A 55,349-nucleotide genomic window follows, 5' to 3' on the forward strand; every position below is an offset into this window, starting at 1 on the left:
GACAAATTCGAGATGACCGCGTTGCGCCTTGTTCGACAGGGCCTTTTTCACATTGGCGGTGAAGTGGTCGTTACCCATTGATCCGCTCCCAGATGAAGTCGGCAATGTGGACCCCTTTCACGGGTGAATTCTTTTTCTTCAAATGCCCGGCAATATTCATCAGACATCCACAGTCGCCCACAATAAAGAGATCGACGCCGGTTTTCTCGATGTACATGGCCTTGTCCCGAACCATGGCCTCGGACAACTCCGGCTCCTTGACCGAAAAAGTCCCACCAAAGCCGCAACATTCATGCTCATTTTCCAAAGGAACGAGAGTCACATTTTCAAGTTGCTCCAGCAGCGCCTTGGAGTCTTCCACACAGTGCATTTCCCGTTCAGCGTGACAGGACGAATGCCATGTCACGCGTTTGGGTGCGCCCTTGTCTTCATACTGAACCTTCAGCGTCGCATTGAGGTATTGCGTTAATTCGTGGATCCGCTTGGAGAACCGGCAGACCATGCCATACTCCGGCCGTCCCTCGAACAACCGGGGGTAATGGTACCGCATCATGGCCGCACACGATCCCGAAGGAACGATAATCGGATGCTCGTTGTCCTTGAAGACTTCAACCTGATGCAGGGCGACCTTGCGGGTCTGGTCCATGTAGCCGGAGTTGTAGGCTGGCTGACCGCAACAGCTCTGATCCTCGGGATACACCACATCCAGCCCTTCGCGACGAAGGAGTTTGATACCGGCCATACCGTATTCGGGATAACACATGTCAACAAGGCAGGTGCCGAAATAATTGACGATTCCCGATGTATTGCTTGAACTCATGATTGCCTACCTTTCCGCCTTGGCTGCGGCCATGCTGTACGCATCGCTTGCCTCGGCCTTCCAAAGGCCCACGCCCCTGAGAATGACGGGCAGGCAGATAACAATCAATGCCATCCAGCCGACAGCACCGAATCCGGTGGCCACCAGCGGAATCAGTCCGAACTGAGCCACGCCCCAACAGACGATGAGCAACAGCAAGGAAGCGAGAATGGAATGTTTCCGATTGTTCTCGGCCTTTTGCGCTTCGTTCATGTTCCGGCCAAACAGAATGACCAAACGGTTTGCGACACCAAAGATAAGGGACACGCCCGTGGACACGGATGCCACGATCAAGGTGATGGACAAGACGATCGGCATGATCTGTCCGCCGATGCCTTTCTGAACAACGAACAGTGACGGCACAACCTGCGTCAATGAGCCTTCGTCATAGAAAGAGATAATACCGAAATAGGCCAGATACAGAATACCCGCATTGAGAAGGAACCCGACAAACGCGGCTTTCTTCAAATCTTTGGTATCCGGACAGGCCTTGGCGTGCACGATATATGCGCCGATGGCACAGCCCTGCAATCCACCGTATTTCAATCCCCACCACAGGGCTTCCCATACGGAGGTATCCGAACTGGCAGCAGATGTCGCGTCATGAATCGTTTTGAGGTTCGCCATAATCTTCGGAAAAAAGGCGATGATATTCGGGACATACACACCCAACAGACAGATCATCATGAAAATGGAAATAACAGTGGCAACCTTGCGCACCAGGTCCGCACCAAAAATGGTCAACAGGAAAATGACCAGACCGATAACAACCGTATTAAGGAGAAAGTTTGTTCCGAGCATCGCCTCCAAGGTGGACCCACTGGTCGCAAAAGCCACAGCCGTCGCCAAAATCATCGTCACATTCAACACCACCGAATGAATGGGACTCATGATTTTTTCAAACGGGTAGTAAATCCGTTTGGCCCATGAAGCATAGTCATACGTGTTATATTTAACCGCCAGAACCCAGCCGAAATACAATGTAAGCCCCGTTGTGGCCATCGCGACTGCGGGCATGAAAACTGCCGTCCAATGATGCCGGATGAAGAAATCGACCGGCTGACGACCAGAGGCAAACCCACCGCCGAAATGAACGCTAAACCATACAAACGCAAGACTGAAATACGTCAAGTTTCGTTTGCTCATAACTGAAAACTCCATTTTTTAAACACGGTTAAATACCACTCAGTTACTTTTTCATGGACTTGGACGCCGACAATTTAGGCCTAAATTGCATCTCCTGTAGCGGTATAGCTGTACAAAAGACGGACTTTTAATACGACCATTACAAAATTGTGTCAATACGATTATGACATTTTTGCGACATAACCACGCTGACCCATTTTTTTGTTATAGCGTAACTAACAAACATGATTAGTTTAAATTAAAAATAGAACGCGCTCGATATTCAGTTCTATAAGGTCATACAATAAGATTTTATCAGCATCAAAACTGCGAAATCTCATGAAAATTTAGGGAAATGAAAAGAAAGCATAGTGTTAAATTCCGAATTAAACCGGTATTATACATGTCATTCGATATTTCTTACACGCTAAAAATGAAAACATCATACATATTAGAATACGCTAACACTTTGAAATATTGTGACTAGATTAAAAAGAAAAGAGGAAAGACTGCACGCCTTTCCTCTCGCATCAAGAAAGACACCCCGTCTTCTTGAATCAAAAGAGCATAATACGATTTAAACACACGCATTGTACCTGCTTTCGTCTTTTCTCTTGAGAAGAAGGACAACGCTTCGCACGACAAAATCCGCCGAAGGGGAAAACCGTATTTCTCAATAACTCCAGATATTCAACATGAATACATTATCAATGTTATTTGAAATGCCCACATCTTCTCCCCTCGGCACTGTGACACAAGCACGCTGTCCCATAAAAAAATATATAATAGGACTAAAAGGTCAAATATCGTATCCATCTAAAAAATATGAACTTCAAGGGAGCATCTTATGGCATTTAAGGATTTTTCACTTCGGATTAAAATCGGAGGAAGCGTCTGTCTCGCTGTTTCGCTCATCCTCCTTGTTTACGCAGGTATCGTTGTTTCAAAAACAGAATCGATTTCCATTAATTCTGCCAAACAAATAGCCAATGAAATGGCAAACCGGTACGGCAATCAAGTCAAAAACAACATTGAAAGAGCCCTCGATGCCGCCGTGACCACTGCTGCGACCTATGAAGGGCTGGTCACCAACAAACGTCTTGTTGACCGAAAGGTCATCGATGAGATGCAAAAGAGCGTGCTTCGATCCGAGCCCTCTTTCTATGGTATTCAATCCTGTTTCGAACCCAACGCGCTTGATGGCCGAGACGCTGAATTTCACGCCACAGGCGACCCGCAATGGGAACACATGGGCGGCGCATACGGGAACTATTGGTGGGAAGAGTCCGGCACTCTCAAGGTGACGAACCTGACCAAATACGACTACCCCAACACGCGTATCTGGTATCAAGGCCCACGGGACAAAAACGGTCCATACCTCACCGAACCATATTATTCGGATGTTTCCAAAACCGAAATTGCGACCATCAGCGTTCCGGTCAAGGACAACGGAAAATTCATCGGGATCGTCGGTATTGACGTGGGTTTGGGAGCCTTTCAACAGATGGTGGATGGCATTCACCCCATGGGAAGCGGCTATGCATTCATCCTCTCCAACCAAGGGCACTGCGTGGCCCACCCTGACAGCTCGGTCGTGGGCAAGAACTTTACCGAAGCATTTCCCCGGGAATTGAAAAGCACTATCCTCAACACCCTGGAACAGGGAAAGACATTTGAAGAATTCGTGGTTTCTCCCCTAGACAACACCGAATATCTGTTCGTGTTTCAACCGGTTCTGCTCAAGGGGACAGGAACCCCGTGGTCCATCGGCATCGCCATTCCCAGAGACACCATCTATGCGGACGCCAACGCATTCGTCTACCTGAGCATCTTTTTGGCCATCGGAGCGATTGTCCTGGTCATTATCCTGGTGCTTCTGATCGTCAAAAATATTACCGGCACACTGAATAAAGTCATTACCTTCGCCAAAAGAATCGCGGACGGCAATCTCATGGCCCATCTCGATATCAACCAGAAAGACGAGATCGGCATCATGGCTTCGACGCTCACGGATATGGGCGCGAACCTCAGAGCCGTTGTCGGAGACGTGCGCACAGTGACAGGCAACGTGGCCTCCGGTTCGGAAGAGCTTTCCTCCACCTCAGTCTCCTTGTCTCAGGGCGCGACTGAACAGGCTGCGTCCATTGAAGAAATCTCGTCCAGCATGGAAGAAATGGCCTCGAACATCAGCCAGAACGCAGAAAATTCCGCAAAAACGCAAAACCTTGCCCACGGTGCTGCCGTCCAGGCCGAAGAGGGTGGAGAAGCCGTGGCCGGTGCGGTCACCGCCATGCGCAAAATCGCTGACAAGATCAATATCATTGAAGAAATAGCCCGACAAACCAACTTGTTGGCCCTGAACGCCGCCATTGAAGCCGCGCGTGCTGGTGAACACGGCAAGGGATTTGCCGTTGTCGCCGCAGAAGTCAGGAAACTGGCGGAACGGTCCGGTGTGGCTGCGGGAGAAATCAGTCAACTCGCCGTCGAAAGCGTGGATGTCGCGGATCGGGCAGGGGAGCTGCTCAGCAAATTGGTCCCGGACATTCAGCACACGGCGGAATTGGTCGAAGACATCACCACCGCCAGCCACGAACAAAACACTGGTGCAGCGCAAATCAACGCCGCCATCCAGCAGCTCGACAGTGTGGTTCAACAAAATGCCGCGGCTTCGGAAGAAATGTCTTCGACATCGACACAACTGTCCGACCAAGCGGCACATTTGCAAGCCACGGTTGATTTCTTCAAACTCGATGAAGAGAACAGTCGCTTGACTGTCCAGGCAACCCGACCAACGGCACAGGCATTGAATCCCGCACCGTCCACTCCGAGACAGTCGGCCCATCAGGCATCAAACGGCATTGCCCTTAATATGGAAAATGACGAAGGATTTGAGCGATTCTAACGCAGCAGTGCTTGCATTGCATTCTTGAAATGGACAAAAAAAACAGGTCCCGGCACATGTCGGGACCTGTTCTTGATATCTCAATTTATGAGGATTTTTTTTCCCACTCTTCCACTTCAAAGTCTTCAGGCACTTCTTCCCAGCCGGAAAACATGGCCGCCACATGTGCGGTCACTGAATGCCCCGTGGTCGTCATATAGACATGAATGATCAGGAAGATGAGAAGGGCAAAGCCCCCGATCAGGTGCAACACAGCCACCACCCGAAGAGAAAGGAAACTCAAGCCCCAGTCAGCCCAATTATTATATCCCCAATACAGAAAGCCAGTCACCATCTGGAACGGCAACAAAATGGCGGTCAGGCCAAGATAGGTCAACCGTTGCATGGGGTTGTGTTTGGCACTCAGGGACTTGTGAACGGGATGATCTTCTCCTTTGAATATGCCGGAACTGTAATATCGTACCACTTCGAAAAGCTTTTTGGTGGTCGGGATATACTGTTTGTATTCGTGCGTGACAAACATCCAGAAAACAAAGAAAAAGAACATGCCAAGCCACAACAGCCCCACGGTATTGTGCAGGTCGACCGCCCCCATGAACCCCAACAACTCAAAGGAGCCGTGGATTTCAAATCCTGTTAACAAAAGCAGAATGATCGTGACAGCCTGAAACCAATGCCAAAACCGTTCGAACTTGGAATACAGATATATTTTTTTCATGGATTTTTGATGCATGGCTTACCTCTCTTTCCTTTTGAGCCCTGAAGTAAAGCGCATGACGCCATGAACCACGACCGCAAACAATGCGATACCAACGCCAAACCATCCCATGGAATCCACAATTCGTGTCGTGTCCCGACCCGGCAGATACACCCCTGAAAGGGTTGCAAGCCGACCATCAGGGGCATGACACTGCATACATTTGAGCGCGTGTTCCCGAGGCGCGACCATATGCGTGGTGGGGAAGGCATACGCTGTTTCAACAAACCCGAATTCGCCGCTGTACTGCTGCCCCGCGTATTTCATGCCGACCTCAATGGCTTTCTCCCAGTCAAACCCTTTCCAATAGGCAGTCTTGTCCGTCTTATCAAAAGGATAGAGATGCGGAATCACCATGGTCTTGTTGATCTTGTCATAGGGTGAGATGGCCCGATGGACCTTGAACGGCATGATTCGAGAATCCGGGTCGTTCAAATCGCCTTTGGGCCGATTCAACCACACCGCTCCCGAAGGATCAATGGCGTCTTCGGTCGTGACATGATCCATTGTTCCATCAAACCAATAATATTCTGGAACCACGTCCTTTTCCCAAACAAATTCCCCTTTTTTCTTGAGAAAAATGGGTTTTCCCGCAGGTCCGATGACCTTGGACTTGCCACCGACCAGCCGACCGGCTCTGGACCAATCCCACCACATCTTGGTGGACTGCGCACGGGCGAATTCAGGAATGTGACACGCCTGACAGGCCACCCTGTCGGTGTGGTCATTGAGTTTGGAATACATACCCCCGCTCATGTGTGGCTGATCGCCATGGCAAGATTCACACATGATCTTGTCTCCAAGGTCATCCTGAAGCAGACTCTTGCGCTCAACGGCAGCCGGTTTTTCATAAATTCGCCCGGCAATATGGTGATTACGCGTGGTGTGACATCGGGTACACGCAAAATCCTGCCCCCCGGATCCCCTTGTGCCCATATGAACGTCGAGTGTCTTGTCTGGATTCACCAATGATGAATCCAGATCTCCATGTTTAACGGCATCTGCCCCACCGCCGAAGAAATGGCAGGTGCCACAATTTTTCCGTGTCGGTCGCCCAACAGACTGAGCCACCAACGACCAATCTGGGGCAAAATAGGTTTTCCCATTTGATTTGAACACCACCCCTTTCTGTTCACCTGGATGCAGCGGGTCCGCGACATATTTCGCAGGGTAGCCAGCGCCAGCCGGAAACTTCTTGTACGTTCCCGTGCGTTCATGACACACGAGACAGTCAACTTTTTCCTGTGACGAGAAATCAAAATGGATGTCCTTCCAACCATACCCGGCATGACATGATGTGCAACGAGCCTCGTTGCTTGCCGTGTTAATTCAGAAATTGTTGACGGAAATGCCCCCTTTTCCGAATTTGGCAGGATTGCCGGCCTCATCCTTGTCGCGCCATGTCCAGTGGATTGTTTCATGAAACTGCAACGCGGCCAGGTTGTGACATCCGAGACACGCCTTGGTCACCGCTTCAGGTTGCATGGTCTTCTGGGCTTCCGAGTCAAATCGCAATTGCGCAAACTGACTGTGATCCGCCGTGATCGTCTGTGTCAGCGGTTTTGCCTTGGTCGCCTGAATAGCCAACTTTCTGCCAGGAGCATTCTCATGATCCACTGCGGCCCACCCAACTCCAACATGCACCACCACAAGCAACACTGCCAGGGCCATCAACAGCAGTCGCCGATTCCGAGTAATCATGGATAACCTCCTGTTACTCTCTCCCGCCATTTCCCAACGGTCTCACGAGCCCCAAAAGATACTCGTTTACCTATATGTGCATGTTTTCACGAAGAATGTCCATGAATCGAATTATTTTTACGGTCATTTGGTACTATTTGTATGAAAACGGGGTATTATATCCACATTCTATCCCTTAAGAGGGGGAGAAACCATGTTTTCGACCACGGCCTGGGGAAACCCGAAAATCCGTGAGGTAAACCGCACGTACCAGGCGGCGGACTGCACCTGTATGACATAGGCCAAAGCCAGGACCAGAGCGGCATCCGAGCCTTTTTGGCCAAATGCATTCAGGGCGATGGCAAGGGCAATGGACAGGTTGCGCATGACCGACCCATAGACCAGGGCGATAGCGTCATCTCGTGACAAAAAGAACTTACCTATAACAGTACTCAATACAAAATTCACCGAATAGATCAAAATAAGCGGTACGAGTATATCGAACAAGACTTCCGGGGCCGAGACAATGGTGCGTGCTTTGAGAGCCAGAGCCACAAACACGATCCCAAGAACACCAAGGGTGGAAATCGGAGGGAACTTTGGTCCCACCTTTTTTTGAAAAACAGTCTGCCCATATCGTTTGACCAAGGCCCGTTGGGTCACAAATCCCAAAAACATGGGCAAAAATACGATCAGCACAATCTGTTTGAAAACGGCCAGAATCTCTATGGACAGTGTTTCTCCCATGAGTGCCTGCACATACACAGGGGTTGCCAACGAGCCACACACCAGCCCGATAACGGTCATCTTGATGGCGGCAGACATGTTTCCCTTGGCAAACCCGGTCCAGGAAATGGTCATTCCACTGGTCGGGACCAATCCGACCAAAAGCAGTCCGAGGGCCAGGGAGGGAGCGTCTTTGAAAAAAAGGAGACCAATGCCATACGCCAAAAAAGGGACCACCCCGAAATTCAAGAGCTGTGTCAGTATTTGAGCTTTGCCATCGCCCCCCTCAAAGACCTTTTTGATCTTGAGCGTGACCATCATGGGGTACACCATGAGAAAAGTGAACGGGACGATCAGGGCTGTAAGCCAGCGCGCGTCGGCAAACAATCCATACAGAAACCCGGCCGTCATCATCACAGGGATGGCGACGACCAGATTTTTCGTTATTTTTTGAAGGATTCCAAACATGCACTATCCTCGTTTAAACGATCAATCCTGTCCGGAATCGCCCATTTCCGTTTCTCGGCATTCCGGATCGGAACAACACGGAGCCTCGCCATCGCGATACACCACCACACCACTGCGGACCGGTTCCACGATAAAGCGGCTGGCACATTCGGCACAATTGACATAAAAGGGACGATAATCTCCATGATCGGTGGTTTCCTGGCCTGCGTTGCAATACGGGCAATGAACTTGGGTACTCATGAGAACCTCCTTACAGTGTTTTGTTCTGATGTGCCTTCACCCTATCCATTCAACAGCGGTCAGCCATTGATCTCGATCAACACAACACACTTTTTTCAGGATTTCTTCATGCAGATACCCACTCTCAAGAACGCCATTCGGAATTTCCCCATATTTTCCCAACTTCAGGAGCACCAGCTCGATCGGCTGGCCTCCCACGCGGAAATCATGGAATTCCCCAAACGCTCTCTGTTTTTCAGCGAAGACAATGCAGCCCACGGACTTCATGTTCTGCTATCCGGACTGGTCAAGCTTTTCAAAATATCCGAAGACGGCAAGGAACAGACCATTTTCCTCTTTGGCCCTGGAGAACCATTCTGTCTCTGTTCGGCTTTTTCCGATGGACGACTCCCTGCCAATCTCGCGGCATTGGAAAAAAGTACCGTCCTCTTCATTCCCCCGAAGGAATTCGACGCCATGGTCCGCGAAGATCCGTCCATCCTCCTTGCCATGATGCGCGTCATGTCCAGACGGCTCAAGGAAGCCATGGACATGATCGATTCCCTCTCGCTCAAGCAGATACCCTCACGGCTCATGGCCTACTTTGAAACTCACCACACCAACGGTCTGGTTTCTCTGGATATCTCACACCGGGAACTGGCCAAGATCATCGGCATCACGCCAGAAGCCTTGTCCCGCACGCTCAAGAAGATGGTTGACCACGGTTCCATTTCCATGGACGGCACCGACTTCGTGCTCGCCGACATCCCATCCTGAAAAAACCCACTCGCCTCGTAGCCGACAAAAACACCTCACCCGTTGAGACAACGCTGAACATCATATAGAGTCATGGAAAAATGTCTGGGAGGGATCATGACACAATACCGAATCGAAACGGACAGTCTCGGCGACATCAATGTTCCGGCAGCGGCCTTGTGGGGCGCACAGACGCAACGAGCCCTTACCTTATTTCAATTCGACAAGGAACGGATGCCATCAGAGCTGATCGTTCCCTATGCCATTCTCAAAAAAGCTTGTGCCCTCGCCAATCAGGCACAAGGCCATCTCGACGCCCAAAAGACTGCACTCATCGTTCGCGTCTGTGACGAAATCATCGCCGGACAGCATCACGATATGTTCCCGCTTCCGGTCTGGATTTCAGGGTCAGGAACCCAGTACAACATGAACGTCAACGAGGTCATCGCCAACCGATGTTCACAGCTGACACACCATCCGCTCGGGTCCGCTACCCCTGTGCATCCAAACGATCACGTCAACAAAAGCCAATCGACAAACGATAACTTTCCGTCAGCCATGCATATGTCTGTCGTCATTGAAAGTTATTCAAAGCTCATTCCATCGATTCGGCTCTTGAAAGACGCATTTTCCGCCAAGGTCACCCTCTGGAAAGACATCATCAAGATTGGCCGAACCCACATGCAGGATGCGACCCCGTTGACCTTGGGACACGAATTCTCAGGATTTGAAACCATGTTGAAGGAGTCGCTCTACAGGGTCGATTCGGCACTGAATGAAGTCTATGCGCTTCCCCTTGGCGGCACGGCTGTCGGAACCGGTCTGAACACCCACGCCGGATTCGCCGAAGACGCGATCGGTCAAATTGCCGAGCTGACGGGCCAACCGTTCATTCCGGCCAGCAACACGTTTGCCCTTCAAGGAAGTCACGACGCCCTGGTCCAATTCTCCGCCACGCTCAAAACTCTGGCCGTTGCCCTCAACAAAATCGCCAACGACATCCGAATATTGGCCTGTGGACCCCGAGCGGGTATTGCAGAACTGATCCTCCCCGCCAACGAACCAGGGTCTTCCATCATGCCCGGCAAGGTGAATCCCACCCAATGCGAGGCCCTGACCATGATCGCCCTGCAAGTCATGGCCAACGACACCGCCGTCACGCTCGGCGGGACCAGTGGCGCACTTCAAATGAATGCCTACAAGCCTCTCATCATTCGCAATCTGCTCCAATCCATTCGACTCCTGACGCACGGGATGCACAGTTTTAGAAACCATCTCCTCACCGGCTTGAAGCCCGACGAGAACCGCATCAAGGCCCATTTGAATCAATCACTCATGCTCGTCACCGCCCTCACCCCAACGCTCGGCTACGACAAGGCCGCCGCCATCGCGCACCACGCCCACACAACCGGCCAAACACTCAAAGAAACCGCGCTCCAAATGGGTATCACCGAACACGACTTCGAAAAAATCGTCGTTCCACAAAATATGCTCGGACCACATGAATAACTTTTTTCGAAGAGTTGCCTCCGGCGGCTGGGGGAAAAGGAGAGACAAACCCTTTGAAAAGGGCTTTTTCTCTCCTCTTCCCCCAGACCCCCATCTCCTCTTTTTTCCTAAACTTTTTGTGTGCCTTCGGCAGGTGTGTACGTCAGCGTGATGACACGGCTGTCATGTGGAATGTGGGATGCCTCCGGCGGCCAGAGGGGAACCTCTTGGAAGAGGTTCCCCTCTGGACTCCCTTCCAGAACTTTTTATCGCGCCTTCGGCGAGGTTCCACGACATCCATTAAGTGGGATTGAAGAATGAAAAGGAAAAAGAGGGAAGAAAGTTTTGTAAAAAAAATGCAATTTTAAACAATGTTTTTTTCAAGAACCGACAGCTTCGAGCGAAGCGAGCGACAAAAAGTTTAGGAGAGTCCAGAGAACCCTTTTCAAAGGGTTCTCTGGCAGGTCCAGGACAGCGTCCTGGTCCCGCTGAAAGCGACCGCCGGTAGGGCTGGTGTCGTTGAAAGTGTGATAGAGAGGGATGAAAAGGGGGGAGAGAATCCATCGTCCTGCCATCCGGCACTGGGGAGAAGTGCTCGATTCAGGTGGCGGAGAGACTGCTTTTGGCAGTCAAGCATCATGGCTTTGCTGATTTTTCTGGAGAGAAAGAACCAGCGTGGCATTGTTGCACACACCGTGTGGAGGCAGGCGATGAACTCAGTTCGCAGTCGGATCGGTTTTGGAGAAAATCGATCCTTTGGCTGCGAGAAATAGTGATTTGGGTGATCAGACCAGTTGACTGATTCCGATGCTCATGAGAAAGGCAATACCGACCCAGAGAAACGTTTTCGTCACTTTGAGACGTCTGGGCATACAATATGTTGTATCGCAATCTTCGGGTGTAAACATGTACACGAGGCCATTGGTTTTTTCTTCACGGAACATGGCGTACTCCTTGATCTACCCTTGAAATTCATGGAATTATCTCACGTATACGTAGCCAAAAAGGGATCGAGTGGTCCAATAACAATGCGTGAGACTATATATAAGCAAACCTGATAGCTCTCTGTACTTTTGAAGGAATCGAAAAAGATGGAATTATATCAGCTTAAAACGTTTGTTGCCGTGGCAGAGGAAGGGAATTTTACTCGTGCGGGAAAGCGGGTTCATGCCTCCCAGCCAGCGGTGAGTGCGCATATCAAGGCCTTGGAAGACGAGCTTGGCGTCCGGTTATTTGACCGGGTGGCACGTGGAGTTGAGTTGACCCATGCCGGTGAGGAATTGGTGCATGATGCCATTGAGGTGCTTGCTGCGGCGAACACGTTGGAGGCCCGGGCCGTGACATTGGGTGGTGCGGTGACGGGACAGATGACGTTGGGTTTGTGTGCCGATCCGAAGTATCTCAAGGTCAGCGGCCTGCTCAATCAGATTGGTGAACGGTTTCCTCGGTTGAATTTGAAATTGGCCATGTCGCCTTCAGGGACCGTGCTTAATGAGATTCGGGCACGTAATATGGACGCCGGTTTTGTTTTTTCTGGGAACCCGTATGGAGATCTCACGAGTATCAAATTGGCTGATCCGTTGTATTGTGTCATGGGTGCGGCACATATGGAACAGGATTTGGCCAAGGCCGGGCCGGAGGAATTGTCTGCATATACGTGGGTGGTTGCGACGAGCAACAGTCCGCTTAGAGAATTACAGGTTCAGCTTTTCAATAAATATGGCATTATTCCGGCTCAGATCATCAGCGTGAATTCGGAAGAACTCATGCGGCCATTGGTGGTCGAAGGCAAGGCGTTGGGCGTGATGCGGGATGATGAGGCGGACACGCTTCTGGCATTGAACAAGGGGGCAGAGTGTCCCTTGTTGGGACGTCATTCGCTGGAGATGAATTTTGTGTATCGCAAAAGCCAGGCCGAGGATCCGTCCATGGTCATGCTGATCGACATCGTGCGCAAGGAATGGGGGCTGGAGGACTAGACCGTGTCCCATACCGAGGTGACATGGTGGATGACCGCTTGCATGACCGGGTCTTGATCGCGTCGTTTCAGGTAGACGAATCGGGCATCGATGAACAGTTCGTCAAACGCCATGGCATGAACCGGTTGACCGATGCGGCTGGCGGCTTCGATTTCCCTTTTTCGGAGAAAGGCGACGCCCTTTCCGGCAGCGACCAGCACACGAATGACCTCGTCACCGTCCACTTCCAATTGTGGTGGAAGCTGGGTGTGCCGGGCCTGAAAAAACGGGGCCGTGAGTTTTTGTAGCGGATTGTCGCTGGGGTCCATGATCCACGGCAGATCGGCCAACGCTTCGATACCGCCGGAAATGCGATCTTTCCATTTATCCGGGACAGCCACATAGAAGCGGGTCTTTTGCAACATGATTGATTGAATGTCCGTGTGACGCGGCTCGCCGAAAATGAAACCGCAATCAAGCCTCCCAGCCAGAATGGCATCCTGTATCTGGGCACTGGCCCGCTGTTGTATCTGAATGGTCAGTCTGGGATGTTCATCACCTAGAGAGTTGAGCAACGGCACGATACGCAAGAATTCCGCATCCGTATTCAGACCGATGGACACATCCCCCACCAACTCGTCACCCATGTTTCGAGCTTCAAGAACCAGCTCGCGGGCAGCCTTGAGCACGTGTTCCGCCTTGTTCTTGAGCCGCTCCCCTGCCTCGGTCAATCGCATTCCCTTGGGCGTTCGAATGAACAACCGGGTCTCCAGTTCTTCTTCCAATGCCTTGATATGTGCGCTCACTGTGGGCTGGCTCGTGTGTAGCCGAACAGATGCTCTGGTCAGATGTTCTTCGGTGGCGACAACAACAAATGTTTTTAGTTGATAGAGTTCCATGCCTTGCCCCCCCCCATTTCATGTCGAGTTGATTATTCATACCGATGAACAGTGGTTTTGTCATCAGAAAAGCCGAACAACTTGATCGATCAAAACAATTGGATTGCCAGCGCATGTTCTCGTAAATCTTCATACATGGAAATCAGTTGAGGGGTTCACCCATGAATCCTGTGATTTTCTTGGGAACATCGTTCCCCCATAATAAGCGGGTTTGAGCTGCCTTTGTCTGGGATATTCATCCTTTCCTCCCAGACAGAGGCCGTTCTTTTTTTTACCAACAAACACGCATCCAGTCTCATTTCCAATATATGGTCTTTGATTGGTCAAAATTCGCAGGATATTGTATCTGACCTGTAAATAGTGCTTGATTTTTTAAATGGGAATCATTACTGATTAATTCCCATTTATGCCTATTCACAGTACAAATACTGGTACTGCAACCAATCGAGACAGGAGAAGACAATGAGCAAGACTTTGGAAAATTTGAAAGAAGCGTTCGCAGGCGAGTCCCAGGCCAACCGGAAATATCTGGCGTTTGCCGAAAAGGCGGACAAGGAAGGCAAGCCCGGAGTTGCGAAATTGTTTCGGGCAGCGGCAGCGGCCGAGACCATTCATGCTCATGCGCACCTGCGCTTGATGAAGGGCATCGGGTCCACCGAAGAGAACCTGAAGGCCGCCATTGAAGGTGAGACCTTTGAATTCAAATCCATGTATCCCGAGATGATGGAAGATGCCAAGGCCGAGGGCGAAAACGCGACGCTGCGGTATTTCGGATTTGCCAACGAAGCCGAGAAAATCCACGCCGAATTGTACACGCAGGCATTGGAAGCCGATGATGACACCTTTGCGGAAGCCGATTTTCATATCTGTTCCGTGTGTGGGCATACCATGAATGGCGAACCGACTGAAAAATGTCCCATCTGTGGTGCGGCTCCCAAGGCATACACCAGAGTTGACTAGATTTTTCCCCCTGATGTTTCAGACCCCGGTCCAGATTTTTCTGGCCGGGGTTTTTTCATGGGGTTGAGCGGGGATGATTTTTTCTGCTTTTCTCCGTGGAGTCCGGTATCACTTGCTTGATAAAATCGGTGAATTTCCTTACACCGTGTACATCCCGAAAACAGAGAGAAGGGGAACTACTCATGAAAATATTGATTGTCGGTTCCGGTGGGCGTGAGCACGCCCTATGTTGGAAGCTTGCCCAGAGTCCGAAAGTGGAATCCATTCTGTGCGCTCCCGGTAATGGTGGAACAGCGCAGATTGGTGAAAATATCGATATCAAGGATGACGATATTCCGGCCCTGATCGCGCTGGCCAAGGATCGCGAAGTGGATCTGGTCGTGGCCGGTCCGGAAATGCCGCTGGTGCTCGGTCTGGAAAACGCGCTCAGGCAGGAAGGAATTCCGTGTTTCGGTCCCAATGCCTTTGCTGCAAATCTGGAAGGGTCAAAGGCTTTTTCCAAGAACGTCATGGCCGATGCTGGTGTGCCGACAGCGGCCTTCCGAGTGTTTGATATATATGAAGACGCCGTGGCCTTTATCAAGGAGCGGGGCGCACCGATCGTGGTCAAGGCTGATGGTCTGGCCGCCGGTAAGGGCGTGGTCGTGGCAACGACTGAAGAAGAAGCCATTGAAGCCATTGAAGAAATGATGGTCAAAAAGGCGTTTGGCTCTGCTGGTGATCGAGTGGTCATCGAAGAGACGCTTCAGGGCGAGGAAGCCTCTTTCCTCTGCTTTTGCGATGGCACCAATTACGCCATGCTCCCTTCCTGTCAGGATCACAAGGCCGCTTATGAAGGCGATACCGGTCCGAATACCGGCGGCATGGGAGCGTATTCCCCTGCGCCGATTCTGCCCAAGGACAAATATGAAGAGACCGCAGAACTGTGCATCAAACCCATTTTGCGCCATCTGGCCGCCAAGGGTGAGCCGTTCAAGGGCGTGTTATACGCCGGATTAATGTACACCGAAAACGGTCCCAGCGTGCTTGAATACAATGTTCGATTTGGTGATCCCGAATGCCAGCCGTTGCTCATGCGTCTGGAGACCGATCTGTTGACTGTCATGTTCGCGTGTATCGATGGCAAGTTGGACCAGATCGAAGTGACATCCACCCCGCAGACCGCGTGTGGTGTGGTCATTGCTGCAGAAGGCTATCCCGGTTCCTATCCCAAGGGGATGGAGGTGACGGGGCTTGACGATGCGGACGCCATGGATGGGGTCAAGGTCTTCCAGGCTGGAACCCGTGTTGACGGTGACAAGATCGTCACTTCTGGCGGACGCGTTTTGTGTGTCACCGCACTTGGCGACGACCTGGCTGCTGCTCGAAAAAGAGCCTATGAGGCCGTGGACAAAGTCCATTTCGACACGAGTTTTTATCGTCGAGACATTGCGGACAAGGGCTTGAAGCGGTTGAAATAGGACCGAATACGGTGTGTGGGAAAGAGGAAATGTCGTTTTGAATGGCGTGTTCCCTTTCCTGCAACCGATGGAGGCAAAAGGAGAAAGCGATGCCGAAAGTAGTTATTTTCATGGGATCTATTTCTGATGAAGACAAGATGCGTCCATGTTCCGATCTGTTGAAGGAATTGGGCATTGACCATGTATTTACCGTTTCGTCCGCGCACCGGACACCGGAGCGGACCGCCCGGCTGGTCGAGCAGTATGAGGCTGACGGTGCCCAGGTATTCATCTGTGCCGCAGGTCTTGCCGCGCACCTGGCCGGAGCCGTTGCCGCCAAGACCACCAGGCCCGTGCTTGGCGTGCCGCTGGCAGGTTCCCCGTTTGGCGGGATGGATGCCATGCTCGCCACAGTGCAGATGCCCCCGGGATTCCCGGTGGGAACCCTTGCACTGGATAAGGTTGGAGCCAAGAACGCCGCTTGGTTGGCCGCGCAGATTTTGGCTCTGCACGATGACAGTTTGACCGAGAAGATTTTGGAAGCCCGCGAAGGGTTCAAGGAAGCTGTCGAACGAGACGCCGCCCGTCTCTAGTTTTTGCAAGGCAGTATAAATAATCGAACGCCCTTTTTCATTTATGGAAAAAGGGCGTCCGTTTTTTTAATCCATTTTTTTGATGAGTATCGGTGCTTTTTTCGCCATTGTGCCGGTGTTTTTTTCAAGCCGCCACATCGCCAGAATCCCTGTTTTTCCTTTTTGGCATTCTCTTCGGTTTTCTTGAACAACGAAGCGTACTTGGTATTTGGTTTGACCGGAGTCGCCAGAGCCAATCCCGCCTGAATCAATGCCGTATTGAGCAGTGCCCCATCAGCATAGACATAGGCAAGTGTCCTTCCGTAGCGGTCTTTTCGACGTCGGTCGAATTCCAATCTGATCTGTTTGCCATAGCAGAATTTGAGGGAAAAGATCGTGGCCTTTTTACCGTATTCCTGACCTCGTTCCGGGGCGTCCACGCCAAGGAGTCGGATCGTCACCGAATCCCCTTTTGCCACGACAACTAATGAATCTCCATCAATGATATGAAGGAATTGGACATCTTGAGCCAGAGCCTGACCGGAGAATACAGCGAGTATGCCGACCAGGGAAAGTGTGAAGAGGAGGTTGCGGAAACTCATGAGGTGAGTCTAAACTGTTTGCGCAACTGATTCCAGTGAAATACTTATGGAGGCTCCTGATGGAACTGACTTTTCTCGTTGATAATAATTCGTTTATCGGTACCCAATTTCTGGCGGAACCCGCCCTGTCCATCTACATTCGTGAAGGTGGCAAGAACATTCTTTTTGATGCTGGATATTCCAATGCGTTCATGGTGAATGCCCTGCACAAGGGGATCGATCTGCTTCATTTGGACTGGTTGGCCTTGTCGCATGGGCATCTCGACCACACCTGGGGTTTGGATCATTTGATCCGTCATTACTATGAAGCCGCTGTGAACAAATTGGATCACACCCGTCCACAACTTGTCGCACACCCGCAGGCCTTTATTTCCAAACGCCAAAAAAACTTGCCGGAAATCGGTATGTTATTGGCCGAAGAAAAACTCTCTCACCAATTCGAATTGGTGCTGACCGACAAGCCGCTCTGGTTGACCGACAAGCTCGTTACCCTCGGCGAAATCGAGCGGGTTATGGATTTCGAACCACCGACCCCGTTAGGCGAACGTTTGGAACACGACGGGCCAGTGCCCGACGATATGCCCGACGACACCGCCCTCGCCTGTGTTACCGATTCCGGGTTGGTCGTTATTTCCGGTTGTTCTCATGTCGGTATCTGCAATATTGTCGAGCAGGCAAAACGAGTCACTGGTGTGGACAAAGTCCGGTCCATTTTGGGTGGTTTTCACCTGCAAAATGCCCAGCCCGAACGACTCGATCCAACCGTCGAATATCTGGCCAGCCTCGATCTCGACGATCTCTACGCTTGTCATTGTACCGATCTTGCGGCCAAAATCGCCATGGCGCAAAAATGCCCGCTCAGAGAAGTCGGCTCCGGTTTGACGCTAAAATTTTAGCAGAGAGCCTACCAGCGGGGAGCCTACCGGCGGTCGTTTTCAGCGGGACCAGGACGCTGTCCTGGACCTGCCAGAGAACCCTTTGAAAAGGGTTCTCTGGACTCTCCTAAACTTTTTGGGTCGCTTCGCGAAGGCTGTCGGCAGCGTGAGTTCGTGTCATTTTGTGGGAAATGCAGATTCTGGAATGCCTTCGGCGACCAAAGACCCCTTTGAAAAGGGGTCTCTGGACTCTCCGAAACTTTTTATCGCTCGCTTCGCTCGATGCTGTCGGCAGCATGAGTTCGTCGGTTCTTGAAAAAAACATTGTTTAAAATTGCATTTTTTTTACAAAACTTTCTTCCCTCTTTTTTCTTTTCATTCTTCAATCCCACTTAATGGATGTCGTGGAACCTCGCCGAAGGCGCGATAAAAAGTTCTGGAAGGGAGTCCAGAGGCATTCCATGCCACCCCGGCGAGGCGCAGTCGGAAGCGATCCCCAAAAGGGTGATTATTCCAGCGATTGAATAAACGAATCTGCTTCTGCGATGGATTTATCCATTTCCTTGATAAGGGCTTCAACGTCCGAGTTGATTGTCGAAAGTTCTCCTTCGAGGGCAGCAATGGCTTGGGCATTGAGATTATGCTTGAGATAAAGCACTTGATCCTTGAAGGCGGCTAAAACCGGATACATTTTCTTTTCGGCCTTGCGCATGGCCCGAATCAATTCGTTGTATCGATTTTTTGTGGCGGTCAATTTCTTTTGGCTGGCCACGCGAAGTTTGGAACTGGAATATTCGGTGATCTCTTCGGCCCATTCCTCGAAGAGCGCTTCGGCGACATCTTCGACCTTGTCTATGTGCTTCCGCACGTCTTCGGCCTTGTCTTCGCTGTCTTCATATTCGTCATCCAATTTCTCGTATATCTTTTCCAGCTCACCGCCGTCAAAAGCGACAGCCGACTTGAACTGTTCCAGGGCAGAGGCAAATTGTTCCTTGGCCTCTTCTTGCGATTCACGCGCATCTTCGACCCGATCGGTCATGATTTCGCGTTTGTCATACCCGACGGATTCCATAGTGGAATAATACGCTTTTTGACAGCCTGAGAAAGAAAAGAGCAACAAAAGAGACAGAAAAATCGCACACCGCTTCATGGGAACTCCTTGCAAAAAATAGTCATGATTTTCATGGATGGGATACAACAAACACGACAGAGCGGCAACATCAGGGCGTCTGGTCAAGAGCGGCCCGCGCTCCGGCGACAAGTGCGTCGGTGAATTCGAGAAGTCGCCTGGAGGCCAAATTCCAGCAATGCCAGTGCAGCCGTACCGTCAAAACCTGTTCAGGTAAAAGAACGATCAATTCATCGCGTTCGACGAATTCAGCGGCTTGCTGCTCTGGCAACAGCCCACAGACCTTGCCGGAAGCGATCATTGATCCGAATTTTTCCGAAGATGGCAGATAAAAGGCCTTGTACTGATCGGGCCGTTCGCCCAATGCCTGAAAGAGCAATTCGCCGTGCATGGCATCCTTGCGACTGAAAATGACAATGGGCGCTTTTCGCACGGCTTCAGGCTCGACACCCTGCGGAAACCATTTTTCCTTGTACGCCCGGGTGCAATACAATTGATAGGACATGTCCCCAAGATACTCCACCCGACATCCCTGCATGGGCGTGGATCGGTCACTGATACAGCCCAACACCTCGCCATCTCGTAATAAACGCAAGGTTTCAGCCTGATCATCCACACTGAGATCAAGCAGGACAGGCTCTGTGGCGAGATATGTTTCAAGGGCAGGAAGAAACCACGTCGCCAAAGAATCCGCGTTGATTCCTATGGGCAATGTCGTGAATCCGGCGGTCTCATGTCCCATGCCGGTCCCGAGGTCCTCTTCCAACCGTTTGACTTGCCGATAATGTTTGAGCACCTCCCGACCGACCGACGTGGGACGTGGCGGCGAAGAACGCACCAACAACACACATCCCGACTGTTCTTCCAACAATTTGACCCGTTGGGAAACAGCCCCTTGTGTGAGGTGCAACGCCTGCGCCGCTTTTTCAAATCCCCCCAGACGTACGACCAGGGCAAAAGCTTCGACCAATTTGTAATCCAGCATGTTCAATTATTAGCATTTTTAATGCTCGATGAAAACAATGAGTTTTACATGAAGGTGTTTTATCCCGTACATCTTCGTGCAGACAGGAATCACCACTCCCATCCGAAGATGGAAAACGGGAGATGAAAAGAAAGGCATCCACATATGACACCATTTGTTCAGGGACTTGGCATGGGCGGTGGACTGATTGTCGCCATTGGAGCGCAAAACGCGTTTGTCTTGACGCAGAGCGTGCGCAAAAATCATCACTTGGCCGTAGCCGCGTTGTGTACGCTGTGTGATGCCGTGCTGATTACGCTTGGCGTGACCGGTATCGGAACAATGGTGGCCTCCAACCCGACATTTGCCACTGTCGCGGCCCTTGGGGGAGCGGCTTTTCTGATCTGGTATGGATGTCTCGCCCTGCGTTCCGCCTTTCAGGGAGGCTCGTTGCACGCACGGTCACAGGAAAAAACCGGGCTGCGAAAAACGCTCATGTTGACGCTGGCCGTGACCCTGCTCAACCCACACGCCTATCTGGATACCGTGGTCCTTTTGGGATCGGTCAGCGGCCAGTTCATTCCCCCGGATCGATATGTTTTCGGCATGGGGGCGGTCACGGCTTCACTGCTCTGGTTCTTTGCACTCAGCCTCGGCGGACAGGCCCTCGCCCCGCTTTTCAAACGTGAAAGGACATGGCGTATCCTCGACTCACTGGTCTGCCTGACCATGTGGGGCATCGCTGGCACACTGCTTCGCCACATCTTCGCTTGATAGCGTGCTATGCGTATACTATTCCAACTGCATAGCGGACTATTAAATCCTTTAACCATGGGAAATAGAGTATTTTATTAGATTTTGCCTTCTCCTTTTCCCTCAAAAAAGATTCCCTATTTTTTCGACACATTTTTCTCCGGGAAAAGGCATTTATTCAACGCATATCGTCCAAAAAAAACGCCATGCCTCGATATGTGCCAGAGTCCAATCAAACGTTCAAACCACTTCTTTCGAAGGCTTCATTTTTTACGCACGCTATCGTATAGGGAGGCAGGAGCCTTTCATAATGATACACCAGACACGGCTTTTGTCCCCTGTGGTCGCCTTGCGCAACGAGCCGGAATCGCCGTCACATGCTTCGACGAATGAGCCGATGGTGAAGCGGCAGTCAGCCAGCGACCCTGTTGAAAAACGGACCCGGCTCATATGCAGACAATGCCGCACGCCTATCACGCGCCATGATCTGGGCATGACGATCAATGGCAGTCATCGCCACGTCTTTTTCAATCCCACTGGAGATATTTTCGAGTTGAGCTGTTTTGCTTCGGCAAAAAACATACTGCCGACCGGTCCCCGAACCGAGGAATTCACCTGGTTCCCCGGCTTTGCATGGCAAGTGGTGGTCTGCGCCGGGTGCATGACGCAGCTCGGATGGCGTTTCATTGGCCCGGACAAGGGCTTTTTTGGCCTGATCACCCGGCTCCTCATAGAGGATTCGTCACTCTGATTTCAAAATGCCACGGGTGTGGCTCGAATCATTTTTCAAGACAGATTTTTTCTCCAGCTTCCAGTTCCAGCTCCTTCTTGCGAAGTTCTCGCCGAAGTTCGGCTTCCTTGTACCGACGCTTGACGGTATCGTTTTCAAGCGTGAGCGGCGGGACCGGCGTGGGTTTGCCGTTTTCATCCAGCGCGACATAGGTGAGGTACGCGGAATTGGTGTGCCGCACTTCGCCGGTGGTGAGATCTTCGGCCTCGACTCGAACACCGATTTCCATACTGGACCGGCCCACATAATTGAGACTGGCCTTGAAGGTCAGCAGTTCACCCATGTAGGCAGGCTGTTTGAAGGCCATCCGGTCGATGGAGACAGTGACCGTGTTGGTCCGTGAATGTTTCTTGGCGACCACGCCGCCAGCGGTATCGATATGTTTGAGGATGACTCCACCGTGCAGATTGCCTGCGGGATTGGCGTCTTGCGGCAGGACCAGGTGTGTCATGACAACTTCGGATGCTGTGGCAGATTTGGATTCCATCATCTTTCCCTTGAATTTTTTGCAGAGAGAACGCGGGTTTTCAAAACCATTGTGCCGAACGTTCCTGCACATGGTCCCCCGCCTGTTTTCATTGGGTCAGACAAAACGATGACAGAGCCGATGCGTCTGGTCAAGTCCGTGCGATCGGTTGCGATCAAAGACTGTTTGGGGCAGGATACAGACCATGTCAAACTCGTCCGTTTTCAAAGGCATTGTCCGCAATATCTGCACCACCATCACCATCGTCGGTCTCTGTCTGTTGGGGTTGATATGCCTTGATGCCTCCGAGGGCGTTTTGGCTGCACGATATTTTCCGAACAGCATCATCGTGGCCGAGCATCAGGTATACGCACTGTTGTTGGCTGTCCCTGTCCCACTCCATCTCATTTTCATCGGGTTGATTCTTCAGAAACGCTGGCTTTCCGAACCCTTGGCACGGTGTGCCGTTATCGGGATTATCGGGTCCGGTGTCTGGCTGGGAGTGGCTTTGGGCGTGAAATTTTTTGTTTTATAGGTGGTTCTCATGAAAAGGCCCTGCCATCCATCGGATGACAGGGCCTGTGTCGTGGACCAATAGGAATTAGAGAACTCGGCATCCGTCTTCGGTAACGAGTATTTCATACTCCCACCGGATACCGCCCCAAGAGGCTTCGTACAGACCGGGTTCAACCGTGACGACCATGCCGGTGTCGAGCACACCCTGGGCACCACGAGAAAGACTCGGCGGTTCGTGTGTTTCCAGACCAACACCATGGCCAAGGCCGTGGGTAAACAGGGATTCAACGCCCGCTTTCTGGAAAACCGCGTATGACTCCTTGTAGGCTTCGACAAACGGCAAACCGGGACGAATGATGTCGATGGCCGCCTGCTGTGCTTCACGCACCAGATCCATGGTCTTCTTGAATCGATCACTGGGGGTGTCTCCCACCCAGAATGTGCGGGTCTGATCCGAATTGTAATCCAGATACCGGCACCCGGTGTCGATAAGCACCATGTCATTTTCACGAATCAGGGTCTCTCCGGGAATGCAATGCGGTTTGGCGGCATTCGGTCCCACGCCAACGATCGTTGAAAAGGCCAGTTCCTCGGCACCCTGTTCGCGGAAGAATTTTTCGACTTCCCAGGCAATCTCCTTTTCGGTCTTGCCGGGAATGAGCTGTCCTTCGATGTATTTGAAAAGTTCGTGATTCAAGCGCATGGCTTCTTCCATACGGCGAATTTCCTCGTCATCCTTGAACAACCGAAGGCTCTCAACCACATTTTCCGTGACGATCAATGTGAGCATGGAATTGAGGCTGTCGAAATCGAAAAGATGCAAGGCCTTGGGCTCGAATCCCATGGTGGTAATGCCTTTCGCCTTGAGAAACGCGCACACTTCCGAATGTTTGCGAGCCGCATAAATGCAAATGGCATCTTCGTTCCAAACCTGTCGGGCCGCGTCCAAGTATCGGGGATCAGTAAAAAGAAAATCATCGCCATCTGCGGTAATCACGAGCCAGCCAGCGGATTCGTTGCACTGTGGGTCGTGGAGTTCGAAACCGGACAGATAATACCGGTTGGCGGCGTGCGAGACGAGCAGAGCCGGGAGGTTGCGGGCCTTGAGTTCTTCTTTCAACGCGAGGCGTCGTCTTTCATAAACTGCTGTATTCATGATGTCTCATCCAATGTGTAGATCTTTTCAGGTGTACCGAGGACCATACGTTCTGCCCATTCCACACCCTGCATAACCGAGTGGTCCATGTTGGCGACTTCATATTTCCAGCCACCAAAACGGCCTCTGGAATAGATTTCCATGGATTCCAATATCGGTTGGAGTATGCCAAGAGCCTTGTCGCGCTCCAGGCAGGGCACGGGGTAGCCATAGTCTACGGCGATTTCCCATGTGGTCAGGATGTCGTCCTTCCTGGCCGCGTCCATCATGGATGTGTTTATCAGACCCTCTATCGTGAGGTCCATCAGTTCATGCAGGTTTTCCGGCTTGTATTTGGAAAAGGAGGTCTCACACATGAACCCGAGCTGCTGACCGGGCCGAGGGACATTGTAAGGCGAATAGGTATGAAAATTCGTTACCCTGTAGAAAGGCGCGTTCGAATCCGGAAAATACATCCAACACCGAGAATTCTTTTCGGCATCGGCTGCAATATCCAGCCCGACCCCGGCCACATATACCGAATTGTGGGTCAAGGACTCGGCCGCATCAACCATGGCTGACGACGATTCCGCGAGCCATTGGCTGGCCAACAGATCCAGCGGCGCGGTGTTGAGCAGGACTTCATATGAAATCTCAAGACCGGCGGAGGTCGTGACCTTCTTGTTTTTCGGATCAATCGCCACCACGGACTGGCCGTATTGGATACGGGCGTTTAGCGGCTCGGCCAGGCGGCGAAAGATCGTTCCCGTGCCGCCCTTGAGCGGGAATTTGAAGGTGTTGTTCGGTCCCCAGGCCACGTCATCCTGTTCAAGAATGATGCTTTTGAGCACCTTTTTCAAATCCACCACAGACACCCGTTCTCCGATCCATCGAAAATCCATCCGTTCCGACGGAGTGGCCCAGACCTTGAAATTATATGGGGCCATGAAATGCCGGGCTATGCCCTTCCCGAAAATCGAGTCGATCCACTGGGCAAAATTTTGTGGCGAGGCGGTTTTTCTGATGCCGGGCAGCAGTCCCTTGACACATTCCCATTGTGCCTCTTTGGAAAGATAGCGGATATTGTTCTGGAAAGGATATGGCACCCAACGATTCTGTGAGCGGACCCAGGATTCACGTTCATGCTCCAGCCGTTCGTTGCCGAGCACCGAATCCACGAGTGTGTCAAAATACTCATAATGAGAAAAAAGAACATGACCGCCGATGTCCCAGGTAAACCCTGAATCATCCGTAAAACTGGCTGACAGACCACCAGGATGGTCATTGCGTTCCAGTATCAAGAAATCATCTGTCCCCAATTCCGAAAGTCGATGTGCCGCCCCCAGTCCGGTGGGACCAGCGCCAATAATAAGGTAATGCGTTTTCACAGTGTGTCCTTGTGAGCGTTTGTGCGAAATATAGTCCCAATGCCCCCTTTCTATCAAGTGTGATGCAGAGAAGAGGTCGCCGGAAATAATGCGCCGAATGATTATATGTGTCCACCTCTTGCCATTCCCTATGGCGGGGCTTATTTTATTCGTATGACAAGAAAATTTGATCCGGAAATGATATATGTGGAGTGTCATCGATGCGGACAGCCGGTGCTCTGGCAGGCTGGCATGACGACACACTTGTTGAACCTGGCGGGAATCGATGTCTCGACCCTGGATGAACGGTGTGTGATTCTGTCCGAAGGCTGTCCAGCCTGTATGCCAGGCGAGACCTCGTTCACGACACAGGTCATTCGGCTGAATCGCGAAAAAGACGAAAAAGAAAAGCCAACTCAGGCAGCAGTGAACTAGCCGAAATTTTTACGTATCTCACCATGAGAACCGTGTTCCGACACTCGTGTTGGAGCACGGTTTTTTTTGAAATTGACGACAACGCACTCTTCAAAGACACCGTCGTTTTTCCCGACGGTGTGATCCCCTGCATTTTGATATGCCATTGCATGACATTGGTTGACATTCCCCCTTTTTCAACACCCATTTTCGGCAATTCATTCATTCCTAACTATCTGTATATATTAAATTAACTTTCTTTCTTTTTTTTGAAAGAGAAGATGTGTCGAACGTACAGCCCGTCAAGCTGTTTTTTTATACCTCTCAGCTCCTGTGAGTACCCGATCACGCTCCGGCGTGAAAACCGGGGCTATGCTCTGTCGCATGTCCGGGGAATGCCCCGATAACAAAGGAGCCAACGAGTCATGAGTCTCTCAACACCAGTAGTGACAAATTTTACGGCAGGCGAAATCAGTCCTCGTCTGAATGGCCGTGTCGATCTTTCAAAATACTTCAATGGATGCCGAATTCTCGAAAACTTTCAGGTCCATCCGCATGGCGGGACAACGCGACGGTCCGGATTCCGGTTTGTCACCGAGGTCATGAATTCTGAAAATCCGGTCCTACTCGTACCATTTGAAATAAATGGCACGCAGGCCTTTGTCCTTGAATTTGGCGAAAATGCGTCCGGCCAGGGGCGTCTGCGCATTTTCTCCACGAAATCGCGATTGAACGAATTCGAAATGGACAGCCCCTACAAGGCCGAGGAGTTTGACAGACTTCGATATGCGCAATCCGGCGGGATGCTGATTATTGTTCATTCCAAACATCCACCGCGCACCCTGAAACGCAAAGAGGACGGCGACTGGACCCTTGAAGCCATGAAATTTCTCGGTCAGCCAAAGGCCTGGACGACAGACAACTACCCGTCGGTGGTCGGATTTTATCAACAGCGGCTCGTATTGGCCGCAACGCCGGACAAACCGGACACCTTGTGGCTGTCTCGGGTGGGAGAAATTGAAGATTTTCGATTGAAAACCAGTGAAGTGCCGTTTGAAGGCTGGCGGAACCGGGAGATCGAGGATTCAAATTCCGATGGAATTCGGGATGGAAAAGCCGGTGACACGGTGATCCTGCTCGACGGAGACGGGTTTGAGGCCAAGGATGGATTGAAAGGTCAGCACAGCGACGGTTCGACTCGATATTACCGATACAAGGGTACCAAGAATTATGTGGCGTCCGGCGCCAAGCTGACCCTGACCTTCAAGGACAAACCCGCAAAAAATCAGCTTGAATCCATCTGGGACACTTCGGGAACGCTCCAAAGTGATTACTGGGAATGTTTTGAAGTCGGCGACCGGACCGAGGCCCCGGCCGGGGAAAAACCGCTTGATGATGATGCTATTGAAGTCACCCTTGCCGGACATCAGGGCTGTGGCATCGAATTCGTTGTTTCCCGAAATCTCTTGTGGATCGGTACGGCGGGGGGCGAGTGGACACTCGGCGGCGGCATGAGCCAGCCCATGACATCCGAGAACGTCAAGGCCAACCATGAAGGGACCAGCGGGGCGTCGCCCACACGGCCCGAACCGGTGGGATTCGCCACCTTGTACATCCAACGAGCCGGGAAAAAAATCCGCGAGATGGCCTATCGGTATGAGTCCGATGCGTATGTCTCCAAGGATTTGACCATCTTGTCCGAGCATATCACCTCAAGCGGACTGACCCAGATGGCCTATGTTCAGGAGCCTGACTCCATTGTGTACGGAGTTCGCAAGGACGGAGTGGTCGTGGCCCTGACCTATGTCCCGGATCAGGAAGTCGCGGCGTGGTCGCGGTTCATCACTGACGGGGTCGTGGAAGGGATCACTTCGGTCTATAGTGATACGGAAAAACGGGATCAGCTCTGGGCTGTTGTCCGTCGAGTCGTTCAGGGACAGGAACGTCGCTTCATCGAAATCCTTGAAGGCGATTTCGATGGCCGCATTGAAAACGGTTTTTTCGTCGACAGCGGCGTGACCTATGACGGCGAGCCGACATCCATCATGCACGGGCTGAATCATCTTGTCGGTCGGACGGTTTCCGTCCTCGCAGATGGTTCCGTGTTGAGTGAGAAGACAGTCGCCTCAGACGGGTCCATTGCCCTGGACCGACCTGCCTCGAAGATTCATGCCGGATTGCCTTATGTCTCCAAGGTACAGCCCATGCGCATCGAAGCAGGTAGTCAACGCGGGACAGCTCAGGCCAAAAAGAAACGAATCACCAAGGTCGCAGCCAGATTCTACAACACGTTGGGGGGCCGAATCGGTCCGGATGAGACCCATCTTGAGCCGGTGTATTTCCGCACGGCCGCTGTTCGCATGGGCCATGCGCCCGACGCCTTTACCGGCGATAAAATCGTCAATTTCCCCCAAGGATGGAATCGCGACGGGGTCCTGACCATTGTGCAGGATCAACCCCTGCCAATGACGGTCCTGCTGATCGTTCCATACTTGGTGGTCAATGAATAACCGGGATTAACCATTCAAGAAAAAGGAAAAAGTTATGGGAGCCAACTCTGCGCAAACATTGAATATGGTTCAAAACGGGCTGAATACTTTTCAGGATGTCACGAGAATGATGGACACAAGCGCGTCCAACAACCCCAATGAAGAATTCGCCAAACTCAAGGAAACAGAAGCCAAACGGCAAGCCTGGGAAACCCGGCAGCAAGGCAAAAAAGAGGCACAGGTACTCCGGCGGAACAGGGAATCCACCCGATCCAGACACACTGCGAACTGGGGAGGTGCGAACCTGGCCATGTCCGGTTCCAAGAAACTGTTGCAGGATGCGAACAGGCTTCAGGACAGGCAGGATGAAGATGATCTTCTGTTTCAGGGGGAGAACAATGCCATGTCCATTCTTCAGGATGGACGACATGGAGCAAATATGACGCGTATTCAAAATGGGGATTCGCCAAAACGGTCCATGCTGTCCATGGGATCCAAAATTTATGGGGATGGGCGGTAGTCATGACAATTTCATCAGAAAAATCCAAGGAAGCCTACAAGAGTTCAACCGATTCTCCCTATGTGGTTCCATTCATGTTTGTGAATGATGAGGACATTGAGGTTGTGTTGAAACAAAAGGATGGGACCGAAGTCCCGTTGTCTCTGGGAACAGAGTATCAACTCTTCGGTGCTGGCGATCAGGCCGGAGGCCAATGCCAACTGACAACACCACTGGATGAGGATGAAGCTCTCTTCATCCGCCGATCGCCTCGAATCACTCAGGAAACCGATTACATTGAAAACGCGGCATTTCCGGCCGCGTCTCATGAAGCAGCCCTGGATAAACTGACCATGATCTGTCAGTCCCTGTCCGAGCGATTGGACAGAACCATCACTTTGCGGATTTCATCTGCGGTCAAGGGATTGCATTTACCTGAACCGGAAAAAAATACAATTATCGGGTGGAATGCCACACAAACGGATCTGGAAAACAAGAAAATCACGGATTATGGTCAGGTCAGCATTCCCATTCCCGTGGACCAGGGAGGCACTGGCACTGACAACGTTACAGACGCTCTGATCAATTTCGGATTCGGGGCCACTGGCATGGCTCTATGCGGATGTGAAACATCGAATGAAGCCTTTGAAACAGTCGTTTCCGGTGAATCCTTTGAAACAATCATTTCCGAAAAGAAACTGGTTCAGTCGGATTGCAGAGCATTGCTCCGAACCGTCTACGGTGACGAGGCGCAGGTTCACACCGGCACGGATCTGTCCGGGTTGACGATCTCCCGTAATCACGTCCTGTGGACCTTGACGACTGACAGCCAATTCAGTGACGTGCCCCTGCCTTATGACGGGACATATGTCTTTCACCTCTATCCGAATGGCCATGAGCTGGCTTTGGCCGCGTCGTACAAGACGGATGTCCGGGTACCTTTTCCCGATCCGCAGGCCGGAGAAATTCGCATTGTCGTGGAACGTTTCAACAGCCGCAAAACCATTGTCAGCTTGCAGAACATGGGGGGCGAATCATGCTGACTCCAAAAGAAGCCGGCGGAAACATATCAATTTATCCGTATGAAATCGAGCATTCTGCCCTGATTGAGGGAGGATTGGATTGTGGAGGGACCGTTCTCGAAAACATGACAATGGCACTGGGATTCAAACCCGTTCGGCTAAATACCTCAAAGCCTTTGTGTGATCCCACCAATCACTATCTGTTGACGATCCAAAAGACTGGTAACGTCGTGACCGTGTGGAAACAGGCCACCCGGCTGCCTCCGTATACAGGCCGGATCGGGACCACTGTGGCGGTTTTTTTGACCAATGTTCTGAACTTCTATTGCGGGACAACCAAGGGGTATTACTCCCGGCTGGTCAGTGTGGCGTCGGTGACCTCATATGCTGATTTTTGGCAAGCGTCCCCACTCATACCGGAAATGTTTGTGCCTAAGAAACTCACGGAACCTCTTCATATGTTGCTGGATTTTCGAGATGCCACGCTGCTTGGAATGGACAGCACAGGAACGAACATTTTGGAATGGTCACAGGATTTCACCCACTCCATGTGGTCAAAATCAAGAGGAGATATCACGGCCACGAATGTTCTTGCTCCTGACGGAACCGCCACCGCCACCCAATATACAGCCAGAGGAATAGGATTCACCTACCTGCTCCAACGCCAACCGGTTGATGACAATGTGTTGATGACCGGGTCATCGTATATGAAAAAATCGAGTGATTGGTTCATGGGGTGCATGCGCATCCTCTCCAAAGACGGCGTTGAATCGTGTATCGATGTTGACCTGTATACCGGGACAATCACTTCACAGACAAAGAGGGTTCTTGCGTCTTCGATAAATGATGTCGGCAATGGCTGGTACAGATGTTCCCTGACCGTGGATTCCAGATCAGGTGATGCCACCACCATGGTGTTGACTGGAATGAATAGGACTCCTCCGAAAGGATCTTCAATGCAATTTTGGGGGGCACAACTTGAGCAACGAAGCACGGTGAGTGCATACACGGTCACCCGTGCAGTGCCGTATCGCGGATGGACGTTTGCAAACGCCAGCCAGACCACGGATACCCCGACCAATAATTACGCGACGATCAATCCACTCCAGACAGGACTGACAGGAGCGGATATCACGGATGGCAATACGGAGCTGCACGCTTCGCCGAGTGCGTATAAAACGTCAGTAAAATCGACACTCTCCATGCGGACTGGCAAATGGTATGCTGAATTCACGACATCCGGGGGGATGCCCTTACCCTGTGGTCTTGTCCGGTCAAAGACACAATTTGATGAAACCTCAGACTGGATACGCGATTCGAGTTTTTATGGGTTCGATTCAATGGGGAAAGCCCTGTATGGCGGACTCTCGGGCGATGTCCCGACTCTGGAGATTGCCCCTGATCCATTCTTTGAACATGATGGTGAATCTGGTGGATGGGATTTGGCTGGCGATGCACGCATTGCTGATGGTCTCTATCAAAGTTCTGGCTCGAGCTGGGGGTATTGCAGAACCCCTGTTGAAGGCGAGACAGTGTTTCAAACAAAGGTTGTTGTTGAATCGACATCAGGTAAACCGACTTTCGTTAAAAACTGGCATCCTGATGGGACGTATGAACAATACCCTTTGTATATTGGAACGAATATCCATGTGTTCACTGACAAGAAACCCGGGAACATTGGGTTGAATTCAGCGACTGATAGGTTCATCACCGTGTCCGAATTTTCCATTATGGAACTTGACCAAAATCCCGGACTTCCCGGAGAGGTCAAGGATGGAGCAGTGTTGGGACTTGCTTTCGATGCTGATGCCGGAACACTTGCTGGGTATTACAATGGTGTCCATGCCTATACAATGGCGGGAATCCCGCACGAAGAGTACCAGTTCATCTTCGGCAGTACGTCAACGACACAGGGATGTGCCAACGCGCAATTCCGAGTCCGTGAAGACCTGTGGGACTTTGCTCCGCCGCATGGCTACAAGGCCCTTTGCACCAAGAATCTGCCATGGCCAAAGAGTATGTGGAATAACCGGATCGCCGACGTTGGCATCAGAACAGGGGATGCCGCGTCCCTGGCCGGGACTGGTGACAATGTTTTTACTGGCGGGACAGCCAGTGCTTCCAGCCAATACGACAATCCCTTGTATGACGTGTCCCTGGCCTTTGACGAGAGGACCGACACCATTGGCTGGGAGTCGGAGGCACATCCGGAATTTCCCGTGAGTATTCAATATGAATGTCCGGAACGGCAGACCGTTGCCTATTACACCATGCTCGTCCGAGGGGAACAATACGGGGACCGTACGCCCAAATCGTGGAAAGTCTATGGCTCGAACGACCCGACCTCGCAATCCTGGGATGTCATCGATACGGTGGACGACAGTCAAATGACTCGTAATGGCTGGTATGTTTTTGCGGTCGATACCCCGGGAAACTATCAATACTACAAGTGGGAATTCCATGCCTCCATGGTGGAGCCGACATTGGTTCTGCTCGTACAGCTCATAGAAGGCTTTACCGACACGGGCACCAAAGTCTCGTCACTTGCTTTCAAGCCGGATTTCGTGCTCGTCAAGGATATGGACGCGACTCAGCCGTGGCTCGTCTTTGACTCGGTTCGCGGACCATGCAGGCATTTGGAGCTCGACACGCAAGCTCAGGAGGCATTTGATTTCGAATCACTGAAATCGTTTAACAATCATGGGTACACCCTTGGGAATATGCCGGAGGTGAACCGCGAAGGGGCCAGATTTCTGGACCTGTGTCTCAAGGCTGATCCCGCGTCTGGTTTCGAGATTGTGGAATATGTCGGCACCGGCAAGGCAGGGCATGCAATAGCGCATCATCTGGGGAAAAAGCCTACGTACATGATGGTAAAAAATCGGGATAATCGTGTGCCGGACTGGCTTATCTATCATACGGATTTGGGACCCACGAAATATCTGAAGTTGACCAGTGCGCCCTGTGTGACGAGTGCGGCGGGCTGGAATGACACCGAACCGACTGCCACGCATTTTACCGTGGGAGAAGGAACAAGCGTCAACGAGGTCGGAAAACGATACATTGCCTATTTGTTCACGGATTCGGAGGTTTTTCAGACTTTTTCCTATACTGGAATATATAGTGATAATGGGCCGTTCACTCCGTTGCGAGGACCGATTCTGAGCATCCCTTTTTTGAAAGATGCGACACATACGGTCAACTGGACGAGCCAGAACATTGCTGCGGACCCATTTAATCCCATCACAACGTTGCTCTATCCGGATACAGGTGCTCCCGCAGAAAGTCCGTACCAGAACACCTTCACGGCAGGTGGCATGCGTGTGGTTGGCAAAAACAATCGTTTCAACAAGAGCGGGGGAAAATTTGTGGGCTTGGCCATTCTCAAATCATCAACCAAATACAGCAACGCATTTTAAGGAGGCATCATGTTGAGATATCCTGACGGCACATTCAAGGTTGACGGACCGGCTACACTCGCATTCGAGGGGTATGTGCGTCCGTTTGGCGATCTGACACGGGAACAGCGCGACGCAGCGGGGTACAACGAGGCCCTGCCGCTCGAACGCGAGCCATTCACCACGTATGAAACACAGTGGGAAAAAGGGGAGGACTTGGTCTATCGAGAGGCAGTGATTTCAGCCGTGGTGGCAGAAACCGAGCGACTTGAAGCCGCACGGCGTGCCAAGCAACAAGAGATCACCGAGCAGGCCGACGCGTTTCTGGCACGTTTCGAAGAAGAGTACGGGCCAATGGAACAGCAAACCTGGGAACAGCAATACGCCGAGGCCAGAGCCGTGCAGGCTGATCCTGACGCGGTTTCCCCGCTTCTGGATGCCATTGCCGTGAATCGGGGCATGGACATGACCACTCTGGCAACGCACGTGCTGGCCAATCGGGAGGCCTGGATCATTCGAACCGGGACCGTGATCGGTCAACGGCTGGCGTATCAGGACCGGCTCGATGGGGCGCAAACAGTCGATGACATGGCAGGGATTGACGTCTGTTACGTTGAATCGATTTAATCAGTTTCACGTAACAAGGGGACGTTGTTCACAGCGTCCCCTTTTATGTTGTCAGTCGGATGATGGCTTCTGCAAAGGCCGGAAACGCCTCGACAAGCGATTGTCGTTCTCCATGGGTATAATCCACGTACTCAAATCCCGGGGCGACAGAGCATCCCATGAGTGCAAAGGTGCCACCCGGAACAAGGCGCATTCCTTGCCACGATGAACCGGGAACCCGCACCTGCGGTCGTTGTCCCGCCACGAGGTCATTGCCCAGAAGGATGGTTTGACCGGAACCATCCTGATGCAGTTGAATCATCTCGCATGGGGCTCCCGCATAGAAATGAAAGATTTCATCCGTCTTCAAACAATGCATGTGGGAATACGTTTCCGGGGTCAGCAAATAATATATGGCGGTGGAATAACAACGGTCTCCGTCATATCTGGACGGCAGATTCTTCTGACTGAAAAATTCTTCGGAGCGATGGGTTTCCAGAAACCAACCGCCTTCTTCCGGGTGTGGCGTCAGGCCGAGCAGGTCAATGATATCCTGGGCAGCAGCGGGGATCATGCACAACCTCTATCCGTTATAATGTGGCGGCGGGACATCCAACCCACCGGAGTGTTCCATGTCAGCGTCTATTTCGCGGACCTTGCCGGCCAGCCGCCGAACAAGTTTTTCCAAATCAGTGATTTGTTGCTGCTGTTCAAACAGTCGATCGCTGAGTTTTTCCATGCTTCTGTCCTGAAGGGCCACGAGACTCTCCAATCGTTCAATTCGATTTTCCATACGATTCTCCTTGAAGGAACGGACTGTGCGCCATGTCGTCCGAGTTGGCAATGCGTGATTATGGTTTGTTGGTAAGATAGACACCGGAAAGCACCATTATCCCACCAAGGGCCAGAGAGAGATGAATCGGTTCATCAAGTAGGAAATATCCCATGATCACGGCAAAAACCGGCACGGTGTTGATAAATATACCCGCTCGTGACGCGCCTATGATGGCGATGGCTTCATAATACCAGCAATACGCGAATCCGGTTGCGAGCACGCCAAGAAAAACGATGCAGACCCATCCTTCAAACGGTGTCTTCATGATATCCGTGAGCAAACCGTGTGTCCAGGCAACCGGCAGCAACATGACCATGCCGAAGATGCAGGCCCAGGAAACAGACGCGAGCGCGGACAGATTTTTGGTCACCGACCGACCGCCTAAAGTATACGCGATCCAACTGGCTACACATCCAAGGATGAGAAAGTCACCTCGGCTCACCCCTTCGGAAAGAAGGGCCAATGGACTGCCGTCCGCAATGACCACGGATACCCCCACCAGCGACAAAATCGCGCCAGCGATGCGGATCGCCCCAAAACGTTCCTTGTACAAAATGGCGGACAGCACGGAAATACAGACCGGAATACACGCCACGATAAGCGCGGCCCGCCCGGCCGAGGTGGTCTGCAATCCCGTAAAAAAGAAATAGCTGTACGTAAAAACGCCAGTCGCTCCCAGCCCAAGGACCGGAAGAATCTGTTGTCTGGTAAGCCGAGGGATGTGCCCGTCCGTTTTCCAGCACATGAGGACCAGCGTGGCCGAAGCGAACGCGAATCGGAGGAACGCCGCAGACATGGGATGAATGTATTGGACCAGAATTCGACCGGCCACCCAAGTTCCACCCCACAGCATCATGCTGGTCATGAGCAAAATATATGTATATGTACGTGTTCTTTTCACGAATACTCCCGGCACACTCAGATTCCGTTCAGAATTGAACCTTTATGTGGCCGTTCAGATGTACATGAATTCATGGGGGTGGACAATCTTTCCGTCAACAAAATAAAATAATTATTTATCAATAAAATCAAACTATTAAATAGAATAGAACGTCGTTTTATGCAGGCCCGATCAAAGCGATTGGTTCAAGGTGTTCGACACCGATTTTGGGAAAAACCACCTTCGGGGTGGGGGAATCCGCCTTTACCTGCGCAGGCCAACAAGGTAACTGACGGTGCGTATGAAACAGGAACGTCCCGCATCACACAGCGCATTGGCCGCTCTTCCACTTGTCATGGCCTATGGCATCGTGCCTTTGGTGACCGCCGTCAAGGTCTTCATGCCCTCGGCCCATGCCATTTCGATGTTCATGCCGTGGGTGCTTCTGGCTGGTCTCGGAACGATTCATGCCATGTTGTTTCGTCGATCCGGTGAACGTCTCAAACAACGCTTCTTTTTTGAAGTCGCCATGTTTGGCGTCCTGATTTTCATGCTGATTCAGAATCACGCACACCTCATACGGCAATTTGAGACGCTGTTTCCCATTATCATTGAATTAACCCCCGTGGCCGTGCTTGCATTCTGTGGTGCATGGAGCCTCACGTTCGGCGTGCCCGACAGAACGGATTTTCAACGATATGGCGGGGTGTTGGGTGGTTTGTGCCTTCTTGATCTCGTCATCGAAGGTCTCCTTTTCCACAACGCGCCTGTCGTGCGTTTCATCGGCAATGTCGATGTGCTCGCGGGCCTGCTCCTGCTTTCCCTCTGTGCCAGTCTCAAAACCGATGCACGGCCTGGAGATCCGATCACGCCAGATCAAAAAAACCGGGTATGGCGACTGTTGATTCTGGTGGGCATCGCAGCCACCCTGTCCCGGACCGGCCTCTTTGCCGCAGGATGGATCGTGCTGTGCTTCGGGCGTGGTTCAAAAACCGTGCGTACTCTCATTTTTCTCGCCTTCTTTTCGCTTATCGGCGGCACATTCCTTTTGCCGATTTCGGCTTCCGAAGCTGTCCGATATGTGGATTATTGGCTCTGGGCAAAATCCATTGCCCTCTTTACCGCTCAACCTGTCGTGTTGCTTACCGGGCTTCCGTTTGGTGACGCATTGCCCCTGACGTTTCCGGCCGGGATGGACGGCATATGGGAAGCCGCCACCGGACGCCTTGCCATCATGGGCGCGTATCTTCCACAGGTCTCGGCATTCTGGCTTCGTTTCACCCTTGGTTGGGGATTGATTCCTCCGGTGCTGTGTCTGATCGCCATCCTTGCCCTTTTGTATCGCACCATGACCCGTCTGGGTGCTGGACTCCTTGTGGTCCTCTTGACACAAGGCATGGTTGCTCCGCTGTTCTATGCTCCGTCACTGGGCATTGCCGTGGGTTTCGCATTGCTTCTCGCCCTCTCCAACACCGCACCCAAGTCCAACACGCGAATCGTTTCATCCGTTGAATCTTCACCCGATCCCGATCGTCACGACCCCGTGGCCGAATGGGATCTGCGTCCATTATAAACGAGGTTTACATGACTCTTTTTGACCAAAAGGCCCCCATTCTCGTGACCTGTCCCAAGGCCATTCCCGTGTATCTCGATCAGGAACTCGAACACCTCGGGTTTTCTCGTCGGCATGTCATGGACGCGGGCGTACAGACATATGGCTCTCTCAAGGACTGCATGTTCCTGAATCTCTGGGTTCGGACCGGGCACCGCGTTCTTCTTGAACTGAAACGGTTCCGGGCCTTTGACACCGACGAGGTGTATCGAGAAATCAAGGCGCTTCCGTGGGAAAATTTCATTGCCAAAGACGGCTATTTTCGGGTGGATGCCTCTATCCGGGACACCACGGTCACTGACTCCCGATTCGCGGGTTTACGCGTCAAGGACGCCATTGCAGACCGTTTCATGGATTCGTTCGACCAACGACCGGATTCCGGGCCAGAGACATCCGGTGTCTGTCTGTTTCTGCATTGGCGGGAAAATCAGGCGACCATTTATCTCGACACCACCGGCGACCCGCTGCCCCGACGCGGCTATCGCAAACGCCCCCACAAGGCCCCCATGCAGGAAACACTCGCAGCCGCGTGTGTCTTGGCTTCGGGCTGGCCCGAGTTGGCCAAACAAGGGGGGCATTTCATCGGTCCCATGTGTGGAGCCGGCACCCTGGCCATCGAGGCAGCACTCATGGCTTTAAACGGTGCCCCTGGTTTGTTACGCGACAATTTCGCTTTCAAACATCTGCTCGGATTCGACCCTGATTTCTGGGATGAAATGCTCGGTCAGGCTGAAGATGCGGAAAATCCCGAAATTCCGGGACGGATCATTGCCACCGATCATGACCCGGAGGCTATTGAAGCGGCCAAGGATAACGCCCGCCTAGCCGGTGTCGGCGACTTCATTGAGTTCGCCCTGTGCGACTATTCGGAGACAGAGCTCCCGGACGGACCGGGAATCGTCATGCTCAACCCGGAATACGGGCAGCGGCTTGGCGAGATCAAGGAACTCGAAACGGTCTACAAAGGGATTGGGGACTTTTTCAAACAACGATGTGGCGGCAAGTCAGGCTTCATCTTTACGGGGAACTCCAGCCTTGCCAAACGCATCGGCCTGCGGACCAAAAGTCGCAAGATCTTCTGGAATGCCAAAATCGAATGTCGGCTGCTTGAATACGAACTCTACGCCGGAACCCGCAAACACAAATAACGTCGATTCAAGGCCTCATCGCGAGGGGAATAGGGGTCTTTTCAGGCAGGAACCACCGCAAGCCTGCGGCCAAGGGTAATTCCCCGTGTCGTGACGTGTGCCTCATATGGCCAAACTTCAACACCCTTGGCGATGGCTTCGTAAAACAGCTCGGCATAGACCGGGTCAACGAAATCAGCAGGACCAAAACAGTGTCCATCGGCCCGTTGAATGAGGAAAAACAGGGCCACGCGTGCCCCGGTTGTGGCCAGCGACATGAGTTCTCGCAGGTGCTTCTGTCCGCGTTCGGTCACGGCGTCAGGAAAACAGGCGACATCGTCCTCGACCAAGGTGACGTTTTTACACTCCACCCACAACTCTCCGGACGGACCGGACAAATGGGCGTCGAGCCGACTCTTGCCCACTGACGCTTCCTTCTTGAAATGATCGTATCCCCGCATTTCCGGGATGGCGTCGGTTTCCCAGGCACGGTAGAGCATCCGGTTCGGGGTCAGCGTGTTCACACCGACCATGGTCCCGGCGCAATCCAGGGCCTCCAGCGTATATTTCAATTTTCGATGGGGATTGGCGGCAGGGGAAAGCAACGCGGTCGAGCCGGGATGCAACAGGCCGAGCATGGAGCCAGTGTTATTGGTATGCGCCTTGAGCATTTCACCGGAATCAGGCCCGGTCAGGGCCGTGGCCTCCACAGTGAATCGTTTGATACGGCGAATGAAAGCCGCTTTTCGACACGGAGCATGAAATTCGAGAGTACAGGGAATTGGTGTCACGATCAGCCTTTTTTTTGCAGTGCATCCAGCACGTCTTGACCTTCACCTTCATAGATTTCCCGTTCATTGATCGGCGTTGGTCGAGTCACTTTCGGCCAGACACCGGGCTGAGGATTGACCCCTTTTTGGGCCTCGCTGCTGGGAGAAGTATCCACCATCACCGGGGTTGAACGCAGGTCCACACCGGCCACCGACGCACTGAATTCGATGGGAATATTATTGGGATCAAATGCATAAATGGAATGGATGAATCCATGGTCCACGACCTCTGAACACCAAAAATCAGCGGCTTCGAGAGCATCCTTGATTTCCCAGAGATCGTCGTCCGAATCCACGCCAAAAGAGATATGATCAAAGGCAACCTGTCCGGGAATCGGAAAGCCGTGGTCCCGTTCTTCGAGCGGCTGTACATCGGGCCATTCGAAAAATGCGATCATGTCCTGATCGGAAATTTCCAGAAAATAATGTCGATAACCGGGACGACCAATTCCCGCGATCAAACGCATTTTGAGCAGGTCCCGCCAGAATCGAATGGTGGCGTCCATGTCGCCGGTGACCATGGCCAGATGGTTGATTCCCGTATACTTCGGCATAGGCTCTCCCTGTCTTATTCTCCAAAAGCGAGTCGCTGGATGATGACATTGGACACCAGCATACCGTTCTTGGTCAGCTTGAGCCAGCCCTGATTGATTCGAATGAGATTCTCGCGATGCAGAGCAGCGAAGAGCGATTCATGCCGTTTGACCAAATCATGGCCGGTTCGGGTACGGTATTCCGCAAGGTCAAGTCCTTGGCTGGTGCGCAGAGACAACATGACCAATTCCGTGAGCAGCGCAGAATCCGATAATTCTTCGAAATCCTTCCCCAGAAGATTGTCACGAACATACGTATCATACTCGTCCAAGGACCACGGCACGGAAAACCGTCGTCGGCCAATGGTGGACACTGCGGACGGTCCCAATCCGAGATAATCCGACCCGGTCCAATACCCGGAATTATGCACCGACATGAATCCCATCCTGGCAAAGTTGGACACCTCATATTGCATGTAGCCCATGGACTCCAGATATTCGGCACCGTAGACGAACATCCGTCCCTGTTCCGTGTCCGAAGGCAGTTCCAGATCACCGGATTCGCCACATCGCTCGGCCATACGTGTGCCTGATTCCAATGTCAGGTTGTAAGCGGAAAGATGGTCGGGCCGCATCTCGGCCACCATTTTCAACTGATCGAGCCACCCCTTGAGTTTCTGGCCGGGCAATCCCCAGATCAGATCCAGCCCGATATTGCCGATTCCGGCCTGACGGGCGGAGGAATAGGACTGCATGGTCATGTCTACGGAATGCGGCCTGCCCATGACCTGAAGATCACCATCATGACAACTCTGCATCCCCAGCGAAAGTCGATTGAACCCAATGGAAAGCAGCCCCTTGAAATAGCTCACATCATGCGCGGAATCCGGGTTGGCTTCCAGTGTCACTTCCATGTTGTCGTTCACGGTGAAACTGGCCCTGATCGTTTTCATGATGGTCTCAAGCTGACTCAGAGGCACCAGACTGGGCGTGCCGCCACCAAAGTAGATGGTCCGCAGTCGAGGCCGTTTCAAACGGCGGCCCCATTCCTTGATTTCTTCAAGCAACAGGCTGTAATAGCGTGCAAAAGAAATCGCATCGTAAATTTGCGAGTGAAAATTGCAGTAAGTACACCGGCTCACACAGAATGGAACATGGATGTACAGCAGCAATCCCGTGCCATTGGAAGACGGCTTCTTGCGTTTGGAGATCGCATCAGGAAACGCGGGTGTCACCGGGACATCTTCACCGTAAATTTTGCCCATGAATTACTCCGAGGTCCGTCGGCTCGAAAACACGACCAACCCGCCGAAAATGAGATAGGCTCCGACAGCAAGGCCAAGCAAGGCCAAAGCCGGAGAGGATGTGATATATGCCCAGGATGTCAAAAGCGTTCCGGCCCCTTCATAGAGCATAATGATGCTTATGGCCCAGATGGAAATGACCAGCCGCTTGTATGCGAGCCAGGCAATGACGCCATAGGTTAACACCGCGAGAAGACCAATGCCCCAGGCTTCGTTGGAATTGACGGTCACCCCGGAAAAAATCGAGGCAATGATCTTGAGCACCATGAACACGACCAACACGACCTGACGTCGAAAAAGCAAAGCGACCAGAGCGCGCATGGCTAGGCCCCCAGTTCCCGCTGATACCGTTCATTTTCGCTGTACAGGCATCCGCAGTACTGTTGACGATAAATCCCCCATTCCTTTGAGATGACGATGCCGTCGTGCCATCCTTCGCGAAAATCGTGATAGAGAAACCGCGTCTTTTCTGATTGCAAATCCCGGCTCAGGGTCGCGATGTCGTCGTGCTTCTGAAATTTGGAATAGAGCAGCGTGGAGGTAAAAAAGTCGAATTCGCCTTTTTTGGCGATCTGTGACGTGCGTTCCATGCGGTTGGCATAACAATGAAAACATCGATTGTTTTCACGGTAGGCCACGTTTCGAAACCATTCCTGCGGTTTATACTCGTTGTCCTTGACGATCACCTTGATGCCGAATTTCTCCGCGACCTCAAGACAGCCATCCCGGCGTTTCACATATTCCGTCAGGGGATGAATATTCGGATTGTAGAACAACCCGGTCACGGCATGGCCCTGGTCCTGAAGGGTCTTGATGGTGGTTATGGAACAAGGTCCACAACAGATATGCAAAAGAACTCGTGTCATATATCCCCCACGGCATGATCAGACGCAGCGGTACGGCGATCAATCACGCTGTTTCAGGCCAGGGCATCATGAAGCCTTGGCCGCCTGTCCGGTCGAAATCGTTGTTCCCGCAGTGTTTTTCTTTTTGGCCAACAGCTCGGGATCGATGAACCGCAAAATCATGGCTTCCACTTCATCCAGATCAACATTGGTGTCGAGACACGGACCATTGGGCCGCTGATTCAAGACGCCATACACCGGCAACGGGTACGTGTCCTGAATTCCGCTCGACAGGTCCCGATGACACGCCACGGCGATAATCATCCGGGGGCGAAGCTGAACCACGATGCGCCGGGCAATGGTTCCGCCGGTTGCCACCGCCAGATTCACTCCATAGGTGTCATGCAATTCGAGCAATCCGGCAATAGGGCATTTCCCACACCGTTTGCAATTGTTGATATCATAGGTCAGCCGTCGATCGCAGCGGGAATTTTGCAGACAATGCGGCATGAGCAACAGGATCTTTTCCGGCGCATACTGCCCGGCCTCGGCCAGGACCAGCTCGTTATTCACCGTAATGAACGACAACCGAATCAGTTCTTTTTCAATCCCCAGCAACCGTCCCAAAAAAACCATGAGCGGCAAAAAGAGCTTGATGGTCAGACCACGAAACCGGTTGGCTCCGGGCAGGGGTTTCCGGGTGATAATATTGAGTAACAACCCCCAGTACGCCACGCAAACCATGCCGATCAGCACGAGTATAATTCCCCCCAACACCCATTTGGCATTGGGATGGATATTTTCAAGGCCCACATAGGGAATCACCCACAAAGCCGCAAGGAAAACACAGACCAGAAAGCAGGCACAGGTTATCAGGCCGACAAACAGCCGTTTTCTTGCCGTGTGTAAGGTTCGAATCTGACTCACATCCAACCCTTTCTTAACATTCCTTCATATAGCCGCAAACAAACGACGTGGCATCCATGGCCTTTTTGCCCTGGGGTTTGACCTCAGCGGTCAAGTAGATCGTGTCAGCGGTGACAATGGCGAGTTTGCCATTCATTTCACCCAGAATCGTTCCCGGTTCCACCTTGGATGCGACTTCTTCTGAAATCTCGCCCGGAGCGACCTTCAACCGCATGACCTTGCCATCCGGGTTGGTCCAATCAAAAAAGGCACCCGGCCACGGATACATGGCACGAATCTGATTGTGAACGGCCTGTGCTGGCCGGTTCCAATCAATCGCACCTTCCTTTTTTTCCAACTTTTTGGCGTAGGAGGCGTTGGCGTCATCCTGTGCCTTGAAATCATACGCCCCGGTCTGCAAACGGGCCATGGCCTCGCAAATGCAGATGCCACCGAGTTTGGCCAACTCGTCATGAATGGTACCTGCATGATCGTTGTGCCCGATCCGCAATGCGCGCTGCACCATGACCGGACCAGTGTCCAATCCGGCTTCCATCTTCATGATGGAAATACCGGTGACCACATCACCGTTTTCGATGGACCGCTGAATCGGAGCGGCACCACGCCAATTCGGCAACAATGAGGCGTGAATATTCAGCGGATGGATGGACGGGATGTCCAACACCGCCTGTGGCAGAATCAGGCCATAGGCCGCCACGATCAGCACGTCCGGCCTCAGTGCGGCCAGTTCGTCGATGGCATCCTGACTCTTGAAATTCAGGGGCTGATATACGGGAATGTCGTTTTCCAACGCCACTTTTTTCACGGCAGACGGTTTGCACTGCCGTCCCCGACCACATGGACGATCCGGCTGGGAGTACACACCAACCACGTCAGCAGCGTCAAAACTCAGCAACACCTTGAGTGCCTCAGCGGCAAAATCAGGTGTGCCCATGAACACGACGCGCAGCGGTTTCAGCGGGACCGCTCCCCACGACTCAGAACCATTTGCATCCGTTTTTATTTCTTCCACTTGAGGGCCTTCTTTCTGTACATGGCTTTTTTCAGGCGACCCACGCGATCGGCCAGGGTCACGCCTTCAAGGTGATCGATTTCGTGCTGAAGAATGATGGCCAGAAACCCGGCGGTATCAATGGTGACGTCCTTGCCGTCGGGGTCCGTGGCCTTACAGACCACATGTTCGGATCGGGTGACCGTGGTATTCAGTCCCGGACAGCTCAAACACCCTTCTTCAGACGCAACTTCGCCATCGCACTCGACGATTTCGGGATTGATGAGCACCCGCAAATCCCCGCGCACCTTGGGACCTGTCTGGTCCACGCAGATTAATCGAATGGATTCACCCACCTGGGGCGCGGCAAGGCCGACTCCATCGGATTCATACATGGTTTCCACCATGTTTTCGATGAGTTCCTTCAACTCGGGAGTGACCTCGGAAAGTGGTTCGGCCTTGGCGGCCAGAACCGCATCAGGCCAGGTACATATTTCTAATTGCATACTCGTGTGCCTCCGGTCCCTTTTCTTCATCATTTTCCATGTGAACACAGTGAACGAAAAAGGGACTCATTATCAAAAAATCTGTCGTGTCTCTCTGAAACTGTTTCGTTTTATATCAATAAGTCTTTAAATTCAAAAGGCGAGTTTTTTTGTGACCCGCCAAACTGAAACCATCGAAAAATCGTGGTGAAATGTACCATCGGTCCGTATTTTTTGATCGAACCATGGGTGATTGTCCAAAAAAATACGGGAGAGACCTTTTCGCAAAGGCCTCTCCCGGCGGTCAATTAACTTTCTTTCTTTGTTTCCCGCACACGGATACCCAAATCACGAAGTTGCTTGTTGGGCACTTCGGACGGGGCGTCGGTCATGAGGCAGGTGGCCTTCTGGGTCTTGGGGAAGGCGATGACGTCGCGGATGGACTTGGAGCCTGTCAGAATCATGATGAGACGGTCCAGACCGAATGCGATACCACCATGGGGCGGTGCGCCAAACTTGAGAGCGTCCATGAGAAATCCGAACTTGGCCCGGGCTTCCTCTTCATCGATTCCCAGAGCGGCGAACATGAGCTTCTGCTGTTCCGGGGTGTGGATACGGATGGAACCACCACCGACTTCGTACCCGTTCATGACCAGGTCATAGGCGCGGGCAATGGCGTTGCCCGGGTCCTTTTCCAACATTTCCATCTGCTCGGGCAGGGCGGAAGTGAAGGGATGGTGCCGAGCGACATACCGTTTTTCGTCGGCATCGTACTCAAGCAGCGGGAAATCAGTGATCCAGACCGGCTTGAACACGGTGTCGTCGATCAATCCGGTGTCCTTGGCGATCTCGCACCGCAGGTTGCCGAGCGCGGCATTGGCGATGTCTGCGGGACCGGCCTGGAAGAACAGGATGTCTCCGGGCTGACAATTGGTCCGGCTGCGCAGTTCCGCGATTTCCTCTTCGGAGAAGAACTTGACGATGGGCGACTGCCATCCGCCGTCTTCCTTGACCTTGATCCAGGCCAAGCCCTTGGAGCCGTAAATTTCAACGAATTTGGTGTACTGATCAATTTCCTTGCGGGACAGGGTCGCACCGCCGGGGACGAGCATGACCTTGACCAGCTCGGAGGACGCGAACACCTTGAAACCGGAATTCTTGAACACATCCGTGATATCGATATGCTTCAAGTCGAACCGCACGTCCGGCTTGTCCACACCATAATCACGCATGGCGTCGGCAAAGGTCATCCGTGGGAACTCGGCGGGCAGGTCCACGTCGATGGTTTCCTTGAACAGGGTCTTGACCATGCCTTCGGCCATATCCTGAATCAGGGCTTCGTCCGTAAAGGACATTTCAATATCGATCTGGGTGAACTCGGGCTGCCGGTCGGCGCGCAAATCTTCGTCGCGGAAGCATTTGACGATCTGGAAATACCGATCCATGCCGGAGACCATGAGCATCTGCTTGAACAACTGCGGCGACTGCGGCAATGCGTAGAATTCGCCCTGATTGACCCGGCTGGGAACCAAAAAGTCACGCGCGCCTTCGGGAGTGGACTTGGTCAGTACCGGGGTCTCGACTTCAAGGAAACCGAGTTTGTCCAGATAACGGCGAACCGACTGGGCGGCCTTGTTGCGAATGATGAAATTCTTTGCCAGCGACGGACGACGCAGGTCGAGAAAGCGGTACTTGAGCCGGAGGTTCTCGCCCACTTCAACACGATCTTCGATGGGGAACGGCGGGGTCTCCGAGGTGTTGAGCAGCTTGTACTCGAACACTTCGATTTCCACTTCGCCGGTGACCATGCTCGAATTGGCCATGCCCTCAGGACGAGGACGGACCTTGCCCTTGATCGCCACCACGTATTCGGGGCGGATGGCATGAGCGCGTTCGTGCACTTCGGCGTTTTCCTCGGGATTGAAAACGACCTGAGTCAGACCTTCGCGGTCCCGCAGGTCAAGGAAAATCAATCCGCCATGGTCGCGTCGAAACTGGACCCACCCCATGAGACAGACTTCCTCGTCCATGTTGGCGGCGGTCAACTCGTTGTTGTGATGCGTGCGTCGCCAACCAGCCAGGTCTTCAATGACGCGAAATTCTTCGTAATCCCGTTCTTCCTGATGTTCAGACATTCTATCTCCAGTCTCTCGAATGATGTCGGTTCGGGACACGCCGAACCGCAATCGTCGTCTTTTTTATAATTTGTCCAGGTACGCGGCCCTGTCCACAGTTTCCTGGTCGCGTTCCTCTTCCATGTATTTGACAGTGATGGTCCCATTGGCCAATTCGTCACCGCCCATAATCAGACACAGTCGTGCGCCGGATTTGTTGGCCGCGCGCATCCGGGACTTCATGGACCCGCCGGAAAAACTGGTTTCTCCCTTGAATCCCTTGTCTCGAAGCTGTTGGGCGAACAACATGGCCGCATTGGCCGCGCTCTTGTCTACCACCGCAAGATAAAAATCGGGCTTTTCCAACGCGATCTGGTCCAGCAGCAAAGCCAGCCGTTCCATGCCACACGCAAATCCCGTGGCAGAACAGTCCGGGCCTCCGAGATTGCGAATCAACCCGTCATACCGGCCACCACCGGCCACCGCTGTCTGGGAACCGATATCATACGATGCAACCTCAAAACAGGTACGCACGTAATAATCCAGTCCACGGACTAACCGGGGATTCAATGTATACTCGACATTCGCGCCGTCCAAAATGGTCTTCACGTCCGTGAAATGCGCTTCGCACTCCTCGCACAGATGGTCGGTAATGCACGGGGCATCGGCCACCAATTCCTTGCAGGCCGGGACCTTGCAGTCCAGCACACGCAGCGGGTTGGTTTCCATACGGCGTTGACAGTCTTCGCAAAATAACGCTTTGTCTTTCGATGTGTAGTAGTCGACCAAGGCCTGTTTGTACGTGGGACGGCACTCGTGACATCCCAACGAATTCAGCTCGATGGTCAGCTTATTCAAGCCAAGGCTGTTCAGGAACGAACGGAGCATGAGTATCAACTCGGCATCGGCCTGCGCCTCGGGCGCACCGAAAATTTCGGCATTGAGCTGATGGAATTGACGCTGCCGTCCCTTCTGGGGCCGTTCGTACCGAAACATCGGGCCAAACGTGAAATATTTCGAAATTTTGCCGGGCTGATGTGTCTTGGATTCGATAAAGGCTCGAACCACACCGGCCGTTGCTTCGGGGCGCATGGTCAGCGATCGGTTCTTCCGATCCGGAAAGGTGAACATCTCTTTGCCCACCACATCCGTGTCCTCACCGATGGACTTTTGAAACAATGCGGTTTTTTCCAGAATAGGTGTGCGTAATTCACCGAATCCATATCGAGTAAAGGTCTCTCGGGCCTGCGATTCCATAAAGGAGAACTTGGCGGACTCTTCCGGAAAAAGGTCCACGAATCCCTTGATTTTTTGTACTTTTGCCATGTCGCGTTCAATATCCTTAATAAGTGTCAGGTCGCTGGAACCGAATTTGGTTAGACTATTCACCGCCAATTGTCAAAAAAAGGCGTCTGAACACGCCAGAATTTTCCGCTGTGTTGCCCAAAGTCGTTCTCCCAAAAGAGGCACTTTTAGATCAATGAACATATGACTAGGTGTTGACATGATGCTTTGTCGGGCGTATTTGCCCAATGAGCTGTTGTCAATGTATTGATCTTTTTCGACAGCAAAACAGGCAATGGGCTTGTTTTTTTCTCGTGATACTTGGCCAAAATGCCAAGCATTAAACCTTCCAGCACTGACAAAGGAGTTACTGATGGATGAATTCAATGATATCCTGGAAGAAATGGACTTTCAATTTTTCGGAGCAGGAGAACACGGCATGAGTGTCGAGGACATGCGTCATGTTATCGGCAACGACCATTTCCTGTTTCTGGATGTACGGACCAACGAAGAAGTAGCCCACGTCTCTTTCCCGTTTGCCAAACACATCCCGCTCAACGAGCTGCCTGACCGCCTGGACGAACTGCCCCGTGACAAATTCATCGTCACTTTCTGTGCCGCTGTCTTCCGTGGTGCGATCGCCTTTGCCTATCTGCGTGCCAATGGCTTTGAAGAAGTCAAGGGTCTCATCTCCCCGCTGGAAGAGATGGTCCTGCCATTCAAACCCGGTCCGCTTGCCAAGATCTAGCGTGTATGCCGCGCCGTGAACTGGTTTCAACGGCGCGGCTTATGACATCTTCAACACCTCGAAATACCCGCTATGACTGTTCTTGAAATCACCATTTCCGTCTTATCGTTTGGCCTGAGCTTTTTGTTTGCCCTGGGAGGCGTCGGTTCCGCCCTGGTTCTGATTCCGACCCTGACATGGCTGGGTATCCCCCTGAACATGGCACGACCGACCAGTCTGTTTGTCAATGCTGTTTCCATGATGGGAGCCACATACTCCAACATCCGGGAAAAACGTCTTGATTATCGGCTCGGCGTGCCGATAATCGTATCATCCATCGCCCTCGCTCCCATCGGAGCCTGGGTGGGCTGTCTGATTCCGACCCATCTTGTGCTCATCCTCTTTATCGGCTTCCTCATCTTTTCGGGAACCATGATGATCTTTTTCAAAAGCTCGAAATACGCCGATCAATACAGAGAAGACAGACCATTTTGGGGGCCGCTGATGGTTGGCATCGTTGCCGGTTTTGTTTCCGGCCTGCTCGGTGTGGGCGGCGGCGGTCTCATATCACCACTCATGATAATGCAAGGATTCAATCCCAAAAAAATCACCACCGTTACCGCCTTGGCGATCCCTTTTTCCTCCCTCTCCGCCTTTGTGGCCTACGCGGTCATGGGCACGGTTTCCTGGCGATTGCTGCTCTTTGCCGGAATGACCGCCTGGGCCGGTGGTTACCTCGGCACCATGGTCATGCAACAGCGGATGCGTCCGGCCACGGTCAAGAAATTCCTGGGCTGCATCCTGCTGCTGCTCGCTTTCAGATTGATAGGACAGACCATTTGACCTCGTAAGAAAAGTTCTCCACTATCATGAGTGGAGGACGACAATGACCATTATCACAGCCTGTACCATGGATTGTGGCGACACCTGCTCCCTGTGTGTCGATGCAAACAAGAAAACCGTGAAAGGGAATCCGCAGCATCCGTTTACCAAGGGATTTTGTTGCAAAAAAGGCAGCCGATATTTCGAGCGGCTCGATGCGGACGACCGGATTCTTGCGCCACAAATCAAGGAAAACGGCCATTTTCGCGAGGCTTCTTGGGACGAGGCCATGGCTCTGGTCACATCCCGGCTCGACGCGGCCCGAGCGGTACCGGAGTCCATTCTCCATGTCCACGGATATGGGTATCGGGGCATTCTCAGCAAGTCGATCAAAACGATTTTCGGACGGATCGGCGCATCCGTCACCTATGGGGCTGTCTGTGACGGGACCGGCATCACCGCGAGTATCCGGGACTTTGGTTCGCTCAACCACAATGCTCCCGAAGACATCCTGAACGCTGACCGAGTCGTCAACTGGGGCCGAGATCTGACCCGTTGTTCCATCCACCAGCTCGCACTCATGCACAAGGCCCGTAAAAACGGGACCAAAGTCCTGACCATTTCTCCCGGTGGAGATGGAACGGCCGAGTTTTCGGACATCAATATTGTCATTCGTCCCGGCACGGATCGCCTTCTGGCCGCTGCCGTACTCAAACGATTCATCGAGACGGACATCATTCCTTCCCGCATCCTGGACCGAACGTCCAACTGGTCCTCACTCCGGGATTTACTCGACGGCATGGAATTCAGCGCGCTTTGCTCGGCCTGTGAGGTCTCCACTTCGGATGTGGAAACACTCTTTGATTGGTATGCCGAGACCGGCACGGTCGCCACCGTCATCGGTTGGGGCCTGCAACGCCATGTCTTTGGTGGAGAAAACGTTCGGTTCATCAATGCGTTGGCCATGCTTTCCGGCAATGTCGGCATCTCCGGCGGCGGGGCGTATTACAATGTTTCATCGAATCGAAACCTTGGCTCATGGGACCATCTTGTCGCTGGAAGCACACCGAAAAATAGGCGAAAACTTCTCGTTCAGGACCTTGGTGCCGAAATTCATAGAGCGTCCCCACCGATTGATTTCATTTGGGTCAATGGGCACAACGTGGTCAATCAGGTGCCGGACAGCCTGTCGGTGGTCGAAGCCTTTGCCCGCCCCTTTGTGGTCGTGGTGGAAGCCTTCATGAATGACACGGCCATGCAGGCCGATGTCATCCTGCCTCCGGCCCTGATGTTCGAACGGGAAGACGTGCTCGGCTCCTGTGTCCATAATTGTGTCAATCATTGCGCCAAAGCCGTGGAACCGCGAGGGCAATGCCGACCGGATTTCGACATCGCCACCGAACTCGGTGCGCGGCTGGCCGCCCCCGTCATCCTCCCGGATAGTGAAACGTGTATCAGGGAAGGATTGAAACACGCTGACATTTCATATGACGAACTGATGGAAAACGGATTTGCCACGGTTGATTCTCCTCTTGTGGCCTTTGAAAACATGCAGTTCGATCACCAGGACGGATTGTATCGCTTCCCTGAAACACTCCACGCAGAGCCAGTTCGTGACCCGGACTATCCATTGCAATTGCTCACCTTGATCAGTGGCAAATATCTCCACTCCCAAATGCCCGAACAGATTCAAGCAGGACCACCGGTCGTTTTCGTATCCAAACAGAATCCAGCCTGGGCCGCCCTCAATCCGGCTCAGGATGTCTATCTGGTCACCCCACAAGGAGCGATGCAGGTCAAGGTGGATACCGTGGAAACAATGCATCATCGGGCCGTTATAATTCGACGTGGCGGCTGGATGAAATACGGACAAAATGCGAATGTCATCATCAAACCCATGAAGACGGACATGGGTGATGGGACAGCCTATTACAGTCAGGGCTGTCGATTGGAAAACAGATAAACCTTTGAGGGAAATCATGAAAACATGGAAAAAATGTCTTATTGTCATCTGTGCGCTGGCCATGCTCGTTCCTGCATTCGGATGCAGTGAAGAGGGACCGATGGAAAAAGCGGGAAAACAACTCGATCAGGCCGCTGATGATGCGGCAGACGCGGCCAAGAAGGTTTTTGAATAGACCGATTCATCACTGCCGCACCAGACAGCCCCTCTTTCCGATTCCGATCGTCTCGGTTTTCGGCACAGAGGGGCTTTTTCGCTTTTTTCGGGGGACAGGCCACTTGCACTATGGTCGCTTTGAGAGTAATTGTTGAAAAATGCAAGCACGTTCAATCAAGCCCCTTCCTCCGGCGAGGCGGGTGGCACTCGAAGCACTTTTCCGTTGTCTCATGAATAAGCAGGACATTCAGGCTGCTCTTGATGTGGCACTTTCCTCCGGCGAAATCGATCCCCGCGATGCGGGTCTCGCCACTGAACTTTCATACGGATATCTCCGGCACAAAAAACGCATTGAGTACATTTTGTCACGTTTCCTCAAGGATCCTGGCAAATTGACACCCAAAATGCGTTTTGCCATGGGTGTCGCGGCCTATGAGATTCTGTTTCTCGACAAGGTCCCGGCATACGCCTCGGTGGACTGGGCCGTCGAGTTTTCCAAATCCAAACCGGGCGCACGGCTCGCCGGTTTATTCAATGCGGTACTCAGGCGGGTTTCCGAATTGGGAGAGGCCGCACATGATCCGGATTTTTTCCGCAAGGACGCATCCCTCCCCGAATTTTTAAGTCGCTGGTATTCCTGTCCCCAATGGCTCATTGATCTTTGGTGGCGGGCTTATGGCGAAGAAGACGCGACACGATATCTCGACGCGCAGCTCAAAGCTCCGGCGCTTGGTTTCAACCTGTTTGGACATCCCGAAGCCGAGGATCTGTACGGCGTTATTGCCGGATGGCCTGAAATCATCGATATCGAAGGCATGAGCTTTGCTCTGCCCGCAGGGACATCCTTTGAAGGAGAACCCGAGCCTCCCATGGCCCGACAATCCTTTGCCGCCCGGCAGGCCATTGAGGCCCTTGATCCCGAAACATGGACCGGGCCTATCTGGGATGCCTGCGCCGGACGCGGTGGAAAGACGCGAATTCTGCTCGAAAAAGGATTGCCCGTCTTTGCCTCCGATCCGCACAGGGGCCGGTTGGCCGCCCTGAAACGGGAACTCCCCGACGTTGAGATTTTCGAGGCCAACGCAGCCACGGACACGCCTCCCAAAAAGCCGGGGACCATTCTTCTTGATCTTCCCTGTTCAGGGCTTGGGGTGCTCTCTCGCAGACCCGACACCAAATGGAAACGCAAACCCCATGACTTGGCGGACCTGACAAAATTGCAAACCGAAATTCTGCAAAATGCCTATGACCACATCCTCCCGGGTGGGATCATCGCCATTATCACCTGCACCTTGAACCCCGAAGAAAACCACGAACTCGTCGGGAAGTTCATCGCGGCACACGCCAACATATCGATCAAGAAGGAATGGACCACGCCGTCGAATTCGCCACTCAACGAATTCTTCTACGCCACAACACTCATAAAAAATTAAAAAAGTTTAATTCATACGATATCCATTTAATTGCTATTGGTATTGACATAAACACGTAGCCTTCATACAAATAAAAAATCTTTAGTTACGACTCTATATGGTTTTTTAAAAGGGCAACCACGATGAAAACATTCATGCGATATATCTTTTTTATCAGTATTCTGACGTGTTTGATGTGTCCTTTTGCCTTTGCGAACGACGACTTTTCAGGATTATATATCGGCGCACATTTCGGTGGCGCACAATTGGATAATACCATTATCGACAGTGACGGGTATTCAAATCACCCCAAAGGCTATGAATTCGATTATTCGGATTCAGGAATAATCGGTGGTTTTCTCGGAGGCTATAATTGGCGGTTCAATAACTGGGTGACTGGAGTTGAAGCGGACGTCTCTTTTGGCGAAATCAGAGCGTCTTCCAATGAATTCGATACGTCCCAATACGATGAACTGGTCGAATCGATACATAACTGGTCGTCAACACTTCGAGGCCGTATCGGATATGCCTTCGGAGATTATTTACCCTATATTACAGGTGGATTAGCTGTTGCCAACATTACCAACAAATTGACTGACGACGATGCAGGACGTATTGACCCGTTGGATTCATTTTCCAGTACAGGGACACAGATCGGTTGGGTACTCGGGGCCGGAGCCGAGATGAAAATGACAGAAGCCCTTGGATTCCGACTGGAAGGGCTGTACGCGGATTACGGTCGAGTCGATAATGAAATACGAAACAAGCTGGCTTCTTTTGGCCAACGAAATACCATGACGACAATCCGAGCGGCATTGGTCTATACTTTCTAACCAGTGGCAATATTTCTTTAACGCACAAACAGGCACCCTTTGCCCGTTTGTGCGTTTGTTGTTTGAACATCTGAATTCTATCGCGTCCCCATTTTGGCTCCCAACCAATTCTTTGGTGCAATGGATTCCGGCACGCCTTCTCGGGCATCCACCCCCCGAGCTTCCGACAACTTGTCCTGATACACTTTCCAATAGGATTGGGCCAATGACGTGGACCCGGACAACGGATAGGCCAATGTCGCGGCCATGCGGGCCGACAGTGCTTCGCTTAATAGGGGATCATATTTTTTGGGGTCCTGTTCCCGTCTGACATAAGAAATGAACAAGGGAGCTTCTTCGTCACACAAAATAATCGTGGACTGAATTTCCCAATGATGAATTTCTTCCCCATCTGCACCCACAACCTGAATGATCCGTAAAAAATCAACGGGCAGGTTGTATTTATACTTCCATCGCCACAACGGTGCGACTGTCCCGGCAGCCAATTCTGCCTGCGACATGGCACAATTCCACGGGTGAGACCGCAACACGGCATCCCGAATGGCCGGCCAGCGATGATTACACAGTCCGGCGGCCTTTGAATTGTCACCCAACGACATGATGACGTCCTCTCCCAAATCCAACAACGCATTATTGCAAATCTCAATCACACTCGTTGCCATGGTCACTACCTCACTTGTCATACATCATACCAAATAATCCCGGCTGTCCGACTCCATGGCCGTACCCACACACCCTATCACGGATTTTCAACTCAACTCGCCAATGTGAACAAATGCCATAAAAAAGCAGCCGATTAGTCATTAAATACACCTTGACAGATCTGCGCCGCAGAAGGGGGAGAAGATGCCTTCGGCGACTGGGGGAAAGAGGAAGGAAAACCCTTTGAAAAGGGCTTTTCCTCCCCCTTTCCCCCAGACCCCCTATCCCTCTCTTTTCCTCAACTTTTTGTCGCTCGCTTCGCTCGAAGCTGTCGGCAGAGTCCGTTCGTGCGATTTTTTGGAAAGCGTTGTAAAAAATTGTATTTTTTACAGACTTTGTGCGTAGGGGAGAATTAAAAGAACTCGTACAGCCCAAAAAACCAATACCTTTTGTCCGGGTACATGGGTAACACTTTTACCCTCCCCAACTTCTTCACTCCCACTCAACCAATGACGGATGCCCTCGCCAAAGGCGCGATAAAAAGTTCTGGAGGGGAGTCCAGAGGGGAACCTCTTCCAAGAGGTTCCCCTCTGGCCGTCGGAGACATCTAACGCCACCCCGGCGAGGGGTACCTGATGATAGACACAAAAATACCATGTCGGCACTCCAAGGCTTAATCTGGTAACAGTACCAGTAAAAGTGAAGCTCAAAGGAGGCCGACATGGCTAGGATTAAAATATCATCAGTTTATCGGTTTGTGGAAGCATTTGTTGATCAACGTGTTTTCGTTGGTGTCGATGTTCACAAAAAGACATTTAGCGTGGCATTACTCCGACCAGATGGGATGATTAAAGACTGGTCTAGCCCTGCCGATGCAAGATCGCTCACACAAATCCTCTCCTCACTTCCCGTTAATATAGGTGCTGTTTGCTACGAATCTGGACCGACAGGTTTCGGCCTAGCCCGGAGCTTAGAAGCTGCTGGCATAACTGTCGTCGTTGCCGCTCCGAGCCGCATACCTCGCCCGGTTGCCGCCACCAACAAGACCGACAGCCTTGATTGTCGAAAGTTGGCCGAGATGGTTGCTTCCGGCATGATTCGTCCAATAGCCATTCCAACCGAAAAAGAAGAAGCCTTTCGCTCTCTTCAGCGCCGCAGACACCAAATCACTGATTCATTACGTAAAGTAAAGCA

The 55,349-nt window shown here is 52.2% G+C and carries 55 protein-coding genes (1 of these 55 cut by a window edge); 26 read left to right on the plus strand and 29 right to left on the minus strand.

The genetic code is table 11. The features are described from left to right. The 3 genes in view from GO013_RS02075 to GO013_RS02085 are tightly spaced (at most 6 nt apart) and all read right to left on the minus strand, a layout consistent with a single transcriptional unit that may run on beyond the window. On the minus strand, nt 1–78 hold the 5' end (the start) of the coding sequence (locus GO013_RS02075) for a LutB/LldF family L-lactate oxidation iron-sulfur protein (RefSeq protein ID WP_163808385.1). Its footprint begins 1,332 nt before the window's first position; the window shows 78 of its 1,410 coding nt (coding positions 1–78); the start codon lies at nt 76–78; its stop codon lies beyond the left edge, outside the window. Beyond that, nucleotides 71–820, minus strand: a complete 750-nt coding sequence (locus tag GO013_RS02080; RefSeq protein WP_163808386.1) for a (Fe-S)-binding protein — start codon at nt 818–820, stop codon at nt 71–73. Before GO013_RS02080 ends, GO013_RS02075 begins: the two co-directional genes overlap by 8 nt. Before the next feature lie 6 nt (nt 821–826). Continuing rightward, nucleotides 827–2,005: a hypothetical protein gene (locus tag GO013_RS02085; RefSeq protein WP_163808387.1), complete on the minus strand. Its 1,179-nt coding sequence runs from the start codon at nt 2,003–2,005 to the stop codon at nt 827–829. Nucleotides 2,006–2,831: 826 nt separating this feature from the next. On the opposite strand from GO013_RS02085, the gene GO013_RS17140 reads away from it, so the two are divergent. Continuing rightward, nucleotides 2,832–4,886: a methyl-accepting chemotaxis protein gene (locus tag GO013_RS17140; RefSeq protein ID WP_239057700.1), complete on the plus strand. Its 2,055-nt coding sequence runs from the start codon at nt 2,832–2,834 to the stop codon at nt 4,884–4,886. An 85-nt stretch (nt 4,887–4,971) separates the two neighbouring features. Here GO013_RS17140 and GO013_RS02095 read toward each other — a convergent pair whose 3' ends face one another. The 4 genes from GO013_RS02095 to GO013_RS02110 form a co-directional block, all read right to left on the minus strand. Continuing rightward, the gene (locus tag GO013_RS02095; RefSeq protein ID WP_163808388.1) at nt 4,972–5,619 is read right to left on the minus strand and encodes a cytochrome b/b6 domain-containing protein; all 648 of its coding nucleotides are present in this window, start codon (nt 5,617–5,619) and stop codon (nt 4,972–4,974) included. Between the two features lie 3 nt (nt 5,620–5,622). Continuing rightward, nucleotides 5,623–7,314 (minus strand): tetrathionate reductase family octaheme c-type cytochrome, encoded by a 1,692-nt coding sequence (locus GO013_RS02100; RefSeq protein ID WP_275406312.1) that lies wholly within the window; start codon nt 7,312–7,314, stop codon nt 5,623–5,625. Nucleotides 7,315–7,512: 198 nt separating this feature from the next. Continuing rightward, a complete protein-coding gene (locus GO013_RS02105; protein WP_163808390.1) occupies nt 7,513–8,517 on the minus strand; it encodes a bile acid:sodium symporter in 1,005 nt (334 codons plus the stop codon). Nucleotides 8,518–8,538: 21 nt separating this feature from the next. Then, nucleotides 8,539–8,757: a hypothetical protein gene (locus GO013_RS02110; protein ID WP_163808391.1), complete on the minus strand. Its 219-nt coding sequence runs from the start codon at nt 8,755–8,757 to the stop codon at nt 8,539–8,541. A 108-nt stretch (nt 8,758–8,865) separates the two neighbouring features. On the opposite strand from GO013_RS02110, the gene GO013_RS02115 reads away from it, so the two are divergent. Together GO013_RS02115 and GO013_RS02120 are read left to right on the plus strand one after the other, a co-directional pair. Continuing rightward, nucleotides 8,866–9,513, plus strand: a complete 648-nt coding sequence (locus GO013_RS02115) for a Crp/Fnr family transcriptional regulator (protein WP_163808392.1) — start codon at nt 8,866–8,868, stop codon at nt 9,511–9,513. Between the two features lie 96 nt (nt 9,514–9,609). Continuing rightward, entirely contained in the window at nt 9,610–11,001 is a 1,392-nt protein-coding gene (locus GO013_RS02120; RefSeq protein ID WP_163808393.1) for a class II fumarate hydratase, read from the plus strand. 764 nt (nt 11,002–11,765) lie between these two features. Here the strand turns inward: GO013_RS02120 and GO013_RS02125 are convergent. Continuing rightward, nucleotides 11,766–11,924, minus strand: coding sequence for a hypothetical protein (locus GO013_RS02125; protein WP_163808394.1), 159 nt, complete (start codon nt 11,922–11,924; stop codon nt 11,766–11,768). A 147-nt stretch (nt 11,925–12,071) separates the two neighbouring features. On the opposite strand from GO013_RS02125, the gene GO013_RS02130 reads away from it, so the two are divergent. Further along, the gene (locus GO013_RS02130) at nt 12,072–12,959 is read left to right on the plus strand and encodes a LysR family transcriptional regulator (RefSeq protein ID WP_163808395.1); all 888 of its coding nucleotides are present in this window, start codon (nt 12,072–12,074) and stop codon (nt 12,957–12,959) included. On the opposite strand, the gene GO013_RS02135 is transcribed toward GO013_RS02130, so the two are convergent. After that, entirely contained in the window at nt 12,956–13,837 is an 882-nt protein-coding gene (locus GO013_RS02135; RefSeq protein WP_163808396.1) for a LysR family transcriptional regulator, read from the minus strand. The genes GO013_RS02130 and GO013_RS02135 overlap by 4 nt on opposite strands. A gap of 462 nt (nt 13,838–14,299) precedes the next feature. Here GO013_RS02135 and GO013_RS02140 point away from each other — a divergent pair, with 462 nt between their 5' ends. The 3 genes from GO013_RS02140 to purE all read left to right on the plus strand — a co-directional run bounded on the left by GO013_RS02140 (nt 14,300) and on the right by purE (nt 16,829). After that, nucleotides 14,300–14,797, plus strand: coding sequence for a rubrerythrin family protein (locus GO013_RS02140; RefSeq protein ID WP_163808397.1), 498 nt, complete (start codon nt 14,300–14,302; stop codon nt 14,795–14,797). Nucleotides 14,798–14,979: 182 nt separating this feature from the next. Beyond that, on the plus strand, nt 14,980–16,257 hold the full coding sequence (gene purD, locus GO013_RS02145; protein WP_163808398.1) for a phosphoribosylamine--glycine ligase: 1,278 nt from the start codon (nt 14,980–14,982) through the stop codon (nt 16,255–16,257). A gap of 89 nt (nt 16,258–16,346) precedes the next feature. Then, nucleotides 16,347–16,829 (plus strand): 5-(carboxyamino)imidazole ribonucleotide mutase, encoded by a 483-nt coding sequence (gene purE, locus GO013_RS02150; RefSeq protein ID WP_163808399.1) that lies wholly within the window; start codon nt 16,347–16,349, stop codon nt 16,827–16,829. Nucleotides 16,830–16,870: 41 nt separating this feature from the next. Here purE and GO013_RS02155 read toward each other — a convergent pair whose 3' ends face one another. Next, on the minus strand, nt 16,871–17,410 hold the full coding sequence (locus GO013_RS02155) for a thermonuclease family protein (RefSeq protein WP_163808400.1): 540 nt from the start codon (nt 17,408–17,410) through the stop codon (nt 16,871–16,873). 59 nt (nt 17,411–17,469) lie between these two features. On the opposite strand from GO013_RS02155, the gene GO013_RS02160 reads away from it, so the two are divergent. Next, nucleotides 17,470–18,306, plus strand: coding sequence for an MBL fold metallo-hydrolase (locus GO013_RS02160; RefSeq protein ID WP_163808401.1), 837 nt, complete (start codon nt 17,470–17,472; stop codon nt 18,304–18,306). 487 nt (nt 18,307–18,793) lie between these two features. On the opposite strand, the gene GO013_RS02165 is transcribed toward GO013_RS02160, so the two are convergent. Both GO013_RS02165 and GO013_RS02170 read right to left on the minus strand, forming a co-directional pair. Next, nucleotides 18,794–19,435, minus strand: a complete 642-nt coding sequence (locus GO013_RS02165; RefSeq protein WP_163808402.1) for a DUF2959 domain-containing protein — start codon at nt 19,433–19,435, stop codon at nt 18,794–18,796. A 70-nt stretch (nt 19,436–19,505) separates the two neighbouring features. Then, entirely contained in the window at nt 19,506–20,399 is an 894-nt protein-coding gene (locus tag GO013_RS02170) for a LysR family transcriptional regulator ArgP (protein ID WP_163808403.1), read from the minus strand. A 144-nt stretch (nt 20,400–20,543) separates the two neighbouring features. Between GO013_RS02170 and GO013_RS02175 the strand changes: the two genes are divergently transcribed. Together GO013_RS02175 and GO013_RS02180 are read left to right on the plus strand one after the other, a co-directional pair. Then, a complete protein-coding gene (locus GO013_RS02175; RefSeq protein WP_163808404.1) occupies nt 20,544–21,152 on the plus strand; it encodes a LysE/ArgO family amino acid transporter in 609 nt (202 codons plus the stop codon). A gap of 289 nt (nt 21,153–21,441) precedes the next feature. Further along, the gene (locus tag GO013_RS02180) at nt 21,442–21,882 is read left to right on the plus strand and encodes a cereblon family protein (RefSeq protein ID WP_163808405.1); all 441 of its coding nucleotides are present in this window, start codon (nt 21,442–21,444) and stop codon (nt 21,880–21,882) included. Between the two features lie 28 nt (nt 21,883–21,910). On the opposite strand, the gene GO013_RS02185 is transcribed toward GO013_RS02180, so the two are convergent. Further along, nucleotides 21,911–22,408: an acyl-CoA thioesterase gene (locus tag GO013_RS02185; protein ID WP_163808443.1), complete on the minus strand. Its 498-nt coding sequence runs from the start codon at nt 22,406–22,408 to the stop codon at nt 21,911–21,913. A gap of 184 nt (nt 22,409–22,592) precedes the next feature. Here GO013_RS02185 and GO013_RS02190 point away from each other — a divergent pair, with 184 nt between their 5' ends. Beyond that, nucleotides 22,593–22,922 (plus strand): hypothetical protein, encoded by a 330-nt coding sequence (locus tag GO013_RS02190; protein WP_163808406.1) that lies wholly within the window; start codon nt 22,593–22,595, stop codon nt 22,920–22,922. Between the two features lie 66 nt (nt 22,923–22,988). Here the strand turns inward: GO013_RS02190 and GO013_RS02195 are convergent, their stop codons facing one another. Together GO013_RS02195 and GO013_RS02200 are read right to left on the minus strand one after the other, a co-directional pair. Beyond that, complete coding sequence (locus GO013_RS02195) at nt 22,989–24,059, minus strand: Xaa-Pro peptidase family protein (RefSeq protein WP_163808407.1); 1,071 nt, start codon at nt 24,057–24,059, stop codon at nt 22,989–22,991. After that, nucleotides 24,056–25,426 (minus strand): FAD-dependent oxidoreductase, encoded by a 1,371-nt coding sequence (locus GO013_RS02200; protein WP_163808408.1) that lies wholly within the window; start codon nt 25,424–25,426, stop codon nt 24,056–24,058. The genes GO013_RS02195 and GO013_RS02200 overlap by 4 nt, the downstream gene beginning before the upstream one ends. Before the next feature lie 153 nt (nt 25,427–25,579). Between GO013_RS02200 and GO013_RS02205 the strand changes: the two genes are divergently transcribed. The 6 genes from GO013_RS02205 to GO013_RS02230 all read left to right on the plus strand — a co-directional run bounded on the left by GO013_RS02205 (nt 25,580) and on the right by GO013_RS02230 (nt 33,854). Continuing rightward, nucleotides 25,580–25,840, plus strand: a complete 261-nt coding sequence (locus GO013_RS02205; protein ID WP_163808409.1) for a hypothetical protein — start codon at nt 25,580–25,582, stop codon at nt 25,838–25,840. A gap of 404 nt (nt 25,841–26,244) precedes the next feature. After that, the gene (locus tag GO013_RS02210; protein ID WP_163808410.1) at nt 26,245–28,329 is read left to right on the plus strand and encodes a hypothetical protein; all 2,085 of its coding nucleotides are present in this window, start codon (nt 26,245–26,247) and stop codon (nt 28,327–28,329) included. A gap of 34 nt (nt 28,330–28,363) precedes the next feature. Further along, nucleotides 28,364–28,828 (plus strand): hypothetical protein, encoded by a 465-nt coding sequence (locus GO013_RS02215; protein WP_163808411.1) that lies wholly within the window; start codon nt 28,364–28,366, stop codon nt 28,826–28,828. A gap of 2 nt (nt 28,829–28,830) precedes the next feature. Next, nucleotides 28,831–29,850, plus strand: coding sequence for a hypothetical protein (locus GO013_RS02220; protein ID WP_163808412.1), 1,020 nt, complete (start codon nt 28,831–28,833; stop codon nt 29,848–29,850). Then, nucleotides 29,844–33,248, plus strand: a complete 3,405-nt coding sequence (locus tag GO013_RS02225) for a hypothetical protein (protein WP_163808413.1) — start codon at nt 29,844–29,846, stop codon at nt 33,246–33,248. Before GO013_RS02220 ends, GO013_RS02225 begins: the two co-directional genes overlap by 7 nt. Before the next feature lie 9 nt (nt 33,249–33,257). After that, on the plus strand, nt 33,258–33,854 hold the full coding sequence (locus GO013_RS02230) for a hypothetical protein (protein WP_163808414.1): 597 nt from the start codon (nt 33,258–33,260) through the stop codon (nt 33,852–33,854). A 43-nt stretch (nt 33,855–33,897) separates the two neighbouring features. On the opposite strand, the gene GO013_RS02235 is transcribed toward GO013_RS02230, so the two are convergent. Genes GO013_RS02235 through GO013_RS02245 form a run of 3 tightly spaced genes read right to left on the minus strand, consistent with a single transcriptional unit; the run spans nt 33,898 to nt 35,569 of the window. Next, nucleotides 33,898–34,407: a cupin domain-containing protein gene (locus GO013_RS02235; RefSeq protein WP_163808415.1), complete on the minus strand. Its 510-nt coding sequence runs from the start codon at nt 34,405–34,407 to the stop codon at nt 33,898–33,900. A 9-nt stretch (nt 34,408–34,416) separates the two neighbouring features. Continuing rightward, nucleotides 34,417–34,626: a SlyX family protein gene (locus tag GO013_RS02240; protein ID WP_163808416.1), complete on the minus strand. Its 210-nt coding sequence runs from the start codon at nt 34,624–34,626 to the stop codon at nt 34,417–34,419. 58 nt (nt 34,627–34,684) lie between these two features. Further along, entirely contained in the window at nt 34,685–35,569 is an 885-nt protein-coding gene (locus tag GO013_RS02245; RefSeq protein WP_343219519.1) for a DMT family transporter, read from the minus strand. A gap of 280 nt (nt 35,570–35,849) precedes the next feature. Between GO013_RS02245 and GO013_RS02250 the strand changes: the two genes are divergently transcribed. Together GO013_RS02250 and GO013_RS02255 are read left to right on the plus strand one after the other, a co-directional pair. Beyond that, on the plus strand, nt 35,850–37,121 hold the full coding sequence (locus tag GO013_RS02250) for a hypothetical protein (protein ID WP_163808417.1): 1,272 nt from the start codon (nt 35,850–35,852) through the stop codon (nt 37,119–37,121). Between the two features lie 11 nt (nt 37,122–37,132). Further along, complete coding sequence (locus GO013_RS02255; RefSeq protein WP_163808418.1) at nt 37,133–38,308, plus strand: class I SAM-dependent RNA methyltransferase; 1,176 nt, start codon at nt 37,133–37,135, stop codon at nt 38,306–38,308. 41 nt (nt 38,309–38,349) lie between these two features. On the opposite strand, the gene sfsA is transcribed toward GO013_RS02255, so the two are convergent. The 10 genes from sfsA to hisS all read right to left on the minus strand — a co-directional run bounded on the left by sfsA (nt 38,350) and on the right by hisS (nt 47,642). After that, nucleotides 38,350–39,078, minus strand: a complete 729-nt coding sequence (gene sfsA, locus GO013_RS02260) for a DNA/RNA nuclease SfsA (RefSeq protein WP_163808419.1) — start codon at nt 39,076–39,078, stop codon at nt 38,350–38,352. Between the two features lie 2 nt (nt 39,079–39,080). After that, nucleotides 39,081–39,671 carry a VOC family protein gene (locus tag GO013_RS02265; protein ID WP_163808420.1) on the minus strand — a complete coding sequence of 197 codons (591 nt, stop codon included), beginning with the start codon at nt 39,669–39,671 and terminating at the stop codon, nt 39,081–39,083. 14 nt (nt 39,672–39,685) lie between these two features. Beyond that, complete coding sequence (hemW, locus tag GO013_RS02270; RefSeq protein ID WP_163808421.1) at nt 39,686–40,915, minus strand: radical SAM family heme chaperone HemW; 1,230 nt, start codon at nt 40,913–40,915, stop codon at nt 39,686–39,688. Between the two features lie 3 nt (nt 40,916–40,918). Beyond that, nucleotides 40,919–41,275, minus strand: a complete 357-nt coding sequence (locus GO013_RS02275; RefSeq protein ID WP_163808422.1) for a hypothetical protein — start codon at nt 41,273–41,275, stop codon at nt 40,919–40,921. A gap of 2 nt (nt 41,276–41,277) precedes the next feature. Beyond that, on the minus strand, nt 41,278–41,820 hold the full coding sequence (locus GO013_RS02280; protein ID WP_163808423.1) for an epoxyqueuosine reductase QueH: 543 nt from the start codon (nt 41,818–41,820) through the stop codon (nt 41,278–41,280). Nucleotides 41,821–41,886: 66 nt separating this feature from the next. Further along, nucleotides 41,887–42,726, minus strand: a complete 840-nt coding sequence (locus GO013_RS02285) for a DUF116 domain-containing protein (RefSeq protein WP_163808424.1) — start codon at nt 42,724–42,726, stop codon at nt 41,887–41,889. A 13-nt stretch (nt 42,727–42,739) separates the two neighbouring features. Then, a complete protein-coding gene (gene fmt / locus GO013_RS02290; RefSeq protein WP_343219522.1) occupies nt 42,740–43,729 on the minus strand; it encodes a methionyl-tRNA formyltransferase in 990 nt (329 codons plus the stop codon). Then, nucleotides 43,726–44,223, minus strand: a complete 498-nt coding sequence (def, locus tag GO013_RS02295) for a peptide deformylase (protein WP_163808425.1) — start codon at nt 44,221–44,223, stop codon at nt 43,726–43,728. Before def ends, fmt begins: the two co-directional genes overlap by 4 nt. 287 nt (nt 44,224–44,510) lie before the next feature. Next, complete coding sequence (gene aspS / locus GO013_RS02300; protein ID WP_163808426.1) at nt 44,511–46,337, minus strand: aspartate--tRNA ligase; 1,827 nt, start codon at nt 46,335–46,337, stop codon at nt 44,511–44,513. 63 nt (nt 46,338–46,400) lie between these two features. Continuing rightward, nucleotides 46,401–47,642, minus strand: a complete 1,242-nt coding sequence (gene hisS / locus GO013_RS02305; RefSeq protein ID WP_163808427.1) for a histidine--tRNA ligase — start codon at nt 47,640–47,642, stop codon at nt 46,401–46,403. A 331-nt stretch (nt 47,643–47,973) separates the two neighbouring features. Between hisS and GO013_RS02310 the strand changes: the two genes are divergently transcribed. From GO013_RS02310 to GO013_RS02330, 6 genes are all read left to right on the plus strand, one after another. Continuing rightward, entirely contained in the window at nt 47,974–48,348 is a 375-nt protein-coding gene (locus GO013_RS02310) for a rhodanese-like domain-containing protein (protein ID WP_163808428.1), read from the plus strand. A gap of 72 nt (nt 48,349–48,420) precedes the next feature. Beyond that, the gene (locus GO013_RS02315) at nt 48,421–49,170 is read left to right on the plus strand and encodes a sulfite exporter TauE/SafE family protein (RefSeq protein ID WP_163808429.1); all 750 of its coding nucleotides are present in this window, start codon (nt 48,421–48,423) and stop codon (nt 49,168–49,170) included. Between the two features lie 43 nt (nt 49,171–49,213). Further along, the gene (locus tag GO013_RS02320; protein WP_163808430.1) at nt 49,214–51,112 is read left to right on the plus strand and encodes a molybdopterin-dependent oxidoreductase; all 1,899 of its coding nucleotides are present in this window, start codon (nt 49,214–49,216) and stop codon (nt 51,110–51,112) included. A gap of 16 nt (nt 51,113–51,128) precedes the next feature. Then, entirely contained in the window at nt 51,129–51,287 is a 159-nt protein-coding gene (locus tag GO013_RS16965) for a hypothetical protein (protein WP_203529336.1), read from the plus strand. 181 nt (nt 51,288–51,468) lie between these two features. Continuing rightward, nucleotides 51,469–52,701, plus strand: coding sequence for a transcription antitermination factor NusB (locus GO013_RS02325; RefSeq protein WP_343219520.1), 1,233 nt, complete (start codon nt 51,469–51,471; stop codon nt 52,699–52,701). A gap of 134 nt (nt 52,702–52,835) precedes the next feature. Continuing rightward, entirely contained in the window at nt 52,836–53,513 is a 678-nt protein-coding gene (locus GO013_RS02330; RefSeq protein WP_163808432.1) for an outer membrane beta-barrel protein, read from the plus strand. 77 nt (nt 53,514–53,590) lie between these two features. Here the strand turns inward: GO013_RS02330 and GO013_RS02335 are convergent, their stop codons facing one another. Then, nucleotides 53,591–54,196 (minus strand): hypothetical protein, encoded by a 606-nt coding sequence (locus GO013_RS02335; RefSeq protein ID WP_239057703.1) that lies wholly within the window; start codon nt 54,194–54,196, stop codon nt 53,591–53,593. A 680-nt stretch (nt 54,197–54,876) separates the two neighbouring features. Here GO013_RS02335 and GO013_RS02340 point away from each other — a divergent pair. After that, nucleotides 54,877–55,349 (plus strand): transposase (locus GO013_RS02340; protein ID WP_163808433.1); only part of this gene is annotated, 473 nt, incomplete at its 3' end.

Origin of the sequence: Pseudodesulfovibrio sp. JC047 (genome assembly GCF_010468615.1) — a bacterium.
GTDB lineage: Bacteria > Desulfobacterota > Desulfovibrionia > Desulfovibrionales > Desulfovibrionaceae > Pseudodesulfovibrio.

Excerpts from the sequence above, each read along its gene's own strand:
- GO013_RS17140 (WP_239057700.1), top strand. The coding sequence starts at position 2,832 with ATGGCATTTAAGGATTTTTCACTTCGGATTAAAATCGGAGGAAGCGTC.
- GO013_RS02215 (WP_163808411.1), top strand. The coding sequence starts at position 28,364 with ATGGGAGCCAACTCTGCGCAAACATTGAATATGGTTCAAAACGGGCTG.
- GO013_RS02250 (WP_163808417.1), top strand. The coding sequence starts at position 35,850 with ATGAAACAGGAACGTCCCGCATCACACAGCGCATTGGCCGCTCTTCCA.
- GO013_RS02180 (WP_163808405.1), top strand. The coding sequence starts at position 21,442 with ATGATACACCAGACACGGCTTTTGTCCCCTGTGGTCGCCTTGCGCAAC.
- GO013_RS02255 (WP_163808418.1), top strand. The coding sequence starts at position 37,133 with ATGACTCTTTTTGACCAAAAGGCCCCCATTCTCGTGACCTGTCCCAAG.
- GO013_RS02095 (WP_163808388.1), bottom strand. The coding sequence starts at position 5,619 with ATGCATCAAAAATCCATGAAAAAAATATATCTGTATTCCAAGTTCGAA.
- GO013_RS02210 (WP_163808410.1), top strand. The coding sequence starts at position 26,245 with ATGAGTCTCTCAACACCAGTAGTGACAAATTTTACGGCAGGCGAAATC.
- GO013_RS02235 (WP_163808415.1), bottom strand. The coding sequence starts at position 34,407 with ATGATCCCCGCTGCTGCCCAGGATATCATTGACCTGCTCGGCCTGACG.
- GO013_RS02130 (WP_163808395.1), top strand. The coding sequence starts at position 12,072 with ATGGAATTATATCAGCTTAAAACGTTTGTTGCCGTGGCAGAGGAAGGG.
- GO013_RS02335 (WP_239057703.1), bottom strand. The coding sequence starts at position 54,196 with ATGACAAGTGAGGTAGTGACCATGGCAACGAGTGTGATTGAGATTTGC.
- aspS (WP_163808426.1), bottom strand. The coding sequence starts at position 46,337 with ATGTCTGAACATCAGGAAGAACGGGATTACGAAGAATTTCGCGTCATT.
- GO013_RS02120 (WP_163808393.1), top strand. The coding sequence starts at position 9,610 with ATGACACAATACCGAATCGAAACGGACAGTCTCGGCGACATCAATGTT.
- GO013_RS02140 (WP_163808397.1), top strand. The coding sequence starts at position 14,300 with ATGAGCAAGACTTTGGAAAATTTGAAAGAAGCGTTCGCAGGCGAGTCC.
- GO013_RS02280 (WP_163808423.1), bottom strand. The coding sequence starts at position 41,820 with ATGACACGAGTTCTTTTGCATATCTGTTGTGGACCTTGTTCCATAACC.
- GO013_RS02195 (WP_163808407.1), bottom strand. The coding sequence starts at position 24,059 with ATGAATACAGCAGTTTATGAAAGACGACGCCTCGCGTTGAAAGAAGAA.
- GO013_RS02190 (WP_163808406.1), top strand. The coding sequence starts at position 22,593 with ATGTCAAACTCGTCCGTTTTCAAAGGCATTGTCCGCAATATCTGCACC.
- GO013_RS02240 (WP_163808416.1), bottom strand. The coding sequence starts at position 34,626 with ATGGAAAATCGAATTGAACGATTGGAGAGTCTCGTGGCCCTTCAGGAC.
- GO013_RS02225 (WP_163808413.1), top strand. The coding sequence starts at position 29,844 with ATGCTGACTCCAAAAGAAGCCGGCGGAAACATATCAATTTATCCGTAT.
- GO013_RS02165 (WP_163808402.1), bottom strand. The coding sequence starts at position 19,435 with ATGAAGCGGTGTGCGATTTTTCTGTCTCTTTTGTTGCTCTTTTCTTTC.
- hemW (WP_163808421.1), bottom strand. The coding sequence starts at position 40,915 with ATGGGCAAAATTTACGGTGAAGATGTCCCGGTGACACCCGCGTTTCCT.
- GO013_RS02085 (WP_163808387.1), bottom strand. The coding sequence starts at position 2,005 with ATGAGCAAACGAAACTTGACGTATTTCAGTCTTGCGTTTGTATGGTTT.
- GO013_RS02175 (WP_163808404.1), top strand. The coding sequence starts at position 20,544 with ATGACACCATTTGTTCAGGGACTTGGCATGGGCGGTGGACTGATTGTC.
- GO013_RS02080 (WP_163808386.1), bottom strand. The coding sequence starts at position 820 with ATGAGTTCAAGCAATACATCGGGAATCGTCAATTATTTCGGCACCTGC.
- purE (WP_163808399.1), top strand. The coding sequence starts at position 16,347 with ATGCCGAAAGTAGTTATTTTCATGGGATCTATTTCTGATGAAGACAAG.
- GO013_RS16965 (WP_203529336.1), top strand. The coding sequence starts at position 51,129 with ATGAAAACATGGAAAAAATGTCTTATTGTCATCTGTGCGCTGGCCATG.
- GO013_RS02310 (WP_163808428.1), top strand. The coding sequence starts at position 47,974 with ATGGATGAATTCAATGATATCCTGGAAGAAATGGACTTTCAATTTTTC.
- GO013_RS02265 (WP_163808420.1), bottom strand. The coding sequence starts at position 39,671 with ATGCCGAAGTATACGGGAATCAACCATCTGGCCATGGTCACCGGCGAC.
- GO013_RS02185 (WP_163808443.1), bottom strand. The coding sequence starts at position 22,408 with ATGGAATCCAAATCTGCCACAGCATCCGAAGTTGTCATGACACACCTG.
- GO013_RS02220 (WP_163808412.1), top strand. The coding sequence starts at position 28,831 with ATGACAATTTCATCAGAAAAATCCAAGGAAGCCTACAAGAGTTCAACC.
- GO013_RS02320 (WP_163808430.1), top strand. The coding sequence starts at position 49,214 with ATGACCATTATCACAGCCTGTACCATGGATTGTGGCGACACCTGCTCC.
- GO013_RS02230 (WP_163808414.1), top strand. The coding sequence starts at position 33,258 with ATGTTGAGATATCCTGACGGCACATTCAAGGTTGACGGACCGGCTACA.
- GO013_RS02115 (WP_163808392.1), top strand. The coding sequence starts at position 8,866 with ATGCAGATACCCACTCTCAAGAACGCCATTCGGAATTTCCCCATATTT.
- GO013_RS02110 (WP_163808391.1), bottom strand. The coding sequence starts at position 8,757 with ATGAGTACCCAAGTTCATTGCCCGTATTGCAACGCAGGCCAGGAAACC.
- GO013_RS02205 (WP_163808409.1), top strand. The coding sequence starts at position 25,580 with ATGACAAGAAAATTTGATCCGGAAATGATATATGTGGAGTGTCATCGA.
- GO013_RS02315 (WP_163808429.1), top strand. The coding sequence starts at position 48,421 with ATGACTGTTCTTGAAATCACCATTTCCGTCTTATCGTTTGGCCTGAGC.
- GO013_RS02155 (WP_163808400.1), bottom strand. The coding sequence starts at position 17,410 with ATGAGTTTCCGCAACCTCCTCTTCACACTTTCCCTGGTCGGCATACTC.
- def (WP_163808425.1), bottom strand. The coding sequence starts at position 44,223 with ATGCAATTAGAAATATGTACCTGGCCTGATGCGGTTCTGGCCGCCAAG.
- GO013_RS02125 (WP_163808394.1), bottom strand. The coding sequence starts at position 11,924 with ATGTTCCGTGAAGAAAAAACCAATGGCCTCGTGTACATGTTTACACCC.
- GO013_RS02105 (WP_163808390.1), bottom strand. The coding sequence starts at position 8,517 with ATGTTTGGAATCCTTCAAAAAATAACGAAAAATCTGGTCGTCGCCATC.
- GO013_RS02160 (WP_163808401.1), top strand. The coding sequence starts at position 17,470 with ATGGAACTGACTTTTCTCGTTGATAATAATTCGTTTATCGGTACCCAA.
- GO013_RS02135 (WP_163808396.1), bottom strand. The coding sequence starts at position 13,837 with ATGGAACTCTATCAACTAAAAACATTTGTTGTTGTCGCCACCGAAGAA.
- GO013_RS02170 (WP_163808403.1), bottom strand. The coding sequence starts at position 20,399 with ATGCTGGATTACAAATTGGTCGAAGCTTTTGCCCTGGTCGTACGTCTG.
- hisS (WP_163808427.1), bottom strand. The coding sequence starts at position 47,642 with ATGGCAAAAGTACAAAAAATCAAGGGATTCGTGGACCTTTTTCCGGAA.
- purD (WP_163808398.1), top strand. The coding sequence starts at position 14,980 with ATGAAAATATTGATTGTCGGTTCCGGTGGGCGTGAGCACGCCCTATGT.
- GO013_RS02330 (WP_163808432.1), top strand. The coding sequence starts at position 52,836 with ATGCGATATATCTTTTTTATCAGTATTCTGACGTGTTTGATGTGTCCT.
- GO013_RS02275 (WP_163808422.1), bottom strand. The coding sequence starts at position 41,275 with ATGCGCGCTCTGGTCGCTTTGCTTTTTCGACGTCAGGTCGTGTTGGTC.